The sequence below is a fragment of the Paenibacillus taihuensis genome (genome assembly GCF_003386535.1).
Classification (GTDB): Bacteria; Bacillota; Bacilli; order Paenibacillales; family Paenibacillaceae; genus Paenibacillus_Z; species Paenibacillus_Z taihuensis.
In genome coordinates, this window is sequence record NZ_QTTN01000013.1 from 1 (window position 1) to 57671 (window position 57671).

Below are 57671 nucleotides of genomic sequence, written 5' to 3' on the forward strand. Positions count from 1 at the left end.
CTCAAGAGACGATGAACCCCCGTCTGATGTTGAAGCACTGATTCGAAGAAACGTTTTGCCGATTCGCCCGATTCGACCAGGGCAGCAGAATACGCGCAAAACACGCTATAAATCATCTGTAAGCTTCGTCTACAGAGTAGCATAAATCGGTTCGAATGAACATTTTTTAAGCGGATTGTCTATCCGCTTGTTTGCTGTACACTTTTTTCAGACTGCACCAAAAAAACAAACGGCACAGGGGTTTCCCTCATGCCATTTTGGATTCCATTTCTATTCTCGGTCAATGTCATTGAGTTAACTTAATGACATTGACCGAGCAGCAGCCCTTCTTCTCTAGCCAGGCGGCGCATCGTCTCGATTGCATTATCGTCAGACACCTGCACGATTTCATCATACACCGACGTGTTTAATATAGCCGGCACGAAGCCGGGACTTGTACCCACCAGCTTATGCGGTCCCGGCTTGCCCCCGGAAAGCACAGGTGAACCGAGCGGTTCAACGACAGCGACATACAGCTGCGGCAGCGCTGCCCGAAGCGTTTCGCCAGTGCCTGTAATCGTGCCGCCGGTACCTGCCGAAGCAACGAACACATCAAGCTTGCCGCCCGTTTGACGCAAAATCTCCTGCGCAGTCGTAACCCGATGTATGTCCGGATTCGCTTGATTCTCGAACTGATTCGGGATATAGCTGCCCGGACGCTCTGCTTGCAGCTCGAGTGCGCGCTTGATTGCGCCTGGCATCCGCTCGGCCGCAGGCGTCAGCACGACGTCTGCTCCATACGCTTTGAGCAGACCAATTCGCTCCTTGCTCATGTTGTCGGGCATGACGAGAATCAGCTTGTATCCTTTGGCCGCTGCGTTCATCGCCAGCCCTATGCCGGTATTGCCGCTCGTTGGCTCAATAATCGTCGCTCCTGGAGTGAGAATCCCCTTCTCCTCTGCCGTAGCGATCAGCGAGTATGCCGCACGGTCCTTCACGCTGCCACTCGGGTTGAACCGTTCAAGCTTCACGAGCACCTCAGCCATCCCCGGCTGCCAGAGCCTTCTTAGAGCGACAACCGGCGTCTCACCGATCAATTCCGTTACATCATTAACTATACGGGGCATACACAGCCCTTCCCTTCCCCATCAGCCTCTCGAAGGAGAGGCACGTTCTTTATCAACTGGCGCTGCCCGAAGCAGCGGCCGCATAAGCAGCCAGCCTACAATCGGAAAGGCGCCGACAGCGAGCATCAGCGAAGGCACGACATACTTGGAGCTGTCGATGAAAGGCAAGACAGACAAATAAGCCGTAACGCCGATGATCCGCCCAATCGTAAGACCCGCCTCGCGAAGAATGACGAATTCTTCCCGCTGCTTCGCGCTATCCTCGTCACTGCCGATGAGATCAAACACAGCCGACGTCATCGGAATAACGTAGAGCGGCATGAATAATGCTGTTCCTAGCCCAAAGATGAGCAGTGTTCGGTAATTCAGCGTCATGAACAGCACCGCGACGATTGACGTAACCGCAATGGAGCCGATCATCATGGCCATGTTTCTTCTATGCGGCTTGAGGAAGCGCCCGATTAGCCAGAAGCTTACAAGCGCCATAAGCGAAGTAATTAAGGAGAAATTGCCGAGCTTCCCTTCATTCTTCGTCGCAATGAAGACAAGCAGGCCGACGAAGAACATGAAGACGCCTTCGCGCACCCCTTGCGCAATGATCGCCGGCACTGCAAACCGCCACCGATTTCCCCTTTCGCGCAGAATTCTGAAGCCGTGGAACCATTCATACGTCCCGCTCGACTCCCGCTTCTTCAGCCAGAAGCTCAGCACGACCGCTACCGCAAAGATGATCGCCGATACGGTAAAAATAATGCTATATCCCCGCTCGCCCTTATTCATCGTAATGAGCCAGCCCGAAACCCATGGCGCAATAATGCCAGCCGCTGAACCGAGCAGCCCCGCCCAGCCGTTAAATCGATCCCGGTTGCCTGGCTCGGTAATCTCGAAATAAACAACGTTGAAGGCCAGCCAGAAGCAGCCGTTGCCAATCCCAATCAGCATGCCGAGCGGCACAATGTACGAGACCGACGTCTTTCCTAGAAGAAGCACGACAAAATAGAAAACTCCGGACAGCGCAACGCCGAGCCGGAGGCTGTTCATTTTGTTATGCTGCTTGACCCATTTGCCCGCCAGCCAGAAGGTTAATCCGCTTACGATAAATTGGGTTAAGTTGAACCATCCGATAAGCGCGAACGAACCGCTTTCTTTGAACAGATAAATCGGAAGAAACGTGCCGGACAGCGCATTCGCTATGCCGAGCAGCGCCTGCACCGCCAACAGTAGAATGGCTTGGCTATCCAGTGCACGGCTATCCGAATTTCGTTTGTTCCCCCCACTTTCGAAGGTGCGAACCTTCTCGTGCGATTTTCCCGCATACCACCGCGACTGAACGGAATGTTTGCCTTGTTCCAATCGTGAATCCCTCCTGCCCTGCTGCGAATAAGCTGCAACAACTCTAGGCGTAAGGTACCCCCATATGGCATGCGGCATGCCGGAAAATACTCTTATTCAAAAACTTGCCAATCCGTGAAAACGTACTTTAAGAGCTAGTCCTCTAAATCCGAAGCTTTCGCAAGCAAACGAACTAAGCGCTCCTGATCCGGCACGGCCAGCCGATTCTGTGTGGCGAAGCAAGACGGGCATACATAGAGCACGAGCTCGAACGGCGCCTCAAGTATAGGCTCACCGAGCATAGCGGATGTTCTGGCTTCAAACCGTTTCTCCTTAATCGTCTGTGTGCCAGCTTCCAGCATATACTCGCGGCAGGATGGGCATTCCGGCGCTTCCAGCTGCTCATCAAGAATGCGGTTCATTGTCTCTTCCAGCGCAAGCTGATCGCGGTTGTACGGTCTCAGTTCGGACAGGTCATGCGAATGGGAGTGGGAATCGTCTTCCTCTTCCTCGTCCCCCCATTCGACGTTGTTCTCTTGCTCATCCGCATCGTCCGCATCTTCTTCCTCATTCAGCTCCATGCCGAATTGAAGCGTACGGTAGCCGGACAGCTCATTCTCGCAATGCGGGCAATTGCGCTCTGGCCCAATCTCTTCATCCCATACGATCTCGGTCTGACACCAAGGACAGATCGGATTCTCTTCATGTTTCTCGCTCATTGATCATTCTCTCCCTACTGCAAAAGTTATTGTAGCAAATATACGACGCCGAATATGACGAAAAGTGCGGCAAGCGCGAACAAGGTTCCCCATAAGTATTTCATTTTGGTAAGCAACTGCCTTTCAACATTGAATGAAAGCTACGCGATCGTAGCGCCGATGACATAAGAAAGTGATATCGAGATAATCATCGCAATAAATCCGACCGCCTTGTTGTCCTTCTGAATCTCATCGTCAATCCGGAAGACAGGCGTTAGAAACTCGAATAAGAAATATGCGGCAATGAGCAGCGCGAATCCGAACGTCGCCCAGACGATGCTCTGGTAGACCGTTTCGTTCGCTTCTATAGAGAAGCGGAACAGATTGCATATGCCGAAGATTTTGCCTCCGGTCGCCATCGCAACAGCCATGTTTCCGCGCTTGATTTCCTGCCAGCACTTATATTTGGTTACAAATTCAAAGAAAAACAGGAACAACAGCAAGGCAAGCACCGCTACCGATACATAGGCTAGCGATGCCGCAAACGTATTGCTGAGCAATTGATCGATTTCTTGTTCCATCGGTATGCCCTCGCCCCCGCTATGCTTACTTCAATTCTGCAACCGTAACCCCGGCGCCGCCCTCGCCATATCGTCCGAGGCGGTAGCTCTTCACATGCTTATGCCTGCGCAGGAAGTCGGTAATTCCCGTACGCAGCACGCCTGTGCCGATGCCGTGGATGATGTATACTTGCCCGAATCCAGCCAAGAACGACTCGTCGAGGAATCGGTCGACCTCGATCATCGCTTCCTCCAAGTTCGCCCCGCGCAGGTCCAGCTCGGTGCGAACGTTCTCATCGCGCGTACGCTTCAGGCTTGCGGCAATCTTCGGCTGCTGCGTCTTCTTCGTCTCCGCACGCTTCACAAGCTCAAGATCGGTAAGCGCGACCTTCATCTTCATAATGCCGAGCTGCACTGTAGCATCATTGCCCGACAGATCAACCACATGGCCGCGCTGGTTCAAGCTGTAAACCATAACCTCGTCGCCCGCCTCAATACGCTGCGGCTTATCGGTTTTCTGCTTCGCTCCAGCCGCCCGCCGTTTCTCCGGCGTCGCTTCATCCAGCTTGCGGCGCGCTTCGGTCAGCTTGTGATCCTTCACCGCCGCGCCTTCTTCCTGCGCGAGCTTGCGCAGATCCGCGATAATCTCTTCCGCCTCGCGCCTCGCCTTCAGCATCACTTCGCGCGCCTCATCCTGAGCCTTCGCAAGCAGCTTCTCGCGCTGCTCCTCGAACTTCTGCAGCTCCGCTTCATGGCGCGCACGCTCCGACTCCAGCTGCTTACGCAGCGCCTCGGCCGTTTGCCGCTCCGCTTCCGCTCCGATCCGATTCTCCTCCAAGGAGGCGATCATCGACTCGACGCGGACATCCTCCTCGCTCACTTCGCCGCGCGCGTGATCGATGATGCTGCGCTGCAAGCCAAGCCGCTCCGCAATGGCGAACGCGTTGCTTCGGCCAGGAACGCCGATGAGCAGACGATAAGTCGGGCTCAGCGTCGCAATATCGAATTCCATGCTCGCGTTAATAACGCCTTTGCGGTTGTAAGCATAAGCCTTCAATTCGCTATAATGCGTCGTCGCCACGATGCGGCAGTCAAGCTTATGAATATGCTCAAGAATCGCTATCGCAAGCGCAGAGCCTTCCGCCGGGTCCGTTCCGGCACCAAGCTCATCGAGCAGAACGAGACTCTTCGGCGTCATATTGGTTAGAATACGGATAATATTGGTTAAATGACTGGAAAACGTACTTAGGCTCTGCTCAATGCTTTGCTCATCGCCAATATCGGCATAGATCGCATCGAATACGCACAGCTGGCTGCCGTCTTCGGCAGGCACGAACAAACCGGACATCGCCATCAGGCTGAGCAGGCCGATCGTCTTCAGGGAGACCGTTTTACCACCGGTATTCGGACCTGTAACGATGATCGCTGTAAAGTCATTGCCAAGCTCGACATCGATCGGCACCACATGCTCGCGCGCAATAAGCGGATGACGTCCGCGGCGCAGCTTGAAGTAGCCCCTGTCATTCATACGCGGCAGCGTCGCTCCCATCGTATGCGCCAGACGCGCCTTCGCAAAGGCAAAATCAAGCTGTCCGAGCACATCCAAATCCAGCATCAAGTCATCGGCATATTCAGCCGTCTGCGCCGTAAGCTTTTGCAGGATTTTCTCAATCTCGCGTTCTTCGGCAAGACGCAGCTCACGCAGCTTGTTGTTCATGACGACAATCGCTTCCGGCTCGATAAACAGTGTAGCGCCCGAGCCCGATTGGTCGTGGATAATGCCGCCGAAATTCGAGCGGTACTCCTGCTTCACCGGAATAACGTATCTGTCGTTCCGAATTGTAATGATGGCATCCTGCAGCATCTTCTGCACCGATGTCGAGCGGATCATTCCCTCAAGCTTCTCGCGCACGCGCGATTCGCCGCTTCGCAGCTCTCTGCGGATATTCGCGAGCTCGGCGCTTGCGCTGTCCAGCACTTCCGCCTGATCGTCGATGCAGAAGAAGATCGCATCCTCAAGCACCTTGTGCTCCGTCAGCTGTTCCGCCATCCCGGCAAGCAATGGAATCGGATCGTCCTCGTGCAGCTGCTCGATGTGACGTTTGACCCGGCGCGAACCGCGGACTGTCTCGGCAATTGCCAGCAGCTCCGACGGGTTCAGCGTCCCGCCGATCTTCGAACGAAGCAGCTGCGGCTTAATATCGACAACGCCGCCGAATGGCGCGCTGCCTTTCAGCCGGTCGGCCTTGTAAGATTCATCCGTAATGGCGAGCGAGTGCTTCACCATCTCCAAGTCGGAGTTTGGCTTAAGCGCCAGTGCAGCCGCTTTTCCAAGCGAAGTCGCCGCATGCTGCTCTAATTTATTTACAATTTTGGCATAATCGAGTGTGTGTAAAATTTTGTTGTCCAAGCGGGCACAACTCCTCTCGTTACTTATTATAGCGCAGCAGCGCGGTGTATGCCATGACAAGCGGAACTCATGAATGACAGCCTGAAAAAAGGTAACACTACATGTACACGAGGAGTCATACCAACTCCGTGTAAGGAAGCTCTTCCAAATAAAAGGCAGGAGGTATTTCCATTATGCATTTTCTGGGTCATGTAGTCAGATTTATTGTATCAGCGATTGTGTTAATGATCGTAGGTTATATTGTTCCGCAGTTCAGTGTCGGCGGATTCTGGAGCGCCCTGTTCCTAGCGCTCGTCATCGCGGCGCTGGGCTGGATTATCGAAGGTATCTTCGGCAAAAGAGTTACGCCTTTCGGACGCGGTATCGTTGGCTTCCTATGCAGCGCGCTCGTCATCTGGCTTGCTCAGTTCATCGTCGGCGGCGTACATGCAACTTGGCTCGGCGCGATCCTGGCTGCGCTAGTCATCGGGATCATCGACCTGTTCATCCCGGTCAGCACGCCTTACGAAGCTGGCCGCGAGTAAGCAATTCGCAGCATATTCAACAGATCGTCACAGTAATTTTACCCATGGCAAGGTATACTAGTTAAGTATAATTCCAAGCTATGGAGGGTTATCTGGTGAAAAAATTACTGCTCATTGCGTTCACGATGGTTGCAGCGGTTCTCGTTCTGGCTGCTTGCGGGGCGAACAAAGCCGACAATTCGAATACAAGCGGAAGCACTGGCGTTGAAGAAACAGGCACAGCAGCTTCGGCGAAAATTACGATCAAAGCGAAGCGTTACGAGTTCGATCAGCCTGTCTATACGATTAAGAAAGGCGTGCCGACTGAAATTACGCTGAAATCGGAAGATGGCATGCACGGCGTCGAAGTATCCGATTTGAAATTGAAACTGGATTCTGATGAGCCGAAGGTCGTCACGATCAACGATGCGGGCGAATATGAATTCCACTGCGACATTATGTGCGGAAGCGGCCACTCCAAAATGGTTGCCAAGCTCGTTGTTGAATAAACGTATCCGCTTATAAATGAATGGACCGTCCCATCTTGGGGCGGTTTTTTTATTCCGATTATTAATGCTGTCCATCAATAATGCTGATGAAATGCACATTTTGCCCGCTATATTGGTTTGACCAACAGCAACTTATAAGAAACCTTTATAGGCGCTCTATTCCAACGGCAGCCGGTTGCTGATACGATGTGTTCAACAATCAGATAAAGGGTGGTCAACATGGGTAAACTAAATGGACAAGTAGCGGTCATAACAGGCGCGGGAACAGGGCTCGGCCGGGCAACGGCGATTGATTTTGCTCGTGTTGGTGCGCATGTTGTACTGCTTGGAAGGCGGCTCGGGAAGCTTGAAGAAACGGCTGCGCTGATCGAAAGCGATGCTGCTGTTGCCGGCGAGAGCAAGGTGCTAATTGTGGCTTGCGACACTTCTAACGAAGAGGCAGCCCAAGCAGCTGTAGAGCGGATCATCGCCGAATTTGGCAAGATCGATATTCTCGTCAACAACGCTGCAGTATTGGAGCCGGGCAAGGTGATCGAACTGACTGCTGCAGAGTGGGCGCTTCAGCTTAGCGTTAACTTGACGGGACCCTTCTTGATGACACGGGCTGTACTGCCGATCATGCGTCAGTCTCGTTTTGGCCGGATCATCAATATCACTTCAGGTCTCGCCTCGAACGGTGCCGGCGGTTATGCTGCATACAGCGCATCCAAGGCGGGGCTCGAATCGCTGACGCGGACGACGGCGGATGAAGAGCATGACTACGGGATTCTGGTGAACGCGTTCAATCCGGGTACGATTCGCAGCGAAATGCATGCAACGGGCAAAGACCCGCATCAAGTGACGCGAGCGCTTGTTGACCTCGCATCGCTGCCGCAGAACGGCGTGACCGGTTCGATCGTGGTGTATTGATAAATCTATGGAAGCAAATCGAATTGGCATGAAAATAAGGGCTATGTCCGTATGAGGTCGGTTCCAGCAGGAACCGCCATACGAGCATAGCCCTTTGTTCGTAGAGTTGGATTGAAAGCTTAGTTCTCCGAAATCAGCTCAATCCATTCATTATATTCCGTTTGCAGCTTGGAGTACTCAATCTGCAGCTTACTGTGGTCCGTTTGCAGCTTGGCGTGCGAGTCACGAAGCTGCTGCTCCGCTTGGCCGGCCTCCTGCAAAGCGGCTTCCAGCTCGGCGAGGCGTTCGCTAATTTGCTCCGCTTCCTGCTTCGCTTTGATTGCTTCCTCTTCGCTTAGCAGCAGCTGCTCCAGCAGCCCGGCTTCCGCCTCCGCATGCGCTGCAGCTTCCTGCTTCGCAAGCTGAATCTCCGAGTCAGCCATCTGCACCTGATCCTGCAGCTTCGCCGATGCTTCCTCCGCAACTCGCTCGGCTTCCGCCATGTGCTGGCGCGCTTCGCGCATCAGGTCGAATGCGCGATCTTCTGCCATTTGCAGCTTGGCGGTGAGCTCATCCTTCTGCTCCGCGATCTGCTTCAGCTCCTGCTGCAGCGCATCGCGTTGTTCTGCCAGCTGATGCTGCTGATACTTGCTGCCTTCAGCCGATTGCTGCGTTTCTTTCAGCTGCGCGCGCAGGTCAGCAAGCTGTTCCTCTAGCTCTTGCAGCGCTTCTTGGCGGCGCTGCTCGTTCTGCTGGATGGAAGCCATCGTCTGCTCCATCTGCGAAATCGCATGCTCGCGCTCGTGAAGCTGCTGCTCGAGACGGCTAACCGTCTTGCGAAGCAGCTCGTCCTGCTCGGCTGCTTCCAGAGCGAACAGCTCTGCTTCCTCTTCTGCCTCTCCCAGCTTCGCCTGCATAACGCTCAGCTCGCGTCCGCTCTCATCAAGCAGCGCGGAGAGCGATTCGCGCTCGCTCTGCCATGTCGCCTGAGCGCTTGCTGCCGCTTCTTCCAGCGCCATGTAACGTCGCTCCGACTCGGCGCGGAGCACTTCCAGCTCTTGCTTATATTTAGCGGCAACTGCCGCCGCTTCATGTTCGCCTTCTTGCAGCGCTTCTTCAAACAGCGCTTGCGCCGTGCTCCGTTCCTGCTCAAGCACGCGTGCTGCTTCCTCGCGCTCCTGCGCAAGCTCGGCTTGATGCTTCTCGCGCAATTGCGCTACCGCTGCCGCGGCTTCCTCACGGGCCACGGCAAGTGCTGCTGCCGCTTCCTCGCGCTCGATCTCAAGCGTGGTTTGCGACTCTAGGCGCAGCTGCGACAGCTGCTCCTCAGCCGCTGCGGCTGCTTGCGCCGCTTCGCTGCGAAGACGGTCGAACCGCTCGCGTGCCGCTTGGCGGATACGCTCGACTTCCGCTTCTGCATTCGCGCGTGCTTGCTCCGCTTGCTGCAGCAGATCTGCCCGCGTTTCCTCGAACATCTCAGCCGCTGCAGTAGCTGCAGCCTCATGCAGCATGCGTTCTCTGCTGAACTCTTCTTCGTGAGCCGCAATCGCATCCGCTAGCTGCATCTCTGCTGCTTTGCGTTCGCTAGCCAGCTGCGCTTCGAGCGCTTTGAATTCGCGCGCGTGCTGTTCGCTTGCCGTACGCAGTGCGATAGCTTGCTCTTCGAGCTCAAGCTCTTGCTCGAAGCGCTGCTCCGCCATCGCTGCTTCGAGCTGTTCACGCAGCTGCGCAAGCTCGGCTGCTGCCGCTTCGCGTGCTTCTGCCAGCAGCGCTGCCGCTGCTTCTTGCTCGCGAGCCAGCTCTGCACGGCTCGCTTCGCGCGTCTGCTCCAGCTGCCCTTGCAGCGCCGTTTGCTCGCGCTCGTGCTCTTCGCGTGCTCTGCGCAGCGCGATAGCGCCGGCTTCGAGCTCAAGCTCTTGCTCGAAGCGCTGCTCCGCCATCGCGTCTTCAAGCTGCTCGCGCAGCTGCGCAAGCTCGGCCGCTGCCGCTTCGCGCGCTTCTGCAAGCAGCGCTGCCGCTGCCTCTTGCTCGCGAGCCAACTCTGCGCGGCCTGCTTCGATTGCCTGCTCCAGCTGCGCTTGGAGCGCCGCCTGCTCGCGCGCATGATCTTCGCGCACAGTGCGCAGCGCGTTCGCCTGCTCTTCGAGCTCAAGCTCCTGCTCAAGTCGCAGCTCAGCCATCGCGTCTTCAAGCTGCTCGCGCAGCTGTGCAAGCTCCGCTGCTGCAAGCTCACGTTCGCCAGCCAGCTCTGCCGCTGCCGATTCCACCACATGCTCAAGGCGTCCTTGCAGTCCCGATCTGACTTGCTCCAGCTCCACACGAGCTGCTTCCTGATCATTCTCCCGCTCCGCTGTAAGCTCTATCCATACGCGTTCAAGCTCCGCCTTGGAAGCTGCCACGGCCTCGCGCTCAGTCGCGAGCAGTGCCTCCAGCTCGCCGCGCACTCGCGTCAGCTCCACTGCTGCCGCTTCACGCTCACTTGCAAGCTCCTCTGCCGCAAAATGAATCGCTTCGTCCATGCGTTCTTGCAAGCCGACGCTTGTCCGCTCCAGCTCTTCGCGCGCAGACTCGCGCTCGCTAGCCAGCTTCGCTTCCAGTTCGCCGCGCACGCGCTCAATCTCTTCTCGCGCTACTTCACGCTCGAACTCCAGCGTCTCCGCCGCGTTCTCGCGCTCGCCGGCGAGCAGTGCTTCAAGCTCGCCGCGCACTCGTGCGAGCTCCGCTGCTGCCGCTTCGCGTTCATTCGCTAGCTTCGCACCCGCTGTGCGCGCAGCTTCCTCCATGCGTCCTTGCAGGCCGGCGCTTGTCCGCTCCAGCTCTTCGCGCGCCATCTCGCGCTCATGCTCCAGCTGTGATTGCAGCTCACCATGCACGCGCTCTTGCTCCGCCTGCGCAGCAGCCGCTGTTTCACGCTCGTTCGCCAGCTGAGACTCGAGCTCACCGCGCACGCGTCCAAGCTCTTCGCGCGCCACTTCACGCTCGAACTCAAGCGTCTCTTCCGCGTTTGCACGCTCACTTACCAGCTTCGCTTCCAGCTCAGCACGCACGCGCTCCTGCTCCGCCGCTGCCGCCTCACGCTCACTCACCAGCTTCGATTCCAGCTCAGCACGCACGCGCTCCTGCTCCGCCGCTGCCGCCTCAAGCTCACTTACCAGCTTCGCTTCCAGCTCAGCACGCACGCGCTCCTGCTCCGCCGCTGCCGCCTCAAGCTCACCACGCAATCGCTCCTGCTCGTCCCGCTCGCTCGCGAGCAGCTCTTCCAGCTCGCCGCGCACGATCGCCAGCTCCGCTGCAGCCTCTTCGCGCTCGCGCGCAAGCTCCGCTGCCGCTGCGCGGACCGCTTCCTCCATGCGCCCTTGCAGCATGGCGCTTGTCCGCTCCAGCTCTTCGAGCGCCGACTCTCGCTCGCTCTCCAGCTCCGCCTCGAACTCGTTAAGCACTCGCTCTTGCTCTGCTGCCGCAGCCGCACGTTCACTCGCTAGCTTCGCCTCAAGCTCACTGCGCACTTGCTCAAGCTCCGCCGCAGCTGCCCCTAGCTCGTTCGCCAGCTTCGCCTCCAGCTCGCCGCGCAGTCGCTCCAGTTCTTCTCGCGCAACCTCGCGCTCGAATTCGAGCGTCTCCTCCGCAGCCGCACGCTCACTTGCAAGCTTCGCTTCAAATTCTCCGCGAATCCGCTTTTGCTCAGCTTCAAGCTCTCCGCGCACTCGCTCTCGCTCAGCCGCCGCGGATTCACGCTCGCTCGCAAGCTGAGCTTCCGCTCTCACGCGCTCCGCATCAATCTGCTGCTGCAGCTCATCGAGCATCAGTTTTACTTGCTCAAGCTCCGCAACAGCAGCTCTGCGACGCTCCTCAATCTCGTGCATGCGCTCGTTCTCGCCGCGCAGACGGAAAACATCTTCAGCCATATGTACTGCCGCAAGCATGGAAATTCTCGGCAAATCCAGCATCGGATATCCTTTTGCCAGCTTGTGCATATTCTCATCAACAAGCGCTGCGATGCGCTTGATGTAGTCGGGGTTCGTGTGTCCAGCCAATTTAAATTGGTTTCCGTATATATCAACCGTTACTCGTGTCCGATCGGCAGCGTTCATAGGGGTGATCCTCCTATAATTTTCAAGATTCTATGCGACAATCGTTGCCATCTTCCACAATCATTCAAGATACAAGGTCTGACAAATAAGATGAAGCCGCATCGATTTTTGTTCCTGTGCCGCACAAACATCCGCCTTTCGTGACATAGACCAGATATTTTTGCTTTGCAAAGAACTATTTCGATGCGGCTTCCGGCATCTCCTGCCTATTTACGCAATTCTGCTGCAAAAGATTGTTCTAAATTTGCTACAACCTTGCCGTGCAGCTCCGTTACTTCTTCATCCGTCAATGTGCGCTCTGCGTGGCGGTAAACGAGCGACAATGCGACACTCTTCTTATCTGCTCCGAGCTTCTCGCCGGTATAGATGTCGAAGATGCGAACCGACTCCAGCAGCTCGCCTGCTGTCTCGCGAACAGCGCCTACGAGCTTGCCAGCTTGCACATCGCTGTTCAGCACAACTGCAATGTCGCGCTCCATCGCCGGGTAACGCGGCAGCGCTTTGTACACAATATCGAAGCTCGCTGCATCATACAGCGGCGCTAACTCTACTTCAAGCACATACGTATCGCCAAGATCGTGGTCGTTCTGCGTCGTAGGGTGCAATTGGCCCATGTAGCCGATCGTTACAGGACCGCGCTCGCCTGCGAACACAATAGCTGCCGTGCGGCCCGGGTGCATATGCTCCGGCTGAGCCGCTTCGTAGCTAATATCGCCGCTTACGCCGAGCAGATCAGTGATCGTCTCGATCATGCCTTTAATATCGTAGAAATCGTAAGCTTCCGCTTTGCGATTCCAAGCTGCGACATTTTTGTTGCCCGTCAGCAAGATCGCCAAACGATGCTTCTCATGCGGCAGACGAGACAGCTCCGCTTCTTCCGTGTGGAAGACGCTGCCGATTTCGAAGATGGCCACATCGTCGTTCTTCCGGTTGCGGTTGTAAGCCGCTGTTTCGAGCAGCTGCGGCAGCAGACTTGTGCGAAGCACGCTGCGGTCCTCGCTCATAGGAAGCGCCAGACGAACAGGATACAGGTCTGCGCCAGTCAAAGCTGGGAACAGCTTCGTGCGATCCGGATGCGTGAACGAGTAGCTGATCACTTCATGAAGGCCTGCATCTGTCAGACGTTTGCGCAGCTCACGGCGGATCGCCTGCGGCTTCGTCAGTGCGCCTGGTGTTGCCGCGCCTTCAATTGCTGTCGTCGGAATGTTGTCGTAGCCGTACAAACGGGCTACTTCTTCAATCAAGTCAACGTCGCGTGTAATGTCGCCGCGGCGCGAAGGTGTCTGAACGGTAAATACCCCATCTGCGGAAAGTTCAAACGGGAACTGCAGCCGGCCGAAGATCGTCTCGATCTCAAGCTTCGACAGATCCGTACCGAGGTAGCGGTTGATTTTCTCGATGGAAACCTTAACAACCGTCTGCTGCGGCTGTTCAGCAAGCTCTTGAACGATGCCTTCCAGCACGAGACCGTCTGCATACTTCTCCATCAGAGCCGCTGCACGATTAAGGGCAGGCACGACACGAGCCGGGTCTACGCCTTTCTCGAAACGAACGCTCGACTCGGAGCGAAGGCCGACTTGACGGGATGTTTTGCGGATTGTGCCGCCATCGAAGCGAGCCGATTCCAGCAGGATATTGACCGTACCGTCAGTGACTTCCGAAGTTGCACCGCCCATTACGCCTGCAAGCGCAATTGGCTCAATGCCGTTCGTAATAACAAGCATGCTCGAATCCAGTTTGCGCTCTTGGCCATCAAGCGTCTCCATTACTTCGCCCTCATGCGCCATACGAACCACAATACGTCCGCCTTCTACTTTATCAGCATCAAAGGCGTGAAGCGGTTGGCCGTACTCCAGCATGACGAAGTTCGTAATGTCAACGACGTTGCTAATCGGGCGAATGCCTGCCGCCATTAGTCGGTTCTGCATCCATTGCGGCGAAGGACCAATCTTAACGCCTTTGATATAGCGTGCGGAGTAGTGCGAGCACTGCTCCTTCGCTTCAATACGAACGGACACATGCGCAGAAGCGTGATCTGCCGAATCGCTCACGCGGTTATCCGGCAGCTTAACGGGACGGCCTGTCAGTGCGCCTACTTCATAGGCAACGCCAAGCATGCTGAGGCAGTCCGAACGGTTCGGTGTGAGGTCAAGCTCAAGCACTTCGTCGTCGATAGCCAGCACATCAAGAATCGATGCGCCAATCGGCGTGCCTTCAGGCAGGACAAGAATGCCTTCTTGCTGCTCTTTAGGAAGCAGCTTATCGTTCAGGCCAAGCTCCTTGGCCGAGCAGATCATACCCTGGGACTCTACGCCGCGTAGCTTCGCGCGCTTGATCGCGAAATCGCCTGGAAGCACTGCGCCGATTGTCGCAACGGGAACGAGCTGTCCTGCTGCAACGTTTTTCGCGCCGCAGACGATTTGAAGCACTTCAGGACCGCCAACATCAAGCGTACAAACGCTCAGTTTATCCGCATCCGGATGTTTCTCGCGAGTAAGCACGTGTCCTACAACGACACCTGTTACTCCTTTATTGCGGGATTCAACGACGTCGATCTCGATGCCGCCGCTTGTCATCAGTTCCGCCAGCTGTTCGCCGGTGTAACCGTGCAAATCGATATATTCACTTAGCCATTTATATGAAACATTCATCTTGAATTAGCCTCCTTCTCACATTCGGACAAACTGGCTCAGGAAGCGCAGATCGTTCGTATAGAAATGACGAATATCGTCGATGCCGTACTTGAGGAGCGCGATACGCTCTACGCCCATACCGAATGCGAAGCCGCTGACTTCGTTCGGATCGTAGCCGCCCATCTCGAGCACGCGAGGGTGAACCATGCCGCAGCCGAGAATTTCGAGCCAGCCTGTTTGCTTACACATCCGGCAGCCGTGACCGCCGCACTGTACGCAAGTGACATCCACTTCTGCGCTCGGCTCCGTGAATGGGAAGAAGCTCGGACGCAGACGAATTTGCGCCTGCTTGCCGAACATTTGCTGCACGAACTGCAGCAATGTGCCTTTCAAGTCGCTCATGCGGATGTTCGGTCCGATTACGAGGCCTTCGATTTGGTTGAACTGGAACGAATGCGTCGCGTCGTCATCGTCGCGGCGGTATACTTTGCCCGGGCAGATGACTTTAACCGGCTTGCCGTTCGTCGCTTTCATCGTGCGGACTTGAACCGGCGACGTGTGCGTACGCATCAAGATATCTTCTGTTACATAGAAGGAATCCTGCATATCGCGTGCAGGGTGGTTCTTCGGCAGGTTCAGCGCTTCGAAGTTGTAGAAGTCGGATTCGACCTCAGGACCTTCCGCAATCGTATAGCCCATGCCGATAAAAGCATCCTCGATCTCCTGCGCCACTTTGTTCAGCGGGTGGATCGAGCCTGCGCCAAGCTTCTTGCCCGGCAGCGTGACGTCAATGGTCTCCTCGCGAAGGCGGTTCTCGGTCTCTGCTTGCTGGAATGCAGCTTGCTTCGCTTCAATAACCTCTTCAATCGCGGCACGTACTTCGTTACCGACTTGGCCGATAACTGGACGCTCTTCAGCGCTTAAGCTGCCCATGCCACGAAGAATTTCCGTGAGCGCGCCTTTCTTACCCAAATATTTGACCCGCAAATCATTCAACTGCTGCGGTCCGCCTACTTGCTGCAGCTCCTGCAGCGCCTCGACGCGCAATGCTTCCAAACGCTCTTTCATCTTTTGACCCATTCCCTTCTCTCGGCAAATAAAAAACGGTCCCTTCTCCCCGTAAGGGACGAAAGAACCGTGTTACCACCCTAATTCAAACTTCCGCGCTTCAACATTCCCGCGAAAAAGTTTCTCATACTCCGGATATCGGCCGGATGACCGGTACTCTCTACCAAGCTTCAGCCTTCTAGAAGCTGATGCCCTTCAAAAGTCTGCTCGGAAGCGAACTTCGGCAGCCTGATTTCCTAAAGACGCTCTCAATCTGCGGCGTCTTCTCCCTGTTAAGAAAGCACTGCGTACTCTTCTTCCTCATCGCATTGGCATATATAGCTTTTATTATACGTAATACTGGCGGTTCTTCGCAAGTCTGCTCCGCGCAAAACCCGTGCATCGATTGCATTACAGAGCGGGTACGCCTTATTTTGCGCGTTGAAGGGTAGCGCGCAGCACCTCCGCCCATTCCCGAGGCATATCCAAATACGACAGATGATTCCCGGGAAAGCGCACCAATTCGCAGCCGAGCTTCTCCGCAAGGATCTGCGCGGTACGACCGTAGTATAGCTTTTTGTCACGCGTCGTTTCTCCGACTGCCATGAAAATTTTCGCCTTAGTTGATTGCAATGCTGCGTAGTCAGGCGAATAATTCGTGAAGGCCAGCATCTCATGCTTAACGAAATATTCGTGGTTTAACCCAATTCTTTCCGACAGCTCTTTCGGAACCGCCTTATAGGTTTGCGAAGGGATTTTGGTCGAAAGCCCAAACTTCAGCATCGCCCATCTATGCCCGTATCGCCAGCCCACACGATATACCTCTGCAAAGAAACGTTGCCACTTGGCGCCGTCCGGCAGCACTTTCAGCACAGGCGGCTCATGTACGACGAAGGCATTAACTTCGCTGCGCTGCTCCTTCGCCATCTCCATGGCGATTATTGCGCCTCCGCTATTGCCGAAGACGAACGCAGGCTCTCCCGGACAAACCGCCTGCAGGATAGCAAATCCGTCACGCGCTTGCTGGTTAATCGTAAAGTTTATCGGTTCGTTCCTCGAACTGCGCGAATTCCCGCGCCTGTCGTAGGTAATAACCTTATATTCGTCCGAGAGGATTTCGGCCACTCGCGTAAAGAAACCGGCATCTCCGCCTCCGCCGGAAATCATAAGCAGCGGTGGGTCTTGTCCTCGCGTCTCATAATATAAGATATCGCCTTCCGTTTGCACGGAGCCGACCTTCACTTCCGTATGCTGATTCGTCATTTAAGATTCCATCCTCCGTGTGCCAGTCATTGTGGCTCTACAATAACAAGCATTTATGAACGGAGGATGAATCAGCAGTTTCAGCTGCCGGTTTGGTTTCTTTACAATGCAAAAAGCCGCGGTGATCGCGGCTTCCATACGAACTGTCTTTATAATATTTTGGGTTAACGCTTCTTGCGCGTTGCCGATACGACAAGCGATGCGCCTGCGAGCACAACGGCTGCAATCGCAAGGCCAAGCGTTACATTCGATTTCGTGCTATCTTCGTCAGCGGTTGTCTGCTGAGCAGTCTCTTGTGCTGGTGCAGAAGTGTCGCTCGATACTATATTGCCGGCGTTAGCCGTTCCCGTCGAACCCTCCGACGAGGTTGCAGCATCCTTGCCGCCTGCTGGCTCAGACGCCGTACCGCCGCCATGACCGTTGTCGCCTGCTCCTGCAGCTGCTGCCGTAACTGTCGTTACAGACGCAGGGTACTCAGCACCATCGCCGCCAACCCATTCCACAACCGACTTATCGCTGTATGTTTGGTATGCTTTCCAGACGAGCTGCTTCGCATCTTCCGCTACTTTGCCGGAAATACGAAAATCGGTAAATTCCGTTTGCGCCAAGCCTGCGCCTTCCGCAGTCCATGTAATCGCAGTGATCGCTTTCGTGCTTGCATCGCGCTCAAGCTCATATTTCCAGCCGTCTTTCGGCTCAACGCGGCTTACTTTCACACCATCAGCCACTTTTACTTTAACAGTCGTTGTCGTTACATTCTCTTTCTCACTCGGCACGCGAACCGCGAATACCTGATAGCTGTTCTGTTCTACTGTCGGCGGCTGCACCGTTACGTGCGCGCTGGCGATGCCTGCGAACAGGAACAGCGAAAGTGCTGTCAGACCAAGCACGGACCATTTTTTCATTGTGTTCATATTGGATATATCCTCCTCATTACTGCTTACTACGAGGAGTATAGCCCAGAACAATACCGAGGACATGACTCGATAGGGCTATATGATTGTTACAATATATTGTCGCTCGTGCTTACTTCTTCGGTATAAGTCCCTTCTCTAGCGCATAGCGCGTAAGCTGAACCCGATTGTCCAAATGCAGCTTCTGCAAAATGTTCTTCAGATGGTTCTTCACCGTATGTTCGGAAATGCCGAAGCTCTCCGCGATTTGCCGGTTGGAGCTGCCCGATGCGACACCTTCCAGCACTTCGCGCTCCCGCTGTGTTAGTGCCGTATGGTAGGTATCATCCTCCGAAGCTCCCGCAGCTGAACCTGCGGACGCTTGGTGCGGCGCCTGTGAAGCCCTGCTGCCGCCATTAAACTCTTGCAGCATCCGGAACGCCAGCTCTTTGGAGAGCGGCGCCTCATCGACTGCTACGGCGCGCAAGTACTCCAGCCACGCCGATGGCGACAAGTTCTTAAGCAGGTACCCTTGCGCACCGCGCTTAATGGATTCGAACAAATCAGTGATATCATCGGATACGGTGACCATAATGATTTTGATCCGAGGATCGATCGATTTAATATGCTGCGTCGCTTCCATCCCGTTCATCACCGGCATGTTGATGTCCATCAGCACGAGATCCGGGACGAGCTCCGCAGCCATTCGCACTGCCTGCTCGCCGTTCGCCGCTTCCCCTACGATGACAAAATCCGCATCGCCGCTGACGATCTCCCGCATTCCTTCACGTCCGTGCGGATGATCATCCGCAAGCAGGACGGTGATCGGCTTTTGCTCACTCATCGTTGCCCTGCCTCCTTGATGACTTCTACTATAGTGCCTTGCCCCAGTTCTTCCTGGCTCCGCACTTGGAATTGCCACCCCATCGCTTCTGCGCGATCTCGCATCATGCGAACACCGAAACGCCCTTTGGCGGTCAGCTGCTCCACCCGTGCGCCAACGCCGTCATCCGCGATTGTACAGTGGAAGCCAGTGCCTTCAGCAGCTTCATCAGGCACAGCCTGCACGATCAGCTGAGCGGCATGCGCGTGCTTCTGCACATTCAGCATCGCCTCGCGGACGATAGCGAGCAGTTCCACCTTCTCCTTGCTGCTAAGCAAGCTGTCGCCGAGGCGCCAGTCCAGCTGCGCGTCCAGCCCGCCGCGGCGCAGCTCATCCGCCATCTCGCGGACGGCTTGCATCCACTGCACGTCCGTACGCGTTGGCTCGCTGCGCAAACTCGCGATCGACTGGCGCACATCGTCATACACGTGGCGCACGGTGCGTCGCAGCTGGTGCGCCGTCTCCATGACCTGCTCGTTATCCTTCGCATGCTCGAGCTTGTCGAGCTTCACCGACAAGAGGAAGAGCGACTGCGAGATGCCATCATGAAGCTCGCGCGCCAGCTGCTCGCGTTCCATGAACGCCGCTTTGGCGCTCTTGGCCTGCTGCAGCGAATCATTCGTTTCTTCCAGCATCTGAAACAGCTTGATGACGAGCGTGGCCGTTACCGTCATGACGATGACAGGCGTCAGCCAGTTGCCAAGCTCCATCGATACGTACGGAAGCAGTATCGTATGCCTGAGATACTCCCACAACGCAATCGTCAACGAAGGCGTCCACAAAATAAACCATTTGATCCGCTTATATGACATTCGCAGTCTCCTCCTTCCACTGATCAGTTGTGGTCAAGCTTTCTAATAGTTACGGAATTCGGTCTTCTCAACCGTCTCATTATCGTCTTTATCCATGACCCGAATCTCCGCCTGCCAGCGACCTGCGAACGGCACGAACGGTCCTTCTGCCGTAAACGCCGCCTTCACGAAGCCGTCAAACGTCGTAATCTCCGGATCTTCAAATGATTTGATCGGCACATCGATCGGTCCTAGATCGGTTTTATCTAACGAGAACAGGCGCAGCTGCACCGACTTCGGTGCGCCTACCGCATCCGGCAGCCACACTTTCACGATGAACGTGTTGTCACCCGGCTTATTAGGCGTCACTCGCAGCGATAGATGCATTTTGTCGCCCATCTTGTGGTACAGCACCGGCTCGTTCGCCGGCAAAGGACTTATATAGGTAAAGAGTGCTGCGCACACGATAATAAGTGCCATTAACGCAGCATCAATACGGAGCAGCGTCGGTATCGGAAGTTCTCCCTTGCGCACTCGCAGGTGAAGCAGTCCCCCTACGACAAGCACGAGCACGACAAGACCTGTTTTCACCAGCAGAATCGTTCCCCATGCTGTATAGAACAGATAATGCAGGGATGGCAGGAAGAGAAGCGTTAAGCCGACGCCTGTCAGAACGAGCAATGTGATGGATAACAAAGCTGCCCGTGAGAAAATAACGGCGAAACGTCCGGCTTCCTTACGATCCGCGGCCCAGAGTGCCAGCAGCAGCAGTAAGCCGCCGACCCATACCGAAGCAGCCGCAAGGTGAACAAAATCAAACAGCACCGACGATACTTTCGGCTTAAACGCGACGGCATGGCCGCTGAAGCTTTCCACGGCTAGAATGACCGCTGCCCACAATGCCTTCATTATTGGAGCGAATCGGACGATAATAAATCCGATGAGAGCAAGCCCAAGCAGTTCCATCCATTCATGACCGATTGTCGTACGCAGGAACAGCTTGCTGTACTCCGAGCTCGGGTAGCCTTTCAGGATCTCACGCGCGTGCACGAATATATAAAGAAGCGATGCAACGAGCAGCGTCTGAAGCGCGATCAGCTCCCACTTCTTCTGAATCTGCCGCAGTTGTTCTCCGCGTCCCCTGGCAAGCAGCGGCCATATCATAAGTCCAGCCGCCAATAGCAGCGATGCGTAGTAGACAGCGCGTACAGCATAAATAATGAATTGATTAATGGTCAGCTGGGTGGATACACTATGTCCTTCGTGACCCAGCGCTTTGTGCGGATCGAAGGTTGCGGCATCAATTCCTTCGGTCACATTGCCGATAACAAATACGTATGACCCGCTGACCGGATGTCCGTCCTCGGAGATGACCGCATATGAAACGGTGTATACGCCTTCTGTTAGCTTAGGCAACGGCAGTGTAAGCGTCTGTCCGTCTTTGCTCTCAGCAGGCGCTTTGTCTGTTACAGGGCGAGATTTGGAGTCGAGCACCTTTATGGCTCCGACCTCCGGTTCAATGGATTCATTAAAGGATAGTTCAATAGTCGCCGGGCTCTGCTGGTACTTCGCATTCGGCTCTGGCATCGTTCGTTCAAGCTCCGCATGTGCGGAAGCCCCTCCAGGCATGCCTAGGAGGATGAGACACATCCAGATGGAGAGGGCCGCTGCTTGTATAAGGGAGACTATTTGGTTTGATTTACGACTCATAGTGGGTGAAAAGTCACGTCCTTTCATTAACGATGGATGATCTCGAAAACAACTCAGCAATAGTGTACTAAAGGTAGGCGCCCAACACCAATGTCAATTTAGAGGCGGAGCTTTTTTTATCCCTTGAAACGCGCAGGATGACTCCCTATTATTGTCACCACATGAACCAGGTGGTTAGTGCTATAATAAGTTTTCGTCCGCTCGTGGGTAGCTAACTTTTTTATAGGGTCTCTGCCAAAGTCTAGTTGAGTTTTGTAAGGCTTCAAAAGGTGCGTCGTTATACGTTTTCAGTGGCTTTTCAAAGGCAAAAAACAGCTGTAACAGACCCCCTGAATGTCGAATACTATAACTTGACAGACACTATATATTGGTGTAATTTAGAAAAGCAGTAACAACATATTGTGTATAAGAGGTTGTCGGAAGACAATCTTCGACAAGGAGATGCTCTGCTCGTGGATATAATTAAGAGGAACGGTCAGAAAGAAGAACTTATCTTTTCAAAGCTAAAAAAAGTCATCGATTTTTCGTGCGTGGGCTACAGCGATTGTGACCCATTGGAGCTTGAAACAGCTTTGCTTCCATACTTCCGCAACAACATTACAACTAAGGAAATTCAACGCACACTGACTCAAGTTGCTGTGGAGAAAACTAGCATCGAACAGCCGAACTGGCAATACGTTGCAGCCAAGCTTCTTGTCTATGACCTTTATAAAGAATCTGCAATCAACCGCAAATACGGCTATTTTGGCTATGGCGATTTCTATTCTCTCATCACGTATCTGACAGACAAAGGGCTCTATGGCAGCTACATACTAGAGCACTATACGCGCGATGAAATTCGCGAGCTCGGCAACTACATCGTTCCTGAGCGCGACTATCTGTTCAATTACATCGGCCTTAAGACCCTTGCTGACCGTTATTTGATCAAGAGCTTCAGCGGCGACGTGCTTGAGCTTCCGCAAGAGCTGTTCATGGGCGTGGCTATGCACCTTGCAATGAAAGAGCAGGACAAGCTGGGCTGGGCTCGCAAGTTCTACGACGCGCTGAGCCGCCTGCAAATGACTGTGGCAACGCCTACGCTCGCTAACGCGCGCAAGCCGTTCCACCAGCTGTCCAGCTGCTTCATCGACACTGTGCCTGACAACCTGTGGGGCATCTACAATGTAGACTCCAGCTTCGCGCAAGTATCGAAATTCGGCGGCGGCATGGGTATCTACATCGGTAAAGTCCGCAGCCGCGGCTCCAACATCCGTGGATTCAAAGGTGTTGCCGGCGGTGTCATCCCTTGGATCAAGAACTACAACAACACGGCCGTTGCCGTTGACCAGCTCGGCGTTCGTTCCGGCGCGGTAGCCGTATACCTCGACGTATGGCATAAAGATATTTTCGACTTCTTGAACCTCAAGACGAACAACGGTGACGACCGGATGAAGGCACACGACATCTTCCCTGGCGTTTGTATCCCGGACTACTTCATGCGCAAAGTACAAGAGCGCGAGTCCTGGTACCTGTTCGATCCGCATGAAGTTCGCAGCTACATGGGCTGGGCACTTGAAGATGCATTCGGCGAAGAGTGGGAACGCCGCTACGAGGAGTGCATCAACCACCCAGAGCTGTCCCGTGAAGAAGTGCCTGCACTTGAAATTATGAAACGTATCCTGGCGAGCTCCTTCGAGACAGGTACGCCTTTCATCTTCTTCCGCGATACGGTTAACCGCGCGAACCCGAACAAGCACAAAGGTATCATCTACTGCTCGAACCTGTGCACAGAGATCTGCCAGAACATGAGCCCGACTGAATACATCACGACAACTCATGAAGACGGTATTATCTCGACGCAAGTGAAGAGCGGCGACTATGTGGTATGTAACCTCTCCTCCCTCAACCTGGGCCGTACAAGAACGCTTGAGGAAATCGAAGAGGTTGTTACTTGCCAAATGCGCATGATGGATAATGTTATCGACCTGAACCATTACCCAATCCCGCAAGCGGAAATCACGAACCAGAAGTACCGCGCTGTCGGTCTTGGCACAAGCGGTTACCACCAATGGCTCGCGCTTAACGGCATTGCATGGGAGTCTGAGGATCACCTGGACCGTGCCGATGAGCTGTACGAATGGATCAACTACTATGCCGTTAAAGCTTCGATGGAAATCGCTAAGGAAAAAGGCGCTTACCGCGTATTCGAAGGCAGCGAATGGCATACAGGAGAATATTTCGAGCGCCGCGGTTACGATGCGCCTCACTGGCAGAAACTGAAGAAGGATGTAGCGGAGAACGGCGTCCGTAACGCATGGATGTTCGCAATCGCGCCTACTGCATCCACTTCGCTTATCGCTGGTTCGACTGCAGGTATCGACCCGATCTTCAACAAGTTCTTCGTTGAAGAGAAGAAGAACGCAGTTATCCCGCAAACAGCGCCTAACCTGAACGAAGAAACGTTCTGGTACTATAAAGAAGCGCATCACATCGATCAGCACTGGAGCATCCGCGCAGCGGGCCGCCGTCAGCGCCATATCGACCAAGCGCAATCATTCAACCTGTATATCACGCCGAACTACACGGCGAAGGAATTTATGGATCTTTACATGGCAGCATGGGAGAACGGCCTCAAAACCGTTTACTACTGCCGCAATAAGAGCCTTGAAGTCGAAGATTGTGTAAGCTGCAGCGCTTAACGATTTGTTGAAATAGGTGCCCTGCAGGCAGTATGGGTCTCCAATCGCTGTTGTAGTTCGGATTATTTTAGATTATATAAGACATTTATTGTGATAATCCGACTACAAAGGCGACCGCTACCGCTTTTCCGACTCCATGCTGCCCTCCGGGCATACATTTTCAACGAGATTGTTAAAACTATGCAGCTACAGTAGGAAAGCAGAGGAGGCAGCCCATTTTATGGAACTGCAGAAGAAGAAACTTTTTAACGAAGAAGGCGACCGCGATTGGGGTAAACGCCGCATGATCGGCGGTAACACGACTAACCTGATCGAACTTAACAACGTAAAATACGACTGGGCATCGAAGATGTACCGGACGATGATGAATAACTTCTGGATTCCGGAAGAAATTCCGCTTTCCCAAGATGCGAAAGACTATAAGAACTTGTCGCTCTCCGAGCGTAACAGTTACGATAAAATCATCAGCTTCCTGATTTTCCTGGATTCGCTTCAAACGGCGAACCTGCCGAACATTAATGAATATATTACAGCGCCTGAGGTAAACCTGTGCTTGACGGTGCAGGCGTTCCAAGAAGCTGTTCACAGCCAATCCTACTCGTACATCCTGGACAGCGTCGTTGCTCCTGAAGTACGTGACCAGATCTACAACATGTGGCGCGAAGATAAAAACTTGCTCAAACGGAACCGTTTCATCACGGATCTGTATGAGAACTTTATCGCGAACCCATCGTCGCAAAACCTGATTAAGACTATTATGGCGAACTACATTCTCGAAGGAGTTTACTTCTACAGCGGCTTTAGCTTCTTCTATGCGCTTGGCCGTCAAGGTAAAATGCTCGGGACTGTGTCCGAAATCAAATACATTCAGCGCGATGAGCTTACTCATCTTGCATTGTTCCAAGGTATCTTCCGCGAAATCCGCAAGGAGAATCCAGAGCTGTTCACGCCAGTATTGGTTGAAGAGCTTCGCCAAATGATGAAAACTGCGGTTGAGCACGAAGTCGAGTGGGGCAAATACATTACGAACAACCAAATCCCTGGCTTGACAGACGAGATCATCGAGGCTTACATCAAGTTCCTCTCCAATGAGCGTTTGCGCAAGCTGAACCTGGATATTCTATATCCGGAAATTGTGGAGCATCCAATGAAATGGGTTGAAAGCTTCAGCAACATGAACGGCATGAAGACCGACTTCTTCGAACAAAAAGTAACGAACTACAGCAAATCGTCCAACTTGAACTGGGGCGACCTGTAAGATATACGAAGACTGCCGATTTTATGCGGCAGTCTTTTTGATTTTTATGTGTACCGCATGCTTGATTCGGCTTCTTCGTGATACAATAAGAATAAGGACTTTTGGACGTGTCTTGTTTGTGTGCACCTCATTGAAAGCGTTACGAAAACATTTACATCCTAATCACAACTGGACTTACGTCCAGCTTGGAAACTAGACCCCAGCCAATTCACGGTAATTGCCGCTTCCATGTACACTAAATAACGGAAGAACTCGTGAAGAAGGAGGAAATTATCATGTCCGAGAACGTATATGTGACCAATGCTGTACTTGTTATTTTACTGTTACTGTTAGCGTTATTCGCCGGACTTGCCTCTGGCAGTCTCGCTTTCCGCAAGACGATGGAAAGCTTGAAACGTACCGCCCTTGTTACGCTCGTCTTACTTGCAACGATGACCCTGCTTGCGATCGGCAAAATGATACTTCTCATCGCGACATACTCATACCGGGAATGGTTCGTGCTTGATAATCTGTTGTTATTCGTCACACTGATTGCATTACCGTCTGCAGCCATCGCATTCTTCTCTGTACCTCGCCTGCTGGAGTTAACCCATCTGCAGCCGAAGCACCGTGAGGAGGCCGCAAACCGCACGAAACGCCGCGCTGCATCGGAAGTTGCACTCGTGGTACCGATTCAGGCATTCGTCGTTGAGGCGCTAATCTACGCTTCGATAAACGTGTTCCCGATCGGCATGGAATACCGCCAGCTGACGCTGCTCGTCGGATTGCTCATCCTGGCTTCCCCGGCACTGCTCATTTGGCGCCAATCGATTCGCCGCAGAACGATCCACCGCGATGACGGAACAGCGATGATCCATAAAGTGAAGAAACTCGTTATCTATACGATGGCCTGCGTGGTGCTGGCTTTCGGAATCATCCATACGATGAACAACGTAAAAACGCTCAGCAGCGCTGCTGAGCGTAGTGCAACCATACGTATAACGATGACTTCGCCTTCCGGCAACGACTAAGAACGAACGCCGCGTCAGATCTCCCTTGACTTCCGGGCTAAGAAGTCCGGCCAATACGGCTCCTCAATTGCAGGGCAGCCACGCGGCGAATCCCATACATACACCCAGCCGCTTGTCTCAGACGAATCCACATCCTGTACCCAGACCCGGTCGTAATCGTTCTCCTCTTCGATGCCGATAAACTGCTCCAGATCATCCATCCGTTTCAAGCCGAATTCATTCACTTCCACCCACAACCCACGAACAACAAGATTGCGTTCACGCGTCTCTTCATCACGATGTAAAGCCGGATACGGCCCGTAGTCAACGAGCCGCCCCCGAATGACACCAGAACGCGTAGAGCGGATATAATCCGCCGCAACGTGATGATTGCTATGTCCAGGAAGTAAAGAGCCGTAAATAAAAACCGTCGTAAGCCGCTCCTGCATCATCCAAAGCTCCTAAACTTCAAGTTATGCGGACTGACTGCGGTGCCTGAACCAATTCTCAAACAAGTTCGCCGGAATCGGCTTCGTAAAGTAAAATCCTTGCGCTTCCTCGCAATTGCGGTCGCGCAGGAATTGAATTTGCTCGTCATTTTCGACGCCTTCAGCGGTAACCTTCAGCTTCAAGTTCTTCGCCATTGTCGTAATCGTCGATACGATCGCAGCATCACTGCCGCCCTGCGACAGATCACCGACAAACGAGCGGTCAATCTTCAGCTTATCGATCGGGAACCGTTTCAAGGAGACAAGCGAGCTGTAGCCTGTACCGAAATCATCGATACTAATCTGAACGCCAAGCTCCTTCAAGCTCGTGAGCGTCTCAGCGGCAAACTCCACATCACTTGTCATGCTTTCCGTGATCTCCAGCTCAAGATACTGCGGCGGCATGCCGGTCTGCACCAATATATCTTTGATCCGCTCCGCGAGCTGATGCTGCCTGAACTGCCGCATCGACAAGTTAACGGACATCATCATCGCAGGAAGCCCGGCCTCCTGCCAAGTAACGTTCTGCTTACATGCTGCCCGCAGCACCCACTCGCCGAGTTGAAGGATGAGACCATTCTCCTCCGTAAGATGGATGAAATCGCCTGGCGGCAGCAGGCCGCGCTTTGGGTGATTCCAACGAACTAGCGCCTCGACACCTACCACTTTACCTGTACTCAGATTAACGAGCGGCTGGTACGCCAACGTAAATTGCTCCTGTTCAATCGCTTTGCGCAGATCGCTCTCCAGACGCAGTCTGTCATGCGCCTTCTGGTTCATCTCAGGCACGTATGCCGAGAACTCATTACGATGCGCCTTAGCACTATACATCGCCGTATCCGCGTTCTTCAGCAGCACTTCGACACTGTCTCCATCCTTCGGGAAGAAGGAAATACCAAGGCTGATCGTAATATGATACTCGGCGTCGCCAAGCAAGAACGGTGCATCGAACAGCCCCATGATCGCCTTCGCCTGCTTCTCTACGCGTTCATCTCCCGTTTCCTTCACGTCCGGCATGAGCATCACAAATTCATCTCCGCCCATCCGGAACAGATGGTTCGTCTTCCCCACTGCATAGCGCAATCGTTCGGATACCGCCTGAAGCATCTGATCCCCGAAGGAATGACCGAGCGCATCGTTGACGTTCTTAAAGCGGTCGATATCGAACAGGAAAACAGCCAGCTGGCTTTCGTTCATGCGCGCGAGCGCCAATTCTTCATCAAGCTTCTCCTTTAGCAAACGCCGATTGGATAAGCCAGTCAATTCATCGTGATAGGCCAAGTAATTAATGCGGGATTCCGTCCGCTTCTGCTGCTTGAAAGGCTCGTAGATCGTTACGTAATAGATCCCCTTCATTAGAGAGTAGTAGCCTGCAAGCTTATAAAGATGAGCGAGTACCAAATCACTATCATGAAAATCAGAGCCAAGCACGAATTGCAAGTTCGCAATCGTAAAGAACACGAGTGCCTGTATAATCGTTAGAAGTGCCTGCGGGCGCTCCGTCCGATGTAAATACAGCACCATCGTGATCGTGCTTATGTAGGAGAAAATAATGACGAAGTGAACAAGTATGCGCAGCAAAGCTATCGAATTGCCAGTAAGCACTGGAACTGACGGCTGATCCGCAATCGTAAAATAGCAAACAGCCAGCGTCGCTGCGATCCCAAGCGCAATAATGAAGGCTGGGAGCCGTCTGGAAGCTGGAATTGACATGTCCGCTTTGCGGAAAATAACAAACAAACCGACCGCACCGAATAACCGACCCGTAACGGCAAACAGCGACGAGAGAGTGGTCTCCCCTGCTGCCATGTAGAAAGGCATGCCTTTCGCGGTCAGCGCGTGCAGCAGATCGAATAATCCTATCGCACTAAACAATGCGGCTGTGTACAGCCGATGCTTCGATAAAGATTTGGCGAAAAATAACCAGCCGAGTACAAGCATCGTGAAGCTGACCGCAAAATCGATAAACTCGATGCCGGAATGGACGAATAAATAGGTCCGTTCTGGGATCATCAGATAGAGCTCACGATGAAAGCAACGCATAATAATAAAGCTGATGATGGCGACCAATACGGTCCACATCGTTATTTTTTCCGCCCGTTTTATTGACATGATGTCCTCCTTCAACAAAAAGCCACTGCTGTCTGCATGTCTAGCGCGAATGATAGATGATCTTAATAGGCATGCGGCGGCCGAAGCTCAACACCAGCAGCCTCCAAGCCTTGACGCAGCATTGCGGCAAACTCCGCAGCATGCGGACCGTCACCGTGCAGGCAGACCGTGTCTCCCTGAACAGTCGTCTCTTGGCCTGATGTTGTAATAACCTTGCCTTGGGTAACGATGGCGAGCGTCTGCGCCAATGCAGCCTCCGGCGTCGTCAGCAACGCGCCTGGCTTGTCTCTTGGCGTCAACCGGCCATCCGGTTGATAGCTGCGGTCTGCAAAAACTTCTGATGCTCGAAGCATCCCCTGCTTGTCCGCCGCCGTCAGCAGCTCACTTCCCCATTGCCCGATTATCAGTAACGATGCATCGAATGACTTAACGGCGCGTACGAATGCCTCCGCAAGGGCAGGGTTGCGGCCGGCCATATGATATAACGCGCCATGCGGCTTCACGTGTCGCAGCGTGCTGCCGGCGATGCTCTGAACGAAAGCTTGCAGCGCCCCGATTTGGTAAAGGGTGAAATCGTAGACCTCCTGCGGGCTCACCGCCATCTCCCGGCGGCCGAAGCCGAGCCGGTCAGGCAATCCCGGATGCGCGCCGATGGCAACGCCTGCAACAGCTGCAAGCTGCATCGCTTCGCGCATCGTATGGGGATCGCCGGCATGGAAGCCGCAGGCGATATTCACGGAGGTCACATGCTGCAAGAGCGCAGCATCCTGACCAAACGTATATGTGCCATAGCCTTCGCCAAAATCACAATTCAGATCAATGCTTCTCTTCGCTTGAAAAGGTCCTGTATTAATAGTCATATCGGCTTTCGGCGCTCCATTCTTTACCTCAAATTCATTGAAAACGGACTGCTCAGCCGAATAGCTGCGGCGAGCACCCGCATCTCGCGTTCTTGGTCCAGCAGAATTCGTTGCGCCTCACCTGATGTCACTTCTGTAAAGGTCAGCCAGTCGCCGGGACTGCACTGCGCAAGCACAGGCAAATCGGCGCTGATGACATGTGCGATCTTCGGATAGCCGCCGGTCGTCTGGCAATCGGCGGCTAAGATGATCGGCGTCCCGCCGTGCGGCACCTGGATCGTACCGGCGATGACGCCATGGGACAGCAGTTCCGCGCTGTCCGAGGTTTCAAGCGGGGGGCCGTCGAGGCGGACCCCCATCCGGTCTGAGGCGGGAGCCACGCGATAGCGCTCCCGCATGAACGCCGTACGGGCCGCTTCGCGAAATTGCCCGTACTCGGCGCCAGGCACCACGCGAAGCACCGTGGTGCCAGCGGTGCTGCCGCTGCTGCTGCGCGAAGCCAGCAGCGTTCGCGGCGGAGCCGCGAACCAGGCCGGGGCCGCCCATTTCGGGCGGCTGCCCCAGGCCTTGGCGGCGCCTGCGCCACTGCCGCAGGGGAGCGCGTCGCCGCGGCGCAGCGGGCGGCCCGCGATGCCGCCGATTCCGGCGCGCGTGTCCGTGCTGCGGCTGCCGAGCGCCGGCGCCGCGTCAATGCCGCCGGCAACGGCGACGTAGGCGCGGCAGCCGCTGGCCGCTTGGCCGAACGCGAGAACCGCGCCTGCGGCTGCCCATATCGGCCGCCACTGCGGGATCGGCTCGTCGTCAAGCGTCGGCGCCATCTCCGCGCCGGTCACCGCGAGCAGCGTATCCTGCTCGAGCCGCAGCTGCGGGCCGGTTAGCGTCAGCTCAAGCGCCGCTGCGCCTTGAGCGTTGCGGGCGAGCAGGTTCGCGATTCGCAGCGCGATGCTGTCCATCGCTCCACCCTCTGGAATGCCTCCATGGCGCCAGCCGGGACGTCCTAAATCTTGAACGGTCGTATGAAAGCCAGGCTTTATGACGGTTAAACTCATTGCCATTCTCCCAGATTCGTTTCAGTTTCATTGATAGGGACGAATCGAACATGATCCCCCGCTCGAAGCAAAATCGGCTCCGCACGTTTCGGATCAAACAAAGCGAGCGGCGTGCGGCCAATCAACTGCCAGCCTCCAGGTGTAGCCAGCGGGTATACGCCCGTCTGTCCGCCTGCGATGCCGACAGCCCCTGCCGGAACGATGCTTCGCGGCGAAGATCGGCGAGGCTGGCTAAGTTCAGGCGGCAATCCCGTCAAATACGGGAAGCCCGGCATAAAGCCAATCATGGCCACGCGGTATTCCGCCTCGGCATGCCTCCTGATGAACGCTGCCTCGCTCATCCCAGCTCGCTCCGCGCATTGCGGCAGGTCTGGTCCATATGAACTGCCATAACAAACGGGAATCTCAATGACGCGAGGTTCTTGGTGAAGTACCCCCGCATACTTGGGCAGTTGTTCCTGCTGATTTATCTGATGCCGGTGCTGATGCTCATGCAGCTGCTGCAAAATCGCCCTCACCTCAGCGGCCGCCACTTCAAACAAAAGCACACCAGCGGAAGCGGTTTGATAGAGCAGCAGCGGATCGTACACAACAGTGACCGTTGTATAGGCTGGGACAACATCAATGATCCAGCTTCGCTTTGCGGCTCGAAGCAGCTTCGCCAACTCTGCGCTGACCTGCCAAGCGGGCTGATTCTCACCCTGCGGCGGCAGCTGAACGACAAGCGCGCGATCGCCAAGCGGTGCAATGCTGAATGCCCATCCATCCGCAGATTTCACAAAATTCACCATTTTTCCCAAGAATTCTACATTGTATTTATAAACTGGAAGGTAATTCCGCCTATCTCATTATCCTCTAGTTTGTACTATCCTAGCCCTTTTTGTCCAGCACCTTCTCATCTGTTTCCCAAAACATTTTCCGACAAAAGAAGACCTTCTACTGTGACGAATATCGATTAATCACATCAACAAGCAAATCGTTCATCGCTTTCACTTCATATTCGCCGACTGCCGGCTTCAAATGCTCGTTCCCGATGCCGCTGTGATCCGTCAGGAATAAATAAGTTCCACCCGTTGCAGCCGCAATAAACCTCATCAGATACTCTGTGGCGGCATCTACGCCGCTTGAAGCGACCGGAATAATACGGATGCCTTCTGCAGCAGCTGTCTCGATCAGCTCATGCATATGCTTCGTCACTTTGCGATCATGGTGCGGCGGAGCATCCATGACGAGGAACAACAGACGTGCTCTAGCATCGTCGCTCCACTTATGTTCATTAATGGCATTTTCCAGCGCTTGATCGACGGCTTCCGGAAAATCGCCGCCGCCAGCTGCCTTTTGCTGCCCAAGCTGCTTCACCACTTCATCGATATCCTTCGTGAATGGAAAATCCCGCACGACATACGAATCGTTCTTATCCCGATAAAAGTTCGCGCTGACCCGAATATCCAGCTTCTGACCGTTGTCTTTGCCGACTCGCTCGACGACGTCCTTCAACTCGGTTGTCAGATAATTCAGCTCATCCTGCATTGACCCTGTCGTATCGACGACGAGCATTAGATCGAGCGCTGTCGGGATTTTCGCTGGCGTGTCGAGATCGATTTTCAAAGCTGAATCTCTTGGAATTGGCACATTCTCGTACCGCTTCTCGCTGTCGCCGTACTCCACCAAAACCTCATACGTTTCCGCTGTCCCCTGCTCATCGAACATCCCTGCCCAGGCATACGCCTCTCCGTCCATATTCGTGCGCGCTTCCCATACTGTATCGCCGCCTTCATCGAGGACGGTTACATACGCGTCAGGAACCGGCTTGCCGTCACCAGTTACGATCACTTCCAGCCGATTCTTCGGAAACATCGACCAGTACGTCTCGTTGTCCGCAACCTCATTGCCCTGGAGAAGTCGCTGCCACTTCTTCCATTCATTCAGGTCATCCCACTCCCCGGCAGTTAGCTGGCCTGGCTGCGAGCTGTCGTACTGCGAGTTACCATCCGCGTCATGCGAACCTGTGTCTGCACTTTCATCGCCGTCTGCTGCAGGTTTTTCGGGAGAGGCTGTGCTGTCTGATGTGCTGGTGCCGCTGTTCGAGGCACTGTCACTGCTGCTGTCGGCCGCGCTTTCTGAGCTGCCTTTGTCCCCAGGTGCGGAGCTGGCTGCATTGCCTGCTGAATCATCGGTGGCCGCTGAGTTCGATGTGTTAGATGAGGAGTTGTCGCCAGCTTGATTGGACTCGTTGTTTGAGGAGCATCCTGCCAAAATCGTCATGAGTGCGGCTGCCAGTAAAAGTCCTGCTTTGAGCTTGGCTGTGCGCTTCTGTTTTCTTTCTCTCTTGAGCTTGAATCGCTTCGCTTGTTGCATGCCAATTCCCCCTTGAGTGACAAGTTCAGTCGCCCAATATTTGTAAAAGGCGTCATACACTCTCGACGAGTAGGCACGAGCAATTGTTGCAATATCAGAGGGAGGACATTACAATCGGGAGAAAGTTATTTTTTGCGAAAATGGGAGGGGGCTTGCTGCATTGGAAACGTATCATTTGGCGGAGCTTAGTATCACTTATAACGAGATCACCACGCGGCTTGCCTTCACCGCTGCCCAGCTTGTCGTCGTTACCGAGACGGGATTTAAGCTGTGGTATATCGAGATTGATGGAATGACGCAGACGTCGCTGCTTCATATGTTCAATGAGTCCGAGCACATCGGCGTTGAAATTGCGGGAATCACTGCCGGGGGCAAGCCGTTCAAGGCATACGGCTACTTCCATCCCAACGTCCAGCACCACGCAGCAGCTATCCGGGGCGATGGGGAGTTGGCAGGATTTTAGCGAGGGCGGGGCTCGCGGAGTTTGGGGAGTGCAAGAGGAGAAGTACGTAGTACCTCTCTCTTGCTGTCGAGAAACCCTGTATTTTTGTAATTGAGAAAAACCCACCTGATTCTTGCCAGAAAAAGTGGTTCTCAGATCGTTTTAAATCGATATTTCTTCTCGAAGATGAGAGTCTCCGCATAAAAATAAAAGTGCCGAAAAGTCCTCTGGACTTTCTCGACACTCTGAGAGAGGTACGTAGTACCTCTCTTTCGTTTTTTTGCTCGTTTTTCGCTTAGGAAGGGTACGTGGTACCCTTCATGAATTTCAATGTAGTCCACCAAACCAGCTACTTCCCCCTCATCAGACCGGATTTCCACCAATGTAGTCCACTAGACCAGCTTCTTTCCTCAGATCGCCGGATTTCCACCGATGTGTATCCCTCAGGGACACATTTTCACCCTAGACACCGATTTTCCACCGATGTGTATCCTTCAGGGATACTCTTTCATCCAATTTTGCCGGATACCCACCATACTAGATACCTGGAGGACTCTCTTTGGCCCATTCCGTCGGATTTCCGCCAATGTAGATAACTAGAGGACTCACTTGCCTTCATTCCGTCGATTTTCCGCCAAAGAAGATACCTGGAGTGCTCTCTTTTGCTATTGCTATTTAACAGTTAGGCTCTTAGGCTCTTGGACTCTTTGTTCTTTAGCTCATAAGACTTCCCTCCCCCGCGCCCAAAACAAAAACACCGCCCCCATCCCCACAGGGATGAAGACGGCGCCTTCCAACACATCACCACCGCTGCTAAGCGATGATGCCTTTGAAAAACAATTCGAACGTGATCGCCATCCGGTTATCGAGCGGCTCGTCGTTCTCCTCCATCGACCAGATGATGAGCGTGCCGAAGTAGGATTGGAACGCCTGCTGCGCGATCATCTCAGCGGGCATGTCGCGGCGGAGCTCGCCGTTGTCCTGACCTTGGCGGATGAGCGGAAGCAGCACGTCCTTGAGCGAGTCTAGCAAGCGGTTGTGCGATTCCAGCTGACGCTGGCTGCCGAACATCGCTTGGAAGAGCGCCCGCGTGAGCGTCTTGCTAAGCTCGAACTCCCGAACAAGCTGGAAGATCAGCAGCTGAAACCGCGGGACGAGCGGCCCCGGCTGGTCCTGTAGCTTCGCTACCTCATTAATGGCGAATACCGCCTGCAAATCACATATAAGCTCATCCTTCGATGAGAAATAGTTGAAGAACGTTCCTTTTGCCACGCCGGCCTGCTTCGCAATCTCCTCGACCGTCGTCGCTTCATAGCCGTTATCTGCGATCAAACCGAGCGCCGCTTCTTTAATGCGCTGACGCGTCTGTTCCTTCTTGAGCTCGCGCTTCATCGTTCGTTCCTCCGTCTTATCTGCGTTCTACTCTAATTAATTGTAGCATAGCCCCTATCTACCGTAAACATTACATGACCACAAGTACAAGTTTTACGTATCAACTATGCACTACTATTCAACAACAGTCCGAAATACGCCTTAATGAACTTCGAAATCACTTTATGAAATAATTATGACCAACAGTACAAAATATTGACTTTGGAATTCCGGTTGCGCTATAACTAAACATAGAGAGTACGAAGCTTGAGGAGGAATTATGAAATGACAGAACGATTAATCCGCGGACTGGCCAAAGCGAAGTGGGCGATTATTATCGGCTGGCTCGTCATTACGGTCGCTTCCGTGCTGACACTGCCGAACTTGCAGGACATCGTCCGCCAAACGGAGCAGAAGTTCATTCCGGCCGATTCTGAATCCGTCGTTGCGAAGCAGCTGCTGGAGCGGATCAATCCGGAGACTACGGTAAAATCAAGCGCCATTATCGTCTTTTCACGGAAAAATGGTTTGACGGAGCAGGACCGCGCCTGGCTGAAGTCCAAGGTCGATGAACTCTCCAAGCTGAAGGCGGACCAAGGCTTCAAATCCGTACAGTCCGCATATGAAACGCCGGAGCTTGCCTCCAAATTCCGCAGCAAGGACGGCACCACGGAGCTCGTCATCGTCGGCTTCACCCGCGCGGACAATGACACGCTCACGCAAGACGCCGTCGATATTGTAGCCTCGAGGCTCGATGGCGCTCCAAGCGGAACCAAGATTGAGCTGACGGGCAGCGCGCCGATCGGGAAAGATTTTCAGAGCAGCTCGGAGGAAGGGCTCAAGAAGACGGAGCTGCTTACCGTCGTTCTCGTCCTTGTTATACTGCTCATTGTGTTCCGCTCGCCGGTTGCACCGTTCATTCCGCTGATCACGATCGGCCTGTCGCTCGTCATTACGACTGGGCTTGTAGCGGCGGCGACGCATCTCGGCATGCCGGTTTCCTCCTTCACCCAATCGTTCCTGATTGCGGTCATGTTCGGAGCCGGTACCGACTACTGCATCCTGCTTATTCAGCGGTTCCGCGAGGAGCTGGGCCATGATGGCGATAAGGTCGAAGCGCTCGTCAGAACGATGCGGACGGTCGGCAAAACGGTCGCTTATTCGGCAAGCACCGTGTTCGTCGCGTTCTTCTTGATCGGCTTCGCCCAGTTCGGACTTTACCAATCGGCAGTAGGTGTCGCGATTGGCGTAGCCGTTACGCTTCTTGCAGGATTAACACTGACGCCTGCGTTACTGATGGTTTTCGGAAAAGCGACCTTCTGGCCGTCCAAAAACGTCGGTCATGGACATGGCGAATCGAAGCTTTGGAAAGGGATGGCAGCACTCGCTGCGCGCAGACCTGTTGCCATTCTGCTTGTAACCGTCCTGCTCTTGACTCCGCTGACCTTGCTCTACCATAACAAGCGCTCCTTCGACGACCTCGCCGAAATCGATCCGAAGCTCGGCTCGGTTCAAGGCTTCCGCCAAGTCGAGCATTCCTTCGGCTCCGGCGAAGTGTTCCCGCTGTCGGTCGCGCTGACTTCGTCCGAATCCATGCGCACGCCCGCTGCGCTGGCTGCGCTCGAAACGGCGAGCGCAAGCGTCGCGAAGCTGAACGGCGTCAAGGAAGTGCGCAGCGCGGTTCGCCCGCTCGGCGAGCAACTGAAGGATCTGACTGTCTCCGATCAGCTGACCAAGACGACTGACGCGCTCAAGCAGATGAAAGACGGCGTCGACAAAGTAGCCGGCGGCCTGCAATCTGCGAGCGGTTCGCTCGACAGCGGCCAAGACGATGTTCAGAAGCTGACGGACGGCCTTCGCACGATGGCGTCCAAAACAACCGAGGCACAGAAAGGGCTGCAGCAAATTTACGGCGGCTTGGAGCAAGCGTCCCAAGGCGCAAGCGGCATGGAGAGCGGACTGAAGCAAAGCACGAACGTCTCGGATTCGATGAGCGGCAACCTTCAGGCACTGCTGAAGAAATATCCCGACCTGGCCAAAGAACCGGAGATGCAGCAGCTAATCGGCAAGCAAAAAGGGCTTTCAGGCGGCTTGCATCAGCTGCAGAGCGGCGCAAGCCAGCTTGCGGCGAGCTTCACGCAGCTGAATCCCGGCGTGCAATCCGTCACGAGCGGCCTCGGCCAGCTCGCGGCCGGCCAGAACGATGCTGCCGACGGAACAGCGAAGCTCGGCAGCGGTCTTAAAGAGCTGACGAGCGGTCTCAAGGACGGCGCCAATGGCCTTGCTGATATTTCCAATGGTCTCACAACCGTTAGTGACGCGCAGAAATCTATCGGCGACAGCCAAATCCCTGGCTGGAACTTGCCGCAAGCGGCGCTCGAGACGCCGGAGATGCAGCAAGCGCTCGATTATTATATTTCCAAAGACGGCAAAACAGCGAAGCTTGATATCGTGCTTGCCGTTAACCCTTATTCGCAGGAAGCATTAACGACGGTGGAACAGATTCGTGATGCACTGCACGGCAGCCTTGGCGGAAGCTCCATTGCCAAAGCGCAAATCTATATCTCCGGCACTTCGGCTCAAATCAATGAGTTGAAGGATATTTCGAAGAAAGACTTTACGAGAACGGGCACATTCGTGCTGATCGGAATCTTCATCGTGCTCATGATTCTGCTCCGTTCCATTATCGCGCCGCTCTATGTGCTATTGTCGCTCGGCTTCAACTTCCTTGTGACGATGGGCATCGTCGAATGGATCTTCGTCGATCTGCTCGGCAAGGAAGGGCTGTCGTGGAGCGCATCGTTCTTCGTCTTCCTGATCATCGTAGCGCTCGGCGTTGACTACAGCATCTTCCTGATGGCGCGCTTCAAGGAAGAGTATCGTCCGCGCGGCATTACGTATGCAATGACGAAGGCCATGTCGACGACAGGCGGCGTTATTATCTCCGCAGCCGTGATTATGGGCGGCACGTTCGCGGCACTGATGCTCTCGGGCGTCAACACGCTGCTGCAGATCGGCGCAGGCATCGTCATCGGACTTATTTTGTACGCGACGGTGTTCATGGGTCTTGTCATTCCGGCGCTGGCGAACCTGTTCGGCGAAGCGAACTGGTGGCCGTTCCGCAAGCTGGCTCCGCAAGCTCAATCCCAAGCTGAAGCAGATACAGCGGCAGAAGCAAAACCGAAGTCCAAGCAAACACCGGAATTAACCTAACCCGATTCATAAATGCAAAAGGAGCTCTAGTGCACGCTTATCGCGCAGCCTAGAGCTCCTTCTTGTTGTTTATGCCTGCAGCACATTCCGGCAATCAAGCATTCAATACTTGCTGAGCCGCTTCGTAGGTATAGTTGAAGAGCTCTTGCAGCTCCAAATGCTGCACATATTCGATCGCGCTTCTCGTCTCCTCCGAGATCGCCCCGCTCTCCTGCAGCGCCACCATGCTTGTGAACGCATTCGGATTCCAGCGCACCTGCTGCTTCATCAGAAGCAATGCATCGCGTACACGTCCGTCCGGCAGATCGCCGAGCACGACGCTATGCTGAATCCAATCCGCCACTCGCGCCTGCAGCTTCTCCATCGCCGGGTGAGCGCCTGCTTGGCTGAACCAGTAGTTTGCGTTCGAATAATCCTGCTCCATCCGGTGCATGATGCCGTGCCAGTACGCGCCAGTCGCATCATCTTCAATCTCCTGGGATTGCGAGTGAGACGCATCCAAGCTGTCATTGAGCAGATGCAGCCCCGACCGAAGGGCAATAAGAGCTGCCTCGGCAGCTCTCAACGTCAACGTTGTTTCCAGCGGCAAGTCCGCAATTTCTTGGTCAAGCGCTTGGTCCCACGCCTGTTTCGGCGTCAATGCCGTCAATGTTTGGCGAGCTTCCAAACGCTCCTTGATTAGCGCAAGTGCATTCTCCATTTCTGCCACTCCCTCTCAAGTTCGAAAACGCCAATCGCGGTATAGAATGGACTTATTGTAATGGAAGCCCTACCAAATTACAATACGCCTGCCAGCATATGACAAAGAGACGGCAGAAGGTTTGCGCCTCCTGCCGTCTCCATTCATTGTCATTCGATTATTTGTGCAGCACTTCCGGCGTCGTCAGTTTGTCGTAGAACTCGACTCCCTTATCCTTATCCGCCGAGTTGCGAAGCGCCATCGCCGAGCGAGGGTGCTCGTCCAGCATGCCTGTAATCATGTAAGGGATAATATAGCCCCACTCTTCTTTCTCACGAAGCGGGATCATATATTTCTCGATCATGTCCAGCACCGGGCGCACGTTGTACTTCGTATTCTTCAAATGTGCCACGAGCAGCTCAGTCGGGCAGTTTCCCGCTGCACGGCCCATGCCGTATACGGAAGCGTCGAGGAACTCCACGCCTTTCTCAACGGAGATGAGCGTATTCGCGAATGCCAGCTGCATGTTGTTGTGCGTGTGCACACCAAGACGCTTGCTTGGCAGGTACTTCTGGAATTTGCTAACCAGGTAGTTGAAGTCATTCGGGTCCAAGCTGCCGTACGAGTCTACAACGTAAACAACGTCAACGACGCTAGCTTCGATCAGTTCGAACGCTTCAAGCAGCTGGTTCTCCATGACGTTGGAGAGCGCCATAATGTTCAATGTCGTCTCGTAACCGCGCTCGTGGAAAATGTTCACAAGCTCAAGCGCCTTCGGCACGTCTTGAATGTAGCAAGCTACACGAATCAGATCAAGCATGCTCTCTTCGCGAGGCAGGATATCGTTCTCATCCACACGGCCGATATCGACAAGTGCCGACAGCTTCGTGTCCAGCTTCTGCGGAATGACTTTACGCAGGAAGTCGTCGTCCAGGAAACGCCAAGGACCGGCATCTTCAGCACCTTTGAGCAGCTTCGGCGAGTTCTTGTAGCCGATTTCCATGTACTCGACACCGGCTTCATTCAACGAGTTATATAAGTGCTGAACGAATTCTACGCTGAAATCCCAGTTATTAACGAGTCCGCCATCGCGGATCGTACAGTCGACGATTTTGCAGTTACTTTTTTTCGAAGCATTCATAGCACGATAGTCTCCTTTGCAGCCAGAACATGTCTTTTTTAATCATAATACTTGATATTAGCTATGAACGCAAAGTCAATTTTGTCAGATTTGCCCGAATATTCGATTACCCGATTTGAAAATTTTGCTTCGTGCTGACGATAATCTGATCCAGCTTGTCGCTCAGCTTCTCCAGCATGCATGCGAGCTCCGACGATCTGGAGATGAGCTCATTCTGCTCGCTCGAGCTGCCCGTTACCGCTTTCACGCTGCTCGATAATTCGGTGGACAGACGCGAAATATCGTCCATGGATACGCTGAACTGCTGCGTACTCGCCGACATTTGCTGCGATGCGCCGGATATATGATGGATCTGGTCAGCGACAATCCGCACGGACTGAAGGATACGCTCGAACGCCGTGCCTGCATCCGCAACCGCTTGATTGCCGAAATGAGCCTCTGCAATAACTTGGTCCATCGCCTCGATGGAAATGCGGTTGTTCTCTTGAATATCTTGAACGAGGTCGGCGATTCGCTGCGCAGATTCGCTCGTCTGCTCGGACAGCTTGCGTACTTCATTCGATACGACGGTGAACCCCCTTCCGTGTTCTCCGGCACGCGCTGCTTCAATCGCCGCATTCAGTGCCAGCAAATTTGTTTGCGATGCAATATCGGTAATCAGTCGCGTAATGTCGTCGATCTCTTGGGAGCGCTCGCCAAGGAGCCTTACTTTGGCCGACGAATTCTCGACTGCAGCATTCATTGCTCTCATCTGCATAACGGCTTTCTGAATCGCTTCGTTTCCGTTATCCGCTTCTTTGGCAACTGCAGTCGAGAAGTCGGACACCGTCGCGGACGTTTCCGCGATCGTGCAGATATCACGCAGCATCTCTTCAATCACTTTGCGGCTGGTGAACGCACCGTGCTCTTGCATATATGCCGTTTGATCGACCTGCTGCATCGTTTGCATGACGCCTTCAGCCAACTGATTGAGCGTCGTCGCATTGCCGCTCAGCTCGCGCGAATTGCGCAGTACCTTGTCCGACGTCTCGGTGATACTGTCGACGATCTGCGTGACCGTTTCTTTGAGACGTTCGGATTGCTTCTCCTCTATCCCGCGAATCAGTGCTCTGCGAGCAACGATTTGATAAGTCGCGGCACTGATGAACAGCAAGACGAAGATGATATGAATCAGCACCATCGAGAAAGCGTAATCATTTGTACCGTAGACAAGCACCGGGAAGAAAAGGAAGCCGAGCACATGCTGGAGTGCGAACAAAACCGTGCTAATGAGAAGAAGCGAGATCATTTCATAATATAGAATAATGGCAAGCACCATGAAGATGGAAAAATGGTACTCCACCATGCCTTGGCCGCCGGCAATAATCGACATACTGCTGAAGGTAAGCGAAAGTGTGAGGAAATGCGGAATGGAGGCTGATTCGCGGTTTAGCCCCATCGAGGCGATAGCAGCAAGCAGACAAACAATTGGAAGCACGAGAATAACAGTGTTCAGCGCTTTAAGCCCGCTTGATAGGCTCATCATATGTTCATGATGAGCTTGCGCCATGGTCAATCCAAATGATTGCAGCACATGTGCTAGCAGCGATAGCAGTAGAATGCCGGCTGCAATGAACAACATAACTCGATTCTTTTCCTTGAGCATAATGAAGCTACCTCCTAATAATGTCGAGCAATCGAATAAAGTTCTACTGCCAAGCAGTGAAAACTTTATTGCGAGATAATAAAAAAGAGCTCATCCTCGAATAAGGATAAGCTCCTCAGACCAGGCAACCTGTCCACCATGGCATCAGGAACTGATGCTTTAGGCCTCGGCTTTGCGTCCCAGCATTTCTGCTGGTTTGCCTTTTTCAAATGGTGTAAGCGTGCCTGATTTGTGTGCCATGTTAGTTAACATCGCTAATTATATGGGACCTATTTCTGGATGTACATAGCGTATTTTGTAATAATTTGTCGGATATGCAAGTTTTTAGACTCGCAATTTAAACCATATCCTCCGCTCGAACTACTTCGTCGAATTTCTCTGCCGTAATGAGCCCGCTGCGAATCGCCGCTTCCCGTAGTGTCAGCCCTTCCTTATGCGCCGCTTTCGCAATGGAAGCCGCATTCTCGTAGCCGATATGCGGATTGAGTGCCGTGACAAGCATGAGCGACTCGTTCAGAAGGCGGGCAATCACTTCACGGTTCGGCTCGATGCCGCGCGCACAATGCTCTTCGAAGGAACGCATCGCGTCGCCGAGGAGCCGCGCCGACTGCAGGAAGTTGTGGATGATGACCGGCTTGAACACGTTCAGCTCGAAATTGCCTTGACTTGCGGCAAAACCAATCGTCGCGTCGTTGCCCATCACTTGGCAGACGACCATCGTGAGCGCTTCGCACTGCGTCGGATTGACTTTGCCCGGCATTATCGAGCTGCCTGGCTCGTTCTCCGGTATCCGGATCTCGCCGATACCGCAGCGCGGGCCGCTCGACAGCCAGCGAACGTCGTTCGCGATCTTCATCAAATCCGCCGCCAGCGCTTTGAATGCGCCATGCACGTAGACGATCTCGTCATGGCTCGTCAGCGCTTGGAACTTGTTCGGCGCGCTCGTGAATGGCTTGCCTGTGAGCTCGCTGATCTTGGCAGCGACCTTCTCGCTAAAGCCCGGCGGTGCGTTGAGCCCCGTGCCGACAGCCGTGCCGCCAATCGCAAGCTCGCGCAGCTCCTCGAGGCTGTGCTTCACATTGCGCTCGCCTTTCTCTAGCATGCGCACCCAGCCGCTGATCTCTTGCCCCAGCGTGAGCGGGGTCGCGTCCTGCAGATGCGTGCGGCCGATCTTGATAATATCGGCGAACGCTTTGCTCTTCTCTGCCAGCGTTCCTCGCAGCTGCGCGATAGCCGGCAGAACGGTGTCCTCGACCGCGATCAGCGCGGCGATATGCATCGCCGTCGGGAACGTGTCGTTCGAGCTCTGGGAACGGTTCACGTCGTCGTTCGGATGCACGTTCGAGTGCCCGTTCTCTTGCGCCGCCGAAACCGAGTTGTCCGCCTCTTGCCCCCGCTCCTGGAGCAGCTGCGCTGCGCGGCGGGCTATGACCTCGTTCGCATTCATATTCGACTGCGTGCCGCTGCCTGTCTGCCATACGGAGAGCGGGAACTCCTCCTGCCACTTCCCGGCGATCACTTCATCCGCCGCTGCCGCAATCGCTTCGGCTTTCTTGGCATCCAGCTTGCCAAGTCCGCCATTGACGAGTGCTGCCGCTTTCTTCAAATAAGCGAATGCGGTGATAAGCTCGCGCGGCATCTTCTCCGTGCCAATCTTGAAATGGTGCAGGCTGCGCTCCGTCTGCGCGCCCCACATCCTTCTTGCATCTACGGCAATTTCGCCCATGGAGTCTCGCTCCATCCGAACATCCATCGTTTGTTTCCTCCTTCGAATCCGCTCCATCTCTATAACCTATGAAAGGGGCGATGCCGCTAAGCATCGCCCCTTCCATGATTGCCTAATTCCGATTGTCCAATACTGCCGATTCCCTGCAGCTGTTTAGCGCTTCTGATCCAAGAACGGGAACAGAAGCTTCTGATTCTCTTTGCCGTACATCGTCTTCTTCCAGATCACCTGCGAGCTCGTATCGATAAGCGGGTTAGCCTTCTTGCCTTGATGAAGCTGCACGGCAGTCTTGACGGCGAGGTACCCCATGTTGAATGGTTTCTGCACGATGATGGCCTGGATAATGCTGTCTTCCAGCATGCTGATTTCATTCATCGAGCTGTCGAAACCGATCAGCTTCACCTGCTGATGTTTCGCGGCGCTACGAACCGCCTCGGCCGCGCCTAGCGTTGTCGGCTCGTTCAAGCATACGATGCCCTGCAGGTCCGGGTATTGCCGCAAGAGAGATTTTGTAATCGTATAGGCCTTGGCGGACAACCCTTCGCTATAGTACGTGCCGACAATCTGAAAGCCCTCCACTTTATTCAGGCTGTCGCGCACGCCATTCTCGCGATCAATGGAAGTGGACGTCCCTTGAATGTAATTGAGAATCGCTGTTGTTTCGGATGAACACGCTTCCATATGGTATGAGATTTTCGAAAAGACCCGACCGGAATCCTCCAAACAGCAAAGAGGCTGTTCGGATCCGAACAACCTCAGCGTGCGATTATTGATAGAGAAGGGCTTGAATATCCGCCGTATCGACGTTTGTCTTGTCATAATACTTGAAGCCAGTGTCAATCGACTTGTCTACTGTCTTACCCGCGTCAACCGCTGCTTTGACGGCTAAGTAGCCGATGCTGATCGGATCTTGCGTGATGGCTCCCGCTTCCACGCCGCTATTGATGTCGTCGATCTGCTGCTTGCCGGAGTCATAGCCGATGATCACGATTTTGCCCTGCATGTTCAGCTCGGTCACGGCGTTGACGACGCCGATCGCGGAGCCTTCGTTGGAACCGAAAATACCTTTGATGTCCGGATGCGCCTGGATAATCGCTTTCGTCAAGTCGGTCGATTTCAACTGGTCGCCGCCGCCGTATTGGATCTCGACGATTTTCACGTTCGGATCCTTCGCTTTCATCTCGTTGACGAATCCATCGTGGCGGTCGATGCCCGTACGCCCTTCCGAAAGCGCTTGCACGCCGGGGAATTGCTTCTTGATCCCCTCCATTCGAACGAGTGGATGCGTCTTCGTTATCGTCATCGTGCTTCACCTCATATCCGAAATCTGATCTCATTGTAAGAAGAATGCGCGGCTTTGAGACTTTGAGAGTGGAGTTTTTTATTGGAAAAGTTGAAAAATTTACGATTCGCTGGATGAGATCAGACATAAAAAAGACACCTTTGAACATTTCTCTGAGAGAAAGTTCAACAGTGCCTTAAGATCTAGCTCTGTTCCAGCTCAAAAAGCTTCCGCAGCCGCTCCGGTACCTCGCGGCTCTTGCGCGTATCCACATCCATCGCGACGCTCGTCACCAGCGCATCCGCGCACAGCTCGCCGCGGTCATTCACGATCTGCTGCTTCAGCACATAGCTGCTCCGCCCCACTCGATCCGTCGCTGTCGATATGGTCAACCTGTCGCCTTGCTTGCACTCTTTGCGGTAATTGATGTTAATGTTCACCGTCACCGTCTGAATGCCCATCCCAAGAAACACGTCGTAATGCAGCCCCGCCTGCTCATACCACTCTTCTCTTCCCCACTCCAAGTATTCGAGGTACTTGGCGTTATTCACGTGACCGTTCACATCGATTTCGGTGGAACGGACGATGATTTCAAGCCTAGCTTCCATAGTCCGAGTGCTCCTTTGCCCGCCACGTTGTTGGGCCTTGTGCCCGGCAGCGGCGCTTCGTTGCCTTCATGTTAGCGAGTTATGGGGATGTTGTCAAAACGAGGCTCCCCCACCAATTCTCACTCTATAATGGATAAATCCAACATATAAGGCCTATTTGAGACGTTTCCGCGACCTATAGTGGAAAAATTCACTCATTTCTGTTCAAAACCGCCGAATATTGCCCATTTGCCGAAAATGAGTGGATAAATCCAATATAGCTCGGCAAATCGGCCGATTTCGGCGAAAATGAGTGGATAAATCCAACATAGGCAGATAGGCTTCGGGCCGGTGGGGGAGGCGCGGGCTCGTGAGAGATCACATACGGTCTCTCAGCTCAAGAACTTCACCTTTTTAGCGTTGAGAGATCAGATACGCTCTCACACGTTTCGATTTTGGCATAATAGCTATAATTTCCAGACCGAGAGATCACATATGATCTCTCAGTCGCTATCCGGCGCCTTTTTCATGCTGAGAGATCATATACGGTCTCTCACCAACTGGGATTAAGCGTCAGCCTAAGCCCCACGTCAAAAAAGCCGCACCCTCTCCCAAGAGAAGGTGCAGCCCCAAGTCCCAAACTCCAAGTTCCACTTCGACCAAACCCATTACCACTCCGCGAACGAGCCGTCGTCGTACGCCAGGCGTGGCGTGTCCCAATCGCCGCCGAAGCTGCGTTCGATGAGCGCTTCTTCGTTGATTTCGATGCCGAGTCCCGGTCCTTGCGGGATCGCGACATGGCCGTCGATGACCTCGAACGGCTTCTTCAGGTACCCTTCGCCAAGGTCCCACTTCTCCATCATCGACGGATGCTCCTGGATGAGGAAGTTCGGCGTGCACGCATCCAGCTGCAAGCACGATGCGAGCGAGATCGGGCCGAGCGGATTGTGCGGCGCGATCGACGCGTAGTACGTCTCCGCCATGGCCGCGATTTTGCGGCCTTCGAAGATGCCGCCCGCATGGCACAGGTCCGGCTGCACGATCGCGACCGCGCCTTTCTCCAGCGCTTCGCGGAAGCCCCAGCGCGTGAACAAGCGCTCGCCCGTCGCGATCGGGATGCTCGTCGACTGCGCGACGCGCAGCAATTGGTCGACGTTCTCCGGCAGGCACGGCTCTTCGATGAACATCGGATAGTACGGCTCGAGCGCAGCCGCCAATCGGATCGCCATCGCCGGGCTTACCCGCCCGTGGAAGTCGATTGCGATATCGACGCCGCTGCCGACCGCTTCGCGCGCTGCCGCGAATTTGTTCACTTGGCTCTCTACGAAGGCGAGCGAGTCGACATTGCGCACAGGCGCGTCGACGCCGGTCTTGATCGCGTCAAAGCCCGCCGCCACCCGCTTCTTCGCATTCTCCGCGAACTGCTCCGGCGTCTCGCCGCCGCAGTGGCAGTACATGCGGATCTTATCGCGCACGCGGCCGCCGAGCATCTCATACACAGGCAAGTTGTAGAACTTGCCCTTAATATCCCACAGCGCCTGCTCGATCCCGCTGATCGCGCTGACCAGAACAGGGCCGCCGCGGTAGAACGTCCCGCGGTACATGATTTGCCAGTGGTGCTCGATGCGAAGCGGATCTTCACCGATAAGGTACCGCTTCAGCTCTTCGATTGCCGTCGCAACCGTCAACGCGCGGCCCTCTACGATCGGCTCGCCCCAGCCGACGATCCCCTCGTCGGTCTCAATCTTCAGAAACAGCCAGCGTGGCTTCACATGGTAAAGCTTCATATCTGTTATTTTCACGACTTGAGTCTCCTTTGCTCTTTGTCTCTTTTTTGCCCGCTCGCCTTCCGCCGTTTATCCCTTAGCTCCCGTCTCCGCCCACACCGGCAGCAGAGCGCCGCCATCCATATAGATCGTCGTTCCCGTCATATAGCCCGCATTGTCCGAAGCCAGGAATACCGCAGCATCGCCAACTTCTCCCGGCGTACAGAAGCGCCCCATCGGAATACGGGAAGATATATTCTCGATCATCTTCTGTGCCCGTTCATTGCCTTCCGACCAGCTGTTCTTCGTATAGCCAGGAGCGATGCCGACGACCCGGATGCCATGAGGGGCAAGGTCCAGCGCCATATTCTTCGCCAGCTTGTTCACCGCGGCCTTCGACGCCGCGTATACCGTCGAGTTCGCCCAGTTGCCCTCTGCATGGTTCGAGCTAATATGGATGATGACGCCTCGCGTGCCCTGCTTCACCATAAGACGCGCCGCATGCTGCGAGCAAAAATACAGACCGCGAAAATCGGTATGAACGACCTCGTCGAACAGCTCCGGCGTCGTCTCCAGAAACGGCATCATCCGCGTAATGCCCGAGTTGTTCACGAGCACATCGAGCCGGCCGAATCGGCTCTCCACTTGTTCAATGAGCGAAGCGACCTGAGCCAGATCCGATATATTCGCTTGCACCGCTTCCGCCCGCACGCCAATCTCGCGCAGCTGCTGAACGACTTCCTCCGCCTGATCGGCGCTCTTGTTATAGTTGACGCACACATCATAGCCCGCCTTGGCAAAAGAATTCGCAATCCCTCTGCCAATCCCGCGCCCTGCACCCGTTACTAAAGCCACTTTACGCTCCAATGCAATCTCCTACCCTTTGAGTCCTGTGAAAGAAACGCCTTTCTCAATCAGCTTCTGACAGGACGTAATGATAATCATAAGCGGAATTGTAGCGATGACGAGACTCGACATAATGACGTTGGCTCCAAGACTTGCCCGCTGCTGGAAGTCGTTCAGCGCAACGGTGAAAGTCCACACATCCTGCGTCCGTGCAACGACGAGCGGCCACAGAAACTCGTTCCATACCGCGATGAACGTCATAACGGCAACGACGGTGAAGATCGGCGCCGACATGGGAACCACGATGCGATAGAAGATCCGCAGCTCATTCGCGCCGTCTATTCGGCCTGCCTGCAGCAGTTCGCCGGGCAGCTGCTCGAAGAACCCTTTGAACAGGAAGATGACGATCCCCCAAGCGGTATGCGGCAAAATAATGCCCCACAGCGAATTGACCAAATGCAGCTTATCCATCGTCAGATAGAGCGGAACGAGAATCGCAATCTCCGGGATCATAATCGTCGCGACGAAGAAGAGCGTGAGCCAGCCGCTGATCTTGCTTTTCACGAGATGCGCTAACGCATAACCTGCCGTGCCGCCAATGATCAGCTGAAGAATAATGGTGACTCCTGTGACGATAACGCTGTTTATCAAGAAGTGCGGGAAGCCGTACGTCGTCGAACCTGTCTTGCTCTCCGAGCCGCCGGTCATTTCCCACAGCACGATGTAGTTGTCGAACAGCCGCTTCCAGTCCTTCACTTCGCCGATCGTCAGCACCTTGCCCTTGACCACTTTAGACTCCGACAGCCATTTGAGCGCATTGGTCGCCTGCTCAGGCAGCGCTTCAGGAATTGTCGTATCGCCGCTGTACTCGCCGCCGTCACCTTTGTAGTCAAACGTCGTCAGCTTGCGGTCACGAATCTTTTGCAGCTTGTTCTTCATCGTTGCATGGGTTGCGATCATCGTTGGGACAATCTCGGATCGTCCTACCGTAAACTTATATGCAGGCATGGATGCTTTATAGACGACGACGCCATCTTTGACGCCTGTAATTTTCATCGCACCGACAGCTTCGTTCTGCATTCGTTTCCAGGTGAACCAGATTGCTTCCATCGCATCCAGCTCGTAATCTTCCTTCTTCAGATCCGTGCCGTCATAATTCAGCGTCACGCTAACGGACTTTGGCACTTCTGGAACCCATGTCGGAGGGAACTTGTAGATGGAGATGTTGTCCTTCATCGACGAGCTGATCATCCAGAGCAGAGGCACGATCGATGTCAGGATAAAAAATATGGCAACCGAGTAGGAGACGATTTTGACGGAAAGCCCGCCTTTCTCCTTAATACGTCCGCGTCCAGCCATGAAATGCTCCTTCCTGCTTCGCAAATATCGCAAACCTCGCAATTAATCCCTGTTCGATACTTTGATCTGCACATACGTAATGATTGCAATGATGATGAACATGACGAATGAAATCGAGCCTGCCACCCCGAAGCGGAACTCTTTGAAGGAGCTGTTGAAGACGAGCATCGAAAGCGTCCGCGTGCTGTTCGCCGGACCGCCGCCTGTCATGATATACATCGGGTCGAAAGTAAGGAAGACGCCGCAAATAAACGAAATGAACTGAATACCGATAATGAACTTCAGGCTTGGGAATACGATGGAGCGCATTCTGCGCCACGGCCCGGCACCGTCAATCTTCGCCGCTTCGATATTTTCGCTTGGGATGCCTTGCAGCGCGGAGTAGTAGATGAGCATCCCCATACCTGTCGCGAACACGCCTGGCAGCACGATCGACCACTTCGCCGTAGCAGGATCATTCAGCCAGCCGTACGGACCAAGACCGATGAAGTGAAGCAGGTAGTTCAGTAAGCCGTAATCCGGATTGTATAACCACTTCCACAGCAGATAACCGGCAACCGCAGGAACCGCCGTCGGCAATAAGTAGAGCGAGCGAAGCGTCTTGCTTGCGAACTTGATCTCGTTCAGCAGCACCGCCTGTACAATCGGAACCCAGAACGTCAGGACGAAGTAAATAAAGAAGAAGGCGAATGTGTTCTTGAATGCATTCCAGAATTCGGTCGAATGGTACAAGTACTTATAATTATCCAGCCAGACGAACTTGCCCGGCGGGTTGATGACCTTGTAATCGAAAAAGCTCATATACACAGCTTGAATAAGCGGGTAATACTTGAACAACAAGAAACAGACAACTGCAGGAGTCAGGAACGCTATCCCCGTCCAGTTGATTTTCAATCGGAAGCCGTTTTGGGCCCGCACTTTCACCCGAGGCTGCTGCTGGGCATCTATAGCTGTTTTCAACGTTACTTACGCCTCCTTTCGAAATCGGAGGCGGAGCATCAGACTAGCATCTTCATGCTAGGCGATCGACTCCGCCTTCCTCTTAGGTCACGTTATTTCTTTACAGATGCGTTGTACGCATCGACGACTTCTTTTTGCGCTGCATCCTGTGCTTCCTGGAGCAATTGCTTCGGATCGGACTTCTCGTCTGTCAGCGCTTTTTGAACCGCTTTAACGACGTAAGGAGTCAGACGCTCTTTCAAGAAGTACTCGAGGTGCGTGTCGGAAGCAGCTTTGTTCACTGCCGCTACGAGCTCAGGCGAGATGTCTTTCGCGAATTGCGATGGATCGACGTCGCTGCGAACGGACAGCAGGTTCGGGAAGATACCGTTGTCTTGCTGCCATGTCAGATATTTCTCAGCTACTTCTTTGGAGTTCATGTACGTGATATATTTCCAAGCTGCATCTTGCTTTTCTTTGGAAGTCTTCGGATTGATGATCCAGTAAGCACCGCCGATTTGACCTGGGCCTTTGCCGCCGGGACCTACCGGGTATGGTGCAAAGCCTACATCGTTCAAGTCCATACCTTGTGCCACGTAGTCGCCGAAACCGCCGGAGGCTGCGTTCGACATGGCCGCTCGACCTTGGAAAATATCGTTCATATTATCTTGGTAGCTTTGGAGCACATTGTTTTGTACGATTTTGTATTTCCACTTGAGATCTTTATAGAATTGCAGCGCTTTAATGGAAGGGTCTTCCGTAAACGCCAGTTGTACAGTTCCATCGTCATTGACATGCGTCAAGTCGCCGCCTGCCTGCCATACGTAGTACTCGAACCACCAGTCCGCCCACTCCATGCCGAGCAGCGTGATACCGTATTGCTTCTTGGATGTATTCGTCAGCTTCTGGCCGAACTCAACCAGCTGATCCCAGTTCGCCGGAGGCGTATCGCGGTCAAGTCCTGCCGCTTCGAACATCTTCTTGTTCCAGAACAAGCCTGTTACATACATATCGTGCGGAATGCCGTATACTTTGCCGTCGATTGTACCTGCTTGCATCGAAGAAGCGATGAATTTATCTTTGTCCTCGTAGCTGTCCCAATATGGCGTCAGGTCAAGCGCAAGACCTTGGCCTACCCAGTCCGCGATGATCGGGAAGTGAGCCGCGTGATAAGCATCCGGGCCGTTGCCGCCTGCCATCGCCGTTACGAATACTTCGCGGTCATTCGTGCCTTGCGGCATCAATTCATGCTTAACCTTAATGCCAGGGTTCGCCGTTTCGAAATCGGCATACACTTCTTCTTTAATCGATTTCATCGTATCGTCCGGATTCGGCTGGTCCCAAACCGTAATTTCGACCGTACCGCCGCTTGCAGCCGCGTTATCTGTCGTCGCTGCATTATCTGTCGTATCATTCGTTGTCGCATTCGCGTTCGAAGTGTCGTTCGTCGCTGCAGTATTGTCTGTGGTGCTGCTGTTGTTTGTTGTATTTGAGCCAGTATTGTTGCTGCCGTTATTACCGCCCCCGCAAGCCGAAACAATAAGCATTAAGACGAGAACAATTGCCAAGCTTGACCATGTTCTTAACTTCTGCTTGTTCTTCAATTGACTGCCTCCCTCGAATGGATATCTGATTTACAACTCAAGTATAGGCCCTTGTTGGCAGCGCTTTCTATGGAATATCTTAACATCCTGTTAGCAATATTTTAAGCAACTTCGGGATTAAGAGCTTCCTAAAAAAAGGAAACCGGCCGAATTTGTCGAATACAATCGCAACGGTAAAGCGGTTACAGCTGCTAGGGGGTCTGCTAACGAATGTGCTCTCGATTCTCCAACCTGAACATGCAGTTTCGCAGCAAAATGATTCTCTCCTTCTTCATCGTCATCAGCCTCACAGCCATTATCATGGGCTACTCCTACTACCGCATCATGAGCCGCGAGCTTGAAGACTCCACCCTGCAAGGCCTTGAGAAAATGACCGAGCAAACGGTCGAGACGCTGAATTTGCATTTCAAAACGATTGCGAATACGGGCTACAGCTATTTCAGCGATCCTTCGCTGCAGAAATTTCTCGATGGTCCCCCGAACTTCGACAATGAGCAATATTACCGCAACAAGCTGGCTTCCCAGAAGGTGCAGAATCCGCTCATCTCCTTCATCGCGATCACCCGCTTGGACGGGACGCAATTCTCCAGCTATTACTATTACAATTCGACGGTTAAAGCTCTGCTGGATCGGGAGCTGGAGAAGCTGAACGCTAAAGCGCTCCTGATGGATGGCTTTCCGTTCTGGACGGTCTCCCACACCACCATCAGCACGACGGTAACTCCCGTCAAATCCATCAGCTATATTCAGCTGCTGAAACGCATTACGATGAATGCGCAGCGCCCGATCGGCTACATCAAGATCGATATGGACCCCGGCGTGCTGGAGAATATACTACTCGGCCTGCAAAATGACCACGGCAGCAAGTATTACATCGCAGACCGAACAGGACGCATTATTTTTACGCAGAACAAAGGGGACATTGGCCGGTCCATCGCCGGAAGCCCGCTGTTCGCCGCCTACAAGCAGGCAGCGAGGTCTAACGACTACGTGAACTTCCGCTATATGAACAAGAACAAGACGTATATCGGCTACTATGAACGGCTGGAGGCCGGCGACTGGATTGTCCTCGGCAGCGTGCCGCTCGATCAAGTGCTGCAGAAGGTGAACACGTTCCGCAATATCCTGCTCATCGTCGCGATCATCAGCTTCCTCATTGCGATGCTGCTCGCTTCGCTCATTGCCGCAGGCGTTACCCGTCCGCTCAAGGAGCTGAATAAGAAGATGAAGCAGGTGGAGATGGGTGATTTCGGCGCAACGATTGAGGTTAAAGGTAATGACGAGCTGTCAACCATTCAGCATAGCTTTAACAAAATGACCTCCGAGATCAGCACCCTCATCTCCAAAGTCTACGAGACGGAGCTGCTTAAGAAAGAAGCCGAGATTAAGGCGCTGCAAACGCAGATTAATCCGCATTTTCTATACAACACGTTAAGCACGATCGACAGCATCTCCTCCATCGACGGCGATGAGCGGGTTTCTTATATCTGTATCGCGCTTGGGAGCATGCTCCGCTACAACTTGAACGGCGGCAGTCTTGCCACGGTGCAGGAAGAAATCACGCATCTGAACCAGTACCTCTCCATCTATCAGATCCGATTTGCCAAGCTGTTTGCTTACGAGATTGATGTGGAGCCCGGCATTGAAGATTTGATCCTGCCGAAGTTTCTCATCCAGCCGCTTGTGGAGAATGCGATTATTCATGGTCTGGAGCAGAAGGTCGGCTTCAAGTCCGTGCATGTCACGATAGGCAGTCTCAATGAATCGTCTCTGAAAATAATCGTGGAAGACAACGGCGTCGGCATGGACCCTGCCATGATCGAGCTCTTCCACCGCAAGCTGAGCAATCCAAGCGATATCGTGTCCAGACAGTCCTCCTCCCGCACCATGATCGGACTCGCGAATGTGTTCAGGCGCATTCAAATGTACTATGACAGCGACCCGCAGGTTGAGATTGACAGTAAACCAGGCGTCGGCACCCGGATTTATTTTGTACTGCCGAAGCAGACTGCAGGAGGAGATGAAACGGATGAAGGTGCTCATCGTTGAAGATGAACCGCTGCTGCGGGAAGGTCTTATACGCAAAATCGATTGGAAGACGCTGGGACTTGAGTTGGCAGGTGAAGCCGGAGACGGGTTCGAAGCGATGTTCCAGCTTGTCAAATGTCAGCCGGATATCGTCCTCACCGACGTGAGAATGCCCGGCATGGATGGTCTTCAATTCATTAATCAAGCGCGAGTGGGCTTCCCGAACGTGAAGTTCGTCATCATTAGCGGGTTCAACGAGTTCGAATATGTGCGCGAGGCGCTGCTCTATAATGTGAAGGATTATTTGCTCAAGCCGATCGACAAGGAAAAGCTGCATGTGCTGCTCGCGGGGCTAGTCGAGGAGCTGCGAGCGGAGCGGCAGCAGGAGGCGGACCGTTCCAAGCTCAATGAGCTGAACGAGATGATTCGCCAGAGCAACCTGCAGCCGCTGGACTTCCAGCTGACGCATCTCATCTCGGAGCAGGACGCCCGCTGGGATGGGCTTCCGGCCCCGCTCGTGCGCAGCAGCTCGTTCGCAGGCGCATCGGTGCGCATCGTGTACCGCAACGAGAACTCGCGGTTCGGCGATAATGATGAGCCGCTTGCTAGGTTCGCCGTACAGAACAGCATCGAGAATGCGCTCGGTGCGCTTCCGATTGAAATCATCGCGTTCAAGCATGCCTATCACTCGGAAGAGATTGTCGTCTTCCTCGGCTCTATGGGAGACGCACTTGACCTTAGGCGCGTTGTGGAGACGTTGACGGAAACGGTAGGCTGGATTCGTCAGCATCTCGGCCTTATTGTTTCCGTTGGTGTTGGCGGCGTGAAAGCAGAATTGACGCAGCTGCGGCTTTCCTGCCTGGAAGCGCGCAAGGCGCTGCAGAACCGGCTGCTGTTCGGCAACGGCAATGTGTATACGGATGCGGCGGGCGGTGGTGCTGGGGCTGGGTCGGTTACTGGAGCTGGTGGTGCGAGCGCTGGGGTTGGCGGGTCTGGTGGGATAGGTGCGGGAGTTGGAGCTGGAGCGGCGGCGTATCCGCAGCTGTTGAACCAGGCGGAGCGCGGGTTGACCGCGATGCTGGAGGAAGGGCGGCATCGCGAGTTCTCGGACTACGCCGCGCAGCTGTTCCACTCTCTGGCGGAATCGCCGGATGCACGGTATGAACAGGTGGAGTACCTGTATACCGAGATCATTCACATGCTTCGCAAGCATGCCGCGAAGACGGCGATCGATCTGCCGAACTGGAGTCTCGGCACGCCGATTGCGAGCCTCGAGAATTTGTCGGACTGGCGCGACATTATTGCGATTATCGAGCAGCAGCTCGGAAGGCTGAATAGCGTACTCGACCGCGGCGTCGAGCGCTCCTGTGACGAGATTATCGAGAGCGTGCAGCATTATGTGCAGCAGCATTATGCGGAGGACTTGTCCTTGCAATGGGTGAGCGACAACTACTACATTCACCCGAACTATTTCTCGAAGCGCTTCAAGAGCGTCGCCGGCGTCAGCTTCAGCGACTATGTAACGCGCGTGCGCATCGATCGGTCGAAGGAGCTGCTCCGCACGACGACGCTGAAGATCGCGCGCATCTCGCAGCTGGTCGGGTACGAGGACCAGAATTACTTTTGCAATGTGTTCAAGAAGGTGACGGGCGTCAGTCCGTCGGCTTATCGGGTATAGATGGATGATAAAAAGCCTCGCCTTTTCTTGATGAAAGGGCGAGGCTTGTTAAATTGCTTCTTTCCACCAAAGTAGCTGCCTGGAGTACTCTCTTGTGCTAACTTCGACGGGTTCCCGCCAATGTAGATACCTGGAGTACTCTCTTTTGCTAACTTCGACGGTTCCCCGCCAATGAAGCTACCTGGAGTACTCTCTTGTGCTAACTTCGACGGTTTCCCGCCAATGAAGCTACCTGGAGTACTCTCTTGTGCTAACTTCGACGGTTTCCCGCCAATGAAGCTACCTGGAGTACACTCTTGTGCTAACTTCGACGGTTTCCTGCCAATCTAGCTACCTGGAGTACTCTCTTGTGCTAACTTCGACGGTTTTGCGTCAATGTAGCTACCTGGAGTACTCTCTTGTGCTAACTTCGACGGGTTCCTGCCAATGTAGCTACCTGGAGTACTCTCTTGAGCTAACTTAGACGGGTTCCCGCCAATGTAGCTACCTGGAGTACTCTCTTGTGCTAACTTCGACGGTTTCCTGCCAATGTAGCTACCTGGAGTACTCTCTTGAGCTAACTTCGACGGTTCCCCGCCAATGAAGCTACCTGGAGTACACTCTTGTGCTGAACGGCTGTGCCATCAGCAATGTGTGGTACTCAGTTCCGCTCTTCCAATTAGTCCCGGCTGCGGAACTTCGCGAGAAGACGAAGAATTTCAATATACAGCCAGACGAGCGTCACCATGAGGCCGAACGCTCCGTACCATTCCATGTACTTCGGCGCGCCTTGCGCTGCGCCTTGCTCGATGAAATCGAAATCCAGCACGAGGTTCAGTGCTGCGATTACCACAATGACGAGCGAGATGCCGATGCCAAGCGGCGTGCTGTCATGCAAGTACGGCACGGTTACGCCGAACATCCCAAGAACCATGCTAACGAGGTAGACAAGCGCGATACCGCCGGTAGCTGCGAATATGCCGAGCTTGAAGTTCTCCGTGGCGCGAATGAGCCTCGTCTTGTACGCGACCAGAAGTGCGAAGAACACGCACATCGTGATGAGCGCGGCTTGCAGCGTAATGCCGTGGTACTTCGCCTCATAGCCTGCGGATAAAGCACCAAGGAAGCCGCCTTCGAGCGCCGCATAGATTGGCACTAGAAACGGCGCCGTTGTCGGCTTGAAGCTGATCACAAGCGCGAGGATAAACCCGCCGAGCGCTCCTGCCACCACTAGCGGAAGCACGTTCTGGCCTTTGAAATACATTGACCACGTAGCGAAGGCCCCGCCTAGGAGGATCGCCAGCGTAATGAACGACTTGTTGACCGTCCCGTCGATCGTCATCCGGTTCGCACTGGAATAATTACTTGTTTTCTCAAAAGTTTTGTCATTCAATGTGGGATTCCCACTGCGGCCTATCATGGTTCCATCACCTCATAGGTATAGTTGGTAGCTTGTCATCATTATAGCATTGATTTGTCTATTTCATGCCATATAAACAAAACAAGCCCCTTTCAAGAGACATTCGCATGCCTGACTTGAAAGGAGCTCGTCCTATACGAATTTAGTCGTCCAATTAAATTAATCCTGATTTGTGCAGCAGTCGCTCCATAATGGCAGCCGCTTCTGCTCTTGTAATGAACTGATCAAGGGCAAGTAGTTGTCCAGGCTTGCCGGTTACAACACTCGCTTGCACGCATGCAGCCACGCTGCTAGCCGACCAATCCGAAACGGCTTCGACATCCTTATAGCCATGAAGCGTATCGACAATATTTTGATCTGCAAGCTGATCCGTTAGTCCGGTAATTTTCATCGCTCTGGCGATCATCGTCATGGCTTGCTCACGCGTGATTGTGCCATTCGGTCTAAACATGCCGTCTTCGAAGCCTTGTACCAGCTGGCAGGCAGCTGCGGTCTTGACCGCATCGTTATACCAATCCGATTCCTTCACATCGACAAATCCCGAAGCGCCGTTCTCCAACCTCAATCCCAATCCTCGAACAAGGATTGCCGCAAATTCCGCGCGCGAAATATTGTCGTTCGGACTGAACTGATCCTCGCCCGTTCCATTGATGACCATTCTCGAACCCATATCGTTGACAGCCTGCTTCGCCCAATGGTTCGATACATCGCTGAACGTCAGAGGATGCCATACAACGGAATAAGTACTGTTGGTCAAGCTGTTAATAATCGCATAATACTTGCCATCCCGCTGCTCCACCCTAGTAGGCACATGTCGCACAATTCCATCCGGCTCTACAACGACACCAGTCGTAATT

The 57671-nt window shown here is 53.9% G+C and carries 43 protein-coding genes, 1 pseudogene and 1 riboswitch (1 of these 45 running past the window's edge); of the genes and pseudogenes, 10 read left to right on the forward strand and 34 right to left on the reverse strand.

Annotation, left to right across the window (positions count from 1 at the left end):
- Nucleotides 1-299 precede the first annotated feature (299 nt).
- From cysK to A8990_RS12640, 5 genes are all read right to left on the reverse strand, one after another.
- The gene (cysK, locus tag A8990_RS12620) at nt 300-1106 is read right to left on the reverse strand and encodes a cysteine synthase A (RefSeq protein ID WP_116189400.1); all 807 of its coding nucleotides are present in this window, start codon (nt 1104-1106) and stop codon (nt 300-302) included.
- Between the two features lie 21 nt (nt 1107-1127).
- Nucleotides 1128-2459: an MFS transporter gene (locus tag A8990_RS12625; protein WP_245995990.1), complete on the reverse strand. Its 1332-nt coding sequence runs from the start codon at nt 2457-2459 to the stop codon at nt 1128-1130.
- A gap of 134 nt (nt 2460-2593) precedes the next feature.
- The gene (locus A8990_RS12630) at nt 2594-3157 is read right to left on the reverse strand and encodes a hypothetical protein (RefSeq protein ID WP_116189402.1); all 564 of its coding nucleotides are present in this window, start codon (nt 3155-3157) and stop codon (nt 2594-2596) included.
- A 140-nt stretch (nt 3158-3297) separates the two neighbouring features.
- Nucleotides 3298-3717, reverse strand: coding sequence for a DUF350 domain-containing protein (locus A8990_RS12635; RefSeq protein WP_116189403.1), 420 nt, complete (start codon nt 3715-3717; stop codon nt 3298-3300).
- A 25-nt stretch (nt 3718-3742) separates the two neighbouring features.
- Nucleotides 3743-6106: an endonuclease MutS2 gene (locus tag A8990_RS12640; RefSeq protein ID WP_116189404.1), complete on the reverse strand. Its 2364-nt coding sequence runs from the start codon at nt 6104-6106 to the stop codon at nt 3743-3745.
- A gap of 173 nt (nt 6107-6279) precedes the next feature.
- Between A8990_RS12640 and A8990_RS12645 the strand changes: the two genes are divergently transcribed.
- From A8990_RS12645 to A8990_RS12655, 3 genes are all read left to right on the forward strand, one after another.
- Complete coding sequence (locus A8990_RS12645) at nt 6280-6630, forward strand: phage holin family protein (RefSeq protein ID WP_116189405.1); 351 nt, start codon at nt 6280-6282, stop codon at nt 6628-6630.
- Nucleotides 6631-6725: 95 nt separating this feature from the next.
- Entirely contained in the window at nt 6726-7118 is a 393-nt protein-coding gene (locus A8990_RS12650; RefSeq protein ID WP_245995991.1) for a cupredoxin domain-containing protein, read from the forward strand.
- 219 nt (nt 7119-7337) lie between these two features.
- Nucleotides 7338-8027 (forward strand): SDR family NAD(P)-dependent oxidoreductase, encoded by a 690-nt coding sequence (locus tag A8990_RS12655; RefSeq protein ID WP_116189406.1) that lies wholly within the window; start codon nt 7338-7340, stop codon nt 8025-8027.
- Nucleotides 8028-8146: 119 nt separating this feature from the next.
- Here A8990_RS12655 and A8990_RS12660 read toward each other — a convergent pair whose 3' ends face one another.
- The 8 genes from A8990_RS12660 to A8990_RS12695 form a co-directional block, all read right to left on the reverse strand.
- Nucleotides 8147-12097 (reverse strand): hypothetical protein, encoded by a 3951-nt coding sequence (locus A8990_RS12660; RefSeq protein WP_116189407.1) that lies wholly within the window; start codon nt 12095-12097, stop codon nt 8147-8149.
- A gap of 206 nt (nt 12098-12303) precedes the next feature.
- On the reverse strand, nt 12304-14748 hold the full coding sequence (gene pheT / locus A8990_RS12665) for a phenylalanine--tRNA ligase subunit beta (RefSeq protein ID WP_116189408.1): 2445 nt from the start codon (nt 14746-14748) through the stop codon (nt 12304-12306).
- A gap of 18 nt (nt 14749-14766) precedes the next feature.
- On the reverse strand, nt 14767-15798 hold the full coding sequence (pheS, locus tag A8990_RS12670) for a phenylalanine--tRNA ligase subunit alpha (protein WP_116189512.1): 1032 nt from the start codon (nt 15796-15798) through the stop codon (nt 14767-14769).
- A 408-nt stretch (nt 15799-16206) separates the two neighbouring features.
- Nucleotides 16207-17040: an alpha/beta fold hydrolase gene (locus tag A8990_RS12675; protein ID WP_116189409.1), complete on the reverse strand. Its 834-nt coding sequence runs from the start codon at nt 17038-17040 to the stop codon at nt 16207-16209.
- Nucleotides 17041-17204: 164 nt separating this feature from the next.
- Nucleotides 17205-17954, reverse strand: coding sequence for a YcnI family copper-binding membrane protein (locus A8990_RS12680; protein ID WP_245995992.1), 750 nt, complete (start codon nt 17952-17954; stop codon nt 17205-17207).
- 112 nt (nt 17955-18066) lie between these two features.
- Nucleotides 18067-18777 (reverse strand): response regulator, encoded by a 711-nt coding sequence (locus tag A8990_RS12685; RefSeq protein WP_116189410.1) that lies wholly within the window; start codon nt 18775-18777, stop codon nt 18067-18069.
- On the reverse strand, nt 18774-19628 hold the full coding sequence (locus tag A8990_RS12690; RefSeq protein WP_116189411.1) for a sensor histidine kinase: 855 nt from the start codon (nt 19626-19628) through the stop codon (nt 18774-18776). Before A8990_RS12690 ends, A8990_RS12685 begins: the two co-directional genes overlap by 4 nt.
- A 42-nt stretch (nt 19629-19670) precedes the next feature.
- Nucleotides 19671-21344: a copper resistance CopC/CopD family protein gene (locus tag A8990_RS12695; RefSeq protein ID WP_342772828.1), complete on the reverse strand. Its 1674-nt coding sequence runs from the start codon at nt 21342-21344 to the stop codon at nt 19671-19673.
- Between the two features lie 425 nt (nt 21345-21769).
- Between A8990_RS12695 and A8990_RS12700 the strand changes: the two genes are divergently transcribed.
- The 3 genes from A8990_RS12700 (at nt 21770) to A8990_RS12710 (ending at nt 26263) form a co-directional block, all read left to right on the forward strand.
- Nucleotides 21770-23995 carry a ribonucleoside-diphosphate reductase subunit alpha gene (locus A8990_RS12700; RefSeq protein WP_116189413.1) on the forward strand — a complete coding sequence of 742 codons (2226 nt, stop codon included), beginning with the start codon at nt 21770-21772 and terminating at the stop codon, nt 23993-23995.
- 220 nt (nt 23996-24215) lie between these two features.
- On the forward strand, nt 24216-25253 hold the full coding sequence (locus A8990_RS12705; RefSeq protein WP_116189414.1) for a ribonucleotide-diphosphate reductase subunit beta: 1038 nt from the start codon (nt 24216-24218) through the stop codon (nt 25251-25253).
- A 275-nt stretch (nt 25254-25528) separates the two neighbouring features.
- Nucleotides 25529-26263, forward strand: a complete 735-nt coding sequence (locus A8990_RS12710) for a hypothetical protein (RefSeq protein ID WP_116189415.1) — start codon at nt 25529-25531, stop codon at nt 26261-26263.
- A 14-nt stretch (nt 26264-26277) separates the two neighbouring features.
- Here the strand turns inward: A8990_RS12710 and A8990_RS12715 are convergent, their stop codons facing one another.
- From A8990_RS12715 to A8990_RS12740, 6 genes are all read right to left on the reverse strand, one after another.
- Complete coding sequence (locus A8990_RS12715) at nt 26278-26694, reverse strand: gamma-glutamylcyclotransferase family protein (protein ID WP_116189416.1); 417 nt, start codon at nt 26692-26694, stop codon at nt 26278-26280.
- A gap of 21 nt (nt 26695-26715) precedes the next feature.
- The gene (locus tag A8990_RS12720) at nt 26716-28842 is read right to left on the reverse strand and encodes a putative bifunctional diguanylate cyclase/phosphodiesterase (RefSeq protein ID WP_116189417.1); all 2127 of its coding nucleotides are present in this window, start codon (nt 28840-28842) and stop codon (nt 26716-26718) included.
- A gap of 62 nt (nt 28843-28904) precedes the next feature.
- Entirely contained in the window at nt 28905-29702 is a 798-nt protein-coding gene (locus A8990_RS12725; RefSeq protein ID WP_116189418.1) for a LamB/YcsF family protein, read from the reverse strand.
- Between the two features lie 23 nt (nt 29703-29725).
- A complete protein-coding gene (locus tag A8990_RS12730) occupies nt 29726-30757 on the reverse strand; it encodes a 5-oxoprolinase subunit C family protein (protein ID WP_342772829.1) in 1032 nt (343 codons plus the stop codon).
- The gene (gene pxpB / locus A8990_RS12735) at nt 30748-31530 is read right to left on the reverse strand and encodes a 5-oxoprolinase subunit PxpB (RefSeq protein WP_181909547.1); all 783 of its coding nucleotides are present in this window, start codon (nt 31528-31530) and stop codon (nt 30748-30750) included. The genes A8990_RS12730 and pxpB overlap by 10 nt, the downstream gene beginning before the upstream one ends.
- A gap of 157 nt (nt 31531-31687) precedes the next feature.
- Nucleotides 31688-33109, reverse strand: coding sequence for a VWA domain-containing protein (locus A8990_RS12740; protein ID WP_116189421.1), 1422 nt, complete (start codon nt 33107-33109; stop codon nt 31688-31690).
- Between the two features lie 160 nt (nt 33110-33269).
- On the opposite strand from A8990_RS12740, the gene A8990_RS12745 reads away from it, so the two are divergent.
- Nucleotides 33270-33572 carry a hypothetical protein gene (locus tag A8990_RS12745; protein WP_116189422.1) on the forward strand — a complete coding sequence of 101 codons (303 nt, stop codon included), beginning with the start codon at nt 33270-33272 and terminating at the stop codon, nt 33570-33572.
- 792 nt (nt 33573-34364) lie between these two features.
- On the opposite strand, the gene A8990_RS12755 is transcribed toward A8990_RS12745, so the two are convergent.
- A complete protein-coding gene (locus A8990_RS12755; protein ID WP_116189424.1) occupies nt 34365-34943 on the reverse strand; it encodes a TetR/AcrR family transcriptional regulator in 579 nt (192 codons plus the stop codon).
- A 264-nt stretch (nt 34944-35207) separates the two neighbouring features.
- Between A8990_RS12755 and A8990_RS12760 the strand changes: the two genes are divergently transcribed.
- Nucleotides 35208-38135, forward strand: coding sequence for an efflux RND transporter permease subunit (locus A8990_RS12760; protein WP_116189425.1), 2928 nt, complete (start codon nt 35208-35210; stop codon nt 38133-38135).
- 94 nt (nt 38136-38229) lie between these two features.
- Here the strand turns inward: A8990_RS12760 and A8990_RS12765 are convergent, their stop codons facing one another.
- The 12 genes and pseudogenes from A8990_RS12765 to A8990_RS12820 form a co-directional block, all read right to left on the reverse strand.
- Entirely contained in the window at nt 38230-38835 is a 606-nt protein-coding gene (locus tag A8990_RS12765; protein WP_116189426.1) for a hypothetical protein, read from the reverse strand.
- A 157-nt stretch (nt 38836-38992) separates the two neighbouring features.
- Complete coding sequence (locus A8990_RS12770; RefSeq protein WP_116189427.1) at nt 38993-39955, reverse strand: aldolase catalytic domain-containing protein; 963 nt, start codon at nt 39953-39955, stop codon at nt 38993-38995.
- Between the two features lie 106 nt (nt 39956-40061).
- Nucleotides 40062-41600, reverse strand: a complete 1539-nt coding sequence (locus tag A8990_RS12775) for a methyl-accepting chemotaxis protein (protein WP_116189428.1) — start codon at nt 41598-41600, stop codon at nt 40062-40064.
- A gap of 120 nt (nt 41601-41720) precedes the next feature.
- Nucleotides 41721-41811, reverse strand: a riboswitch (cyclic di-GMP riboswitch).
- Nucleotides 41812-41937: 126 nt separating this feature from the next.
- Complete coding sequence (fumC, locus tag A8990_RS12780) at nt 41938-43353, reverse strand: class II fumarate hydratase (RefSeq protein ID WP_116189429.1); 1416 nt, start codon at nt 43351-43353, stop codon at nt 41938-41940.
- A 126-nt stretch (nt 43354-43479) separates the two neighbouring features.
- Nucleotides 43480-44007 carry a substrate-binding domain-containing protein gene (locus tag A8990_RS12785; RefSeq protein WP_181909548.1) on the reverse strand — a complete coding sequence of 176 codons (528 nt, stop codon included), beginning with the start codon at nt 44005-44007 and terminating at the stop codon, nt 43480-43482.
- Between the two features lie 85 nt (nt 44008-44092).
- Nucleotides 44093-44545, reverse strand: a pseudogene (locus tag A8990_RS12790) (substrate-binding domain-containing protein); the annotation flags it as partial.
- Between the two features lie 266 nt (nt 44546-44811).
- Complete coding sequence (locus A8990_RS12795; RefSeq protein ID WP_116189432.1) at nt 44812-45216, reverse strand: acyl-CoA thioesterase; 405 nt, start codon at nt 45214-45216, stop codon at nt 44812-44814.
- Between the two features lie 647 nt (nt 45217-45863).
- Entirely contained in the window at nt 45864-46997 is a 1134-nt protein-coding gene (gene dgoD / locus A8990_RS12800; protein WP_116189433.1) for a galactonate dehydratase, read from the reverse strand.
- Between the two features lie 54 nt (nt 46998-47051).
- Complete coding sequence (locus tag A8990_RS12805; protein ID WP_181909549.1) at nt 47052-47828, reverse strand: SDR family NAD(P)-dependent oxidoreductase; 777 nt, start codon at nt 47826-47828, stop codon at nt 47052-47054.
- A gap of 9 nt (nt 47829-47837) precedes the next feature.
- On the reverse strand, nt 47838-49166 hold the full coding sequence (locus tag A8990_RS12810) for a carbohydrate ABC transporter permease (RefSeq protein ID WP_116189435.1): 1329 nt from the start codon (nt 49164-49166) through the stop codon (nt 47838-47840).
- A 42-nt stretch (nt 49167-49208) separates the two neighbouring features.
- The gene (locus tag A8990_RS12815) at nt 49209-50126 is read right to left on the reverse strand and encodes a carbohydrate ABC transporter permease (protein WP_116189436.1); all 918 of its coding nucleotides are present in this window, start codon (nt 50124-50126) and stop codon (nt 49209-49211) included.
- A 92-nt stretch (nt 50127-50218) separates the two neighbouring features.
- A complete protein-coding gene (locus A8990_RS12820; protein WP_116189437.1) occupies nt 50219-51709 on the reverse strand; it encodes a sugar ABC transporter substrate-binding protein in 1491 nt (496 codons plus the stop codon).
- Between the two features lie 210 nt (nt 51710-51919).
- On the opposite strand from A8990_RS12820, the gene A8990_RS12825 reads away from it, so the two are divergent.
- Both A8990_RS12825 and A8990_RS12830 read left to right on the forward strand, forming a co-directional pair.
- On the forward strand, nt 51920-53758 hold the full coding sequence (locus A8990_RS12825) for a cache domain-containing sensor histidine kinase (protein WP_116189438.1): 1839 nt from the start codon (nt 51920-51922) through the stop codon (nt 53756-53758).
- Nucleotides 53730-55415: a response regulator gene (locus A8990_RS12830; RefSeq protein ID WP_181909550.1), complete on the forward strand. Its 1686-nt coding sequence runs from the start codon at nt 53730-53732 to the stop codon at nt 55413-55415. Before A8990_RS12825 ends, A8990_RS12830 begins: the two co-directional genes overlap by 29 nt.
- 658 nt (nt 55416-56073) lie before the next feature.
- On the opposite strand, the gene A8990_RS12835 is transcribed toward A8990_RS12830, so the two are convergent.
- On the reverse strand, nt 56074-56814 hold the full coding sequence (locus A8990_RS12835) for a Bax inhibitor-1/YccA family protein (RefSeq protein ID WP_116189440.1): 741 nt from the start codon (nt 56812-56814) through the stop codon (nt 56074-56076).
- A gap of 154 nt (nt 56815-56968) precedes the next feature.
- Nucleotides 56969-57671, reverse strand: the 3' portion of a protein-coding gene (locus A8990_RS12840; protein ID WP_245995994.1) for an S-layer homology domain-containing protein. Its footprint extends 44 nt past the window's final position; 703 of the gene's 747 nt are visible here — the last part of the coding sequence; its start codon lies off the right edge, out of view; it ends in the stop codon at nt 56969-56971.

Excerpts from the sequence above, each read along its gene's own strand:
- pheS (WP_116189512.1), bottom strand. The coding sequence starts at position 15,798 with ATGAAAGAGCGTTTGGAAGCATTGCGCGTCGAGGCGCTGCAGGAGCTG.
- fumC (WP_116189429.1), bottom strand. The coding sequence starts at position 43,353 with ATGGATGTTCGGATGGAGCGAGACTCCATGGGCGAAATTGCCGTAGAT.
- A8990_RS12825 (WP_116189438.1), top strand. The coding sequence starts at position 51,920 with ATGTGCTCTCGATTCTCCAACCTGAACATGCAGTTTCGCAGCAAAATG.
- A8990_RS12770 (WP_116189427.1), bottom strand. The coding sequence starts at position 39,955 with ATGAATGCTTCGAAAAAAAGTAACTGCAAAATCGTCGACTGTACGATC.
- A8990_RS12675 (WP_116189409.1), bottom strand. The coding sequence starts at position 17,040 with ATGACGAATCAGCATACGGAAGTGAAGGTCGGCTCCGTGCAAACGGAA.
- A8990_RS12680 (WP_245995992.1), bottom strand. The coding sequence starts at position 17,954 with ATGAACACAATGAAAAAATGGTCCGTGCTTGGTCTGACAGCACTTTCG.
- cysK (WP_116189400.1), bottom strand. The coding sequence starts at position 1,106 with ATGCCCCGTATAGTTAATGATGTAACGGAATTGATCGGTGAGACGCCG.
- A8990_RS12685 (WP_116189410.1), bottom strand. The coding sequence starts at position 18,777 with ATGAGTGAGCAAAAGCCGATCACCGTCCTGCTTGCGGATGATCATCCG.
- A8990_RS12655 (WP_116189406.1), top strand. The coding sequence starts at position 7,338 with ATGGGTAAACTAAATGGACAAGTAGCGGTCATAACAGGCGCGGGAACA.
- A8990_RS12715 (WP_116189416.1), bottom strand. The coding sequence starts at position 26,694 with ATGATGCAGGAGCGGCTTACGACGGTTTTTATTTACGGCTCTTTACTT.
- A8990_RS12835 (WP_116189440.1), bottom strand. The coding sequence starts at position 56,814 with ATGATAGGCCGCAGTGGGAATCCCACATTGAATGACAAAACTTTTGAG.
- A8990_RS12630 (WP_116189402.1), bottom strand. The coding sequence starts at position 3,157 with ATGAGCGAGAAACATGAAGAGAATCCGATCTGTCCTTGGTGTCAGACC.
- A8990_RS12775 (WP_116189428.1), bottom strand. The coding sequence starts at position 41,600 with ATGCTCAAGGAAAAGAATCGAGTTATGTTGTTCATTGCAGCCGGCATT.
- A8990_RS12760 (WP_116189425.1), top strand. The coding sequence starts at position 35,208 with ATGACAGAACGATTAATCCGCGGACTGGCCAAAGCGAAGTGGGCGATT.
- A8990_RS12660 (WP_116189407.1), bottom strand. The coding sequence starts at position 12,097 with ATGAACGCTGCCGATCGGACACGAGTAACGGTTGATATATACGGAAAC.
- A8990_RS12705 (WP_116189414.1), top strand. The coding sequence starts at position 24,216 with ATGGAACTGCAGAAGAAGAAACTTTTTAACGAAGAAGGCGACCGCGAT.
- A8990_RS12755 (WP_116189424.1), bottom strand. The coding sequence starts at position 34,943 with ATGAAGCGCGAGCTCAAGAAGGAACAGACGCGTCAGCGCATTAAAGAA.
- A8990_RS12730 (WP_342772829.1), bottom strand. The coding sequence starts at position 30,757 with ATGGCAATGAGTTTAACCGTCATAAAGCCTGGCTTTCATACGACCGTT.
- A8990_RS12765 (WP_116189426.1), bottom strand. The coding sequence starts at position 38,835 with ATGGAGAATGCACTTGCGCTAATCAAGGAGCGTTTGGAAGCTCGCCAA.
- A8990_RS12710 (WP_116189415.1), top strand. The coding sequence starts at position 25,529 with ATGTCCGAGAACGTATATGTGACCAATGCTGTACTTGTTATTTTACTG.
- pheT (WP_116189408.1), bottom strand. The coding sequence starts at position 14,748 with ATGAATGTTTCATATAAATGGCTAAGTGAATATATCGATTTGCACGGT.
- A8990_RS12785 (WP_181909548.1), bottom strand. The coding sequence starts at position 44,007 with ATGGAAGCGTGTTCATCCGAAACAACAGCGATTCTCAATTACATTCAA.
- A8990_RS12740 (WP_116189421.1), bottom strand. The coding sequence starts at position 33,109 with ATGCAACAAGCGAAGCGATTCAAGCTCAAGAGAGAAAGAAAACAGAAG.
- A8990_RS12695 (WP_342772828.1), bottom strand. The coding sequence starts at position 21,344 with ATGAAAGGACGTGACTTTTCACCCACTATGAGTCGTAAATCAAACCAA.
- A8990_RS12690 (WP_116189411.1), bottom strand. The coding sequence starts at position 19,628 with ATGTCATATAAGCGGATCAAATGGTTTATTTTGTGGACGCCTTCGTTG.
- A8990_RS12635 (WP_116189403.1), bottom strand. The coding sequence starts at position 3,717 with ATGGAACAAGAAATCGATCAATTGCTCAGCAATACGTTTGCGGCATCG.
- A8990_RS12810 (WP_116189435.1), bottom strand. The coding sequence starts at position 49,166 with ATGGCTGGACGCGGACGTATTAAGGAGAAAGGCGGGCTTTCCGTCAAA.
- A8990_RS12645 (WP_116189405.1), top strand. The coding sequence starts at position 6,280 with ATGCATTTTCTGGGTCATGTAGTCAGATTTATTGTATCAGCGATTGTG.
- A8990_RS12830 (WP_181909550.1), top strand. The coding sequence starts at position 53,730 with ATGAAACGGATGAAGGTGCTCATCGTTGAAGATGAACCGCTGCTGCGG.
- A8990_RS12795 (WP_116189432.1), bottom strand. The coding sequence starts at position 45,216 with ATGGAAGCTAGGCTTGAAATCATCGTCCGTTCCACCGAAATCGATGTG.
- A8990_RS12725 (WP_116189418.1), bottom strand. The coding sequence starts at position 29,702 with ATGACTATTAATACAGGACCTTTTCAAGCGAAGAGAAGCATTGATCTG.
- A8990_RS12720 (WP_116189417.1), bottom strand. The coding sequence starts at position 28,842 with ATGTCAATAAAACGGGCGGAAAAAATAACGATGTGGACCGTATTGGTC.